Source organism: Sinomonas humi, assembly GCF_000802235.1.
GTDB classification, from domain to species: domain Bacteria; phylum Actinomycetota; class Actinomycetes; order Actinomycetales; family Micrococcaceae; genus Sinomonas; species Sinomonas humi.
In genome coordinates this window covers 1-56,186 of record NZ_JTDL01000087.1, presented here as the reverse complement: position 1 = coordinate 56,186, position 56,186 = coordinate 1, and the positions used below count along the sequence as shown (strand labels likewise).

56 protein-coding genes and 1 riboswitch (1 of these 57 running past the window's edge) are annotated in these 56,186 nt (G+C 67.4%); of the genes, 24 read left to right on the top strand and 32 right to left on the bottom strand.

The features are described 5' to 3' along the window. Window positions 1-456, bottom strand: the start of a protein-coding gene (locus LK10_RS07215; protein ID WP_052207063.1) for an alpha/beta fold hydrolase. It extends 615 nt beyond the left edge of the window; only the first 456 of its 1,071 coding nucleotides appear in the window; the start codon lies at window positions 454-456; the stop codon falls past the left edge of the window. Between the two features lie 171 nt (window positions 457-627). Between LK10_RS07215 and LK10_RS22820 the strand changes: the two genes are divergently transcribed. Next, the gene (locus tag LK10_RS22820; protein WP_052207062.1) at window positions 628-1,290 is read left to right on the top strand and encodes an NUDIX hydrolase; all 663 of its coding nucleotides are present in this window, start codon (window positions 628-630) and stop codon (window positions 1,288-1,290) included. A 15-nt stretch (window positions 1,291-1,305) separates the two neighbouring features. On the opposite strand, the gene LK10_RS20790 is transcribed toward LK10_RS22820, so the two are convergent. Continuing rightward, window positions 1,306-2,040 carry a helix-turn-helix transcriptional regulator gene (locus LK10_RS20790; protein WP_052207061.1) on the bottom strand — a complete coding sequence of 245 codons (735 nt, stop codon included), beginning with the start codon at window positions 2,038-2,040 and terminating at the stop codon, window positions 1,306-1,308. Between the two features lie 366 nt (window positions 2,041-2,406). After that, a complete protein-coding gene (locus tag LK10_RS07200; protein ID WP_081998358.1) occupies window positions 2,407-3,183 on the bottom strand; it encodes a glycoside hydrolase family 16 protein in 777 nt (258 codons plus the stop codon). Window positions 3,184-3,442: 259 nt separating this feature from the next. Here LK10_RS07200 and LK10_RS07195 point away from each other — a divergent pair, with 259 nt between their 5' ends. After that, entirely contained in the window at window positions 3,443-3,826 is a 384-nt protein-coding gene (locus LK10_RS07195) for a nuclear transport factor 2 family protein (RefSeq protein ID WP_052207060.1), read from the top strand. Here LK10_RS07195 and LK10_RS07190 read toward each other — a convergent pair whose 3' ends face one another. The 3 genes from LK10_RS07190 to LK10_RS07180 are packed head-to-tail and all read right to left on the bottom strand — an operon-like array spanning window position 3,827 to window position 7,534. Continuing rightward, on the bottom strand, window positions 3,827-5,305 hold the full coding sequence (locus tag LK10_RS07190; protein ID WP_081998357.1) for a mannitol dehydrogenase family protein: 1,479 nt from the start codon (window positions 5,303-5,305) through the stop codon (window positions 3,827-3,829). A gap of 2 nt (window positions 5,306-5,307) precedes the next feature. Next, window positions 5,308-6,525 carry a D-mannonate dehydratase ManD gene (manD, locus tag LK10_RS07185; protein WP_043121710.1) on the bottom strand — a complete coding sequence of 406 codons (1,218 nt, stop codon included), beginning with the start codon at window positions 6,523-6,525 and terminating at the stop codon, window positions 5,308-5,310. A gap of 19 nt (window positions 6,526-6,544) precedes the next feature. Continuing rightward, on the bottom strand, window positions 6,545-7,534 hold the full coding sequence (locus LK10_RS07180; protein WP_043121707.1) for a LacI family DNA-binding transcriptional regulator: 990 nt from the start codon (window positions 7,532-7,534) through the stop codon (window positions 6,545-6,547). A gap of 432 nt (window positions 7,535-7,966) precedes the next feature. Here LK10_RS07180 and LK10_RS07175 point away from each other — a divergent pair, with 432 nt between their 5' ends. Together LK10_RS07175 and LK10_RS07170 are read left to right on the top strand one after the other, a co-directional pair. Next, window positions 7,967-9,388: an MFS transporter gene (locus LK10_RS07175; RefSeq protein WP_156144083.1), complete on the top strand. Its 1,422-nt coding sequence runs from the start codon at window positions 7,967-7,969 to the stop codon at window positions 9,386-9,388. Between the two features lie 72 nt (window positions 9,389-9,460). Continuing rightward, entirely contained in the window at window positions 9,461-10,060 is a 600-nt protein-coding gene (locus LK10_RS07170) for a helicase associated domain-containing protein (protein WP_043121706.1), read from the top strand. Between the two features lie 1,672 nt (window positions 10,061-11,732). On the opposite strand, the gene LK10_RS07165 is transcribed toward LK10_RS07170, so the two are convergent. Then, window positions 11,733-12,404: a response regulator transcription factor gene (locus LK10_RS07165; RefSeq protein WP_043121704.1), complete on the bottom strand. Its 672-nt coding sequence runs from the start codon at window positions 12,402-12,404 to the stop codon at window positions 11,733-11,735. After that, window positions 12,401-14,020, bottom strand: a complete 1,620-nt coding sequence (locus tag LK10_RS07160) for an ATP-binding protein (protein ID WP_043121701.1) — start codon at window positions 14,018-14,020, stop codon at window positions 12,401-12,403. Before LK10_RS07160 ends, LK10_RS07165 begins: the two co-directional genes overlap by 4 nt. Before the next feature lie 256 nt (window positions 14,021-14,276). On the opposite strand from LK10_RS07160, the gene LK10_RS07155 reads away from it, so the two are divergent. The 5 genes from LK10_RS07155 (at window position 14,277) to LK10_RS07135 (ending at window position 19,659) form a co-directional block, all read left to right on the top strand. Then, window positions 14,277-15,134, top strand: coding sequence for an ABC transporter ATP-binding protein (locus LK10_RS07155; protein WP_081998356.1), 858 nt, complete (start codon window positions 14,277-14,279; stop codon window positions 15,132-15,134). A gap of 29 nt (window positions 15,135-15,163) precedes the next feature. Beyond that, a complete protein-coding gene (locus tag LK10_RS07150; RefSeq protein ID WP_197061881.1) occupies window positions 15,164-16,006 on the top strand; it encodes an ABC transporter permease in 843 nt (280 codons plus the stop codon). A 65-nt stretch (window positions 16,007-16,071) separates the two neighbouring features. After that, on the top strand, window positions 16,072-17,181 hold the full coding sequence (locus LK10_RS07145; protein ID WP_043121696.1) for an ABC transporter substrate-binding protein: 1,110 nt from the start codon (window positions 16,072-16,074) through the stop codon (window positions 17,179-17,181). 247 nt (window positions 17,182-17,428) lie between these two features. Next, complete coding sequence (locus tag LK10_RS07140; protein WP_043121694.1) at window positions 17,429-18,427, top strand: aldo/keto reductase; 999 nt, start codon at window positions 17,429-17,431, stop codon at window positions 18,425-18,427. Window positions 18,428-18,510: 83 nt separating this feature from the next. Continuing rightward, window positions 18,511-19,659 (top strand): glutamate--cysteine ligase, encoded by a 1,149-nt coding sequence (locus tag LK10_RS07135; protein ID WP_043121691.1) that lies wholly within the window; start codon window positions 18,511-18,513, stop codon window positions 19,657-19,659. 58 nt (window positions 19,660-19,717) lie between these two features. On the opposite strand, the gene LK10_RS07130 is transcribed toward LK10_RS07135, so the two are convergent. Genes LK10_RS07130 through LK10_RS07110 form a run of 5 tightly spaced genes read right to left on the bottom strand, consistent with a single transcriptional unit; the run spans window position 19,718 to window position 22,727 of the window. Further along, entirely contained in the window at window positions 19,718-20,200 is a 483-nt protein-coding gene (locus LK10_RS07130; protein ID WP_043121689.1) for a PRC-barrel domain-containing protein, read from the bottom strand. A gap of 57 nt (window positions 20,201-20,257) precedes the next feature. Continuing rightward, window positions 20,258-20,767 carry a hypothetical protein gene (locus tag LK10_RS07125; RefSeq protein ID WP_043121687.1) on the bottom strand — a complete coding sequence of 170 codons (510 nt, stop codon included), beginning with the start codon at window positions 20,765-20,767 and terminating at the stop codon, window positions 20,258-20,260. A gap of 2 nt (window positions 20,768-20,769) precedes the next feature. Continuing rightward, window positions 20,770-21,972 (bottom strand): O-succinylhomoserine sulfhydrylase, encoded by a 1,203-nt coding sequence (locus tag LK10_RS07120; protein ID WP_043121683.1) that lies wholly within the window; start codon window positions 21,970-21,972, stop codon window positions 20,770-20,772. A gap of 3 nt (window positions 21,973-21,975) precedes the next feature. Next, window positions 21,976-22,392 carry a rhodanese-like domain-containing protein gene (locus LK10_RS07115; RefSeq protein ID WP_043121681.1) on the bottom strand — a complete coding sequence of 139 codons (417 nt, stop codon included), beginning with the start codon at window positions 22,390-22,392 and terminating at the stop codon, window positions 21,976-21,978. Beyond that, window positions 22,389-22,727 (bottom strand): DUF1737 domain-containing protein, encoded by a 339-nt coding sequence (locus tag LK10_RS07110; protein ID WP_043121678.1) that lies wholly within the window; start codon window positions 22,725-22,727, stop codon window positions 22,389-22,391. The genes LK10_RS07115 and LK10_RS07110 overlap by 4 nt, the downstream gene beginning before the upstream one ends. 9 nt (window positions 22,728-22,736) lie before the next feature. Further along, window positions 22,737-22,877, bottom strand: a riboswitch (SAM riboswitch). Window positions 22,878-23,078: 201 nt separating this feature from the next. On the opposite strand from LK10_RS07110, the gene LK10_RS07105 reads away from it, so the two are divergent. Both LK10_RS07105 and LK10_RS07100 read left to right on the top strand, forming a co-directional pair. Next, on the top strand, window positions 23,079-23,858 hold the full coding sequence (locus LK10_RS07105) for an ABC transporter ATP-binding protein (protein ID WP_043121675.1): 780 nt from the start codon (window positions 23,079-23,081) through the stop codon (window positions 23,856-23,858). Then, window positions 23,851-24,612, top strand: a complete 762-nt coding sequence (locus tag LK10_RS07100; protein WP_043121672.1) for an ABC transporter permease — start codon at window positions 23,851-23,853, stop codon at window positions 24,610-24,612. Before LK10_RS07105 ends, LK10_RS07100 begins: the two co-directional genes overlap by 8 nt. A gap of 62 nt (window positions 24,613-24,674) precedes the next feature. Here the strand turns inward: LK10_RS07100 and LK10_RS07095 are convergent, their stop codons facing one another. From LK10_RS07095 to LK10_RS07080, 4 genes are all read right to left on the bottom strand, one after another. Next, complete coding sequence (locus LK10_RS07095) at window positions 24,675-25,646, bottom strand: acyl-CoA thioesterase (RefSeq protein ID WP_043121669.1); 972 nt, start codon at window positions 25,644-25,646, stop codon at window positions 24,675-24,677. Window positions 25,647-25,660: 14 nt separating this feature from the next. Beyond that, window positions 25,661-26,872, bottom strand: coding sequence for a cobalamin-independent methionine synthase II family protein (locus LK10_RS07090; protein ID WP_043121667.1), 1,212 nt, complete (start codon window positions 26,870-26,872; stop codon window positions 25,661-25,663). 101 nt (window positions 26,873-26,973) lie between these two features. Further along, window positions 26,974-27,291 carry a hypothetical protein gene (locus tag LK10_RS07085; protein WP_156144081.1) on the bottom strand — a complete coding sequence of 106 codons (318 nt, stop codon included), beginning with the start codon at window positions 27,289-27,291 and terminating at the stop codon, window positions 26,974-26,976. Window positions 27,292-27,369: 78 nt separating this feature from the next. Beyond that, on the bottom strand, window positions 27,370-28,587 hold the full coding sequence (locus LK10_RS07080; RefSeq protein WP_043121662.1) for an acyl-CoA dehydrogenase family protein: 1,218 nt from the start codon (window positions 28,585-28,587) through the stop codon (window positions 27,370-27,372). A 146-nt stretch (window positions 28,588-28,733) separates the two neighbouring features. Between LK10_RS07080 and LK10_RS07075 the strand changes: the two genes are divergently transcribed. Further along, entirely contained in the window at window positions 28,734-30,512 is a 1,779-nt protein-coding gene (locus tag LK10_RS07075; RefSeq protein WP_043121660.1) for an AMP-binding protein, read from the top strand. A 2-nt stretch (window positions 30,513-30,514) separates the two neighbouring features. After that, entirely contained in the window at window positions 30,515-31,027 is a 513-nt protein-coding gene (locus tag LK10_RS07070) for a MarR family winged helix-turn-helix transcriptional regulator (protein ID WP_043121658.1), read from the top strand. A gap of 290 nt (window positions 31,028-31,317) precedes the next feature. On the opposite strand, the gene mmsB is transcribed toward LK10_RS07070, so the two are convergent. The 3 genes from mmsB to LK10_RS07055 form a co-directional block, all read right to left on the bottom strand. Then, window positions 31,318-32,247 (bottom strand): 3-hydroxyisobutyrate dehydrogenase, encoded by a 930-nt coding sequence (mmsB, locus tag LK10_RS07065; protein WP_043121655.1) that lies wholly within the window; start codon window positions 32,245-32,247, stop codon window positions 31,318-31,320. A 1-nt stretch (window position 32,248) separates the two neighbouring features. Continuing rightward, window positions 32,249-33,766, bottom strand: a complete 1,518-nt coding sequence (locus LK10_RS07060) for a CoA-acylating methylmalonate-semialdehyde dehydrogenase (RefSeq protein ID WP_043121652.1) — start codon at window positions 33,764-33,766, stop codon at window positions 32,249-32,251. A 295-nt stretch (window positions 33,767-34,061) separates the two neighbouring features. Further along, window positions 34,062-34,973, bottom strand: coding sequence for an aminodeoxychorismate lyase (locus LK10_RS07055; protein ID WP_043121649.1), 912 nt, complete (start codon window positions 34,971-34,973; stop codon window positions 34,062-34,064). 22 nt (window positions 34,974-34,995) lie between these two features. Between LK10_RS07055 and cls the strand changes: the two genes are divergently transcribed. Then, window positions 34,996-36,465 carry a cardiolipin synthase gene (cls, locus tag LK10_RS07050; RefSeq protein WP_052207058.1) on the top strand — a complete coding sequence of 490 codons (1,470 nt, stop codon included), beginning with the start codon at window positions 34,996-34,998 and terminating at the stop codon, window positions 36,463-36,465. A gap of 30 nt (window positions 36,466-36,495) precedes the next feature. Here cls and pabB read toward each other — a convergent pair whose 3' ends face one another. The 6 genes from pabB to LK10_RS07020 form a co-directional block, all read right to left on the bottom strand. Next, on the bottom strand, window positions 36,496-38,634 hold the full coding sequence (gene pabB / locus LK10_RS07045) for an aminodeoxychorismate synthase component I (protein WP_231567671.1): 2,139 nt from the start codon (window positions 38,632-38,634) through the stop codon (window positions 36,496-36,498). Beyond that, a complete protein-coding gene (locus LK10_RS07040; protein WP_043121646.1) occupies window positions 38,631-39,164 on the bottom strand; it encodes a low molecular weight protein-tyrosine-phosphatase in 534 nt (177 codons plus the stop codon). Before LK10_RS07040 ends, pabB begins: the two co-directional genes overlap by 4 nt. Before the next feature lie 45 nt (window positions 39,165-39,209). Further along, the gene (locus tag LK10_RS07035; protein WP_043121645.1) at window positions 39,210-39,830 is read right to left on the bottom strand and encodes a LysE family transporter; all 621 of its coding nucleotides are present in this window, start codon (window positions 39,828-39,830) and stop codon (window positions 39,210-39,212) included. A 21-nt stretch (window positions 39,831-39,851) separates the two neighbouring features. Further along, the gene (locus LK10_RS07030; RefSeq protein WP_043121643.1) at window positions 39,852-40,250 is read right to left on the bottom strand and encodes a type II toxin-antitoxin system VapC family toxin; all 399 of its coding nucleotides are present in this window, start codon (window positions 40,248-40,250) and stop codon (window positions 39,852-39,854) included. Next, the gene (locus tag LK10_RS07025; RefSeq protein WP_043121640.1) at window positions 40,199-40,462 is read right to left on the bottom strand and encodes a type II toxin-antitoxin system Phd/YefM family antitoxin; all 264 of its coding nucleotides are present in this window, start codon (window positions 40,460-40,462) and stop codon (window positions 40,199-40,201) included. The genes LK10_RS07030 and LK10_RS07025 overlap by 52 nt, the downstream gene beginning before the upstream one ends. Before the next feature lie 144 nt (window positions 40,463-40,606). Next, window positions 40,607-41,428: a methyltransferase domain-containing protein gene (locus LK10_RS07020; RefSeq protein ID WP_043121637.1), complete on the bottom strand. Its 822-nt coding sequence runs from the start codon at window positions 41,426-41,428 to the stop codon at window positions 40,607-40,609. 183 nt (window positions 41,429-41,611) lie between these two features. On the opposite strand from LK10_RS07020, the gene LK10_RS07015 reads away from it, so the two are divergent. The 7 genes from LK10_RS07015 (at window position 41,612) to LK10_RS06985 (ending at window position 48,755) form a co-directional block, all read left to right on the top strand. Further along, the gene (locus LK10_RS07015; RefSeq protein ID WP_043121635.1) at window positions 41,612-42,025 is read left to right on the top strand and encodes a hypothetical protein; all 414 of its coding nucleotides are present in this window, start codon (window positions 41,612-41,614) and stop codon (window positions 42,023-42,025) included. Window positions 42,026-42,124: 99 nt separating this feature from the next. Next, window positions 42,125-43,567, top strand: a complete 1,443-nt coding sequence (locus tag LK10_RS07010; protein WP_043121632.1) for an MFS transporter — start codon at window positions 42,125-42,127, stop codon at window positions 43,565-43,567. 150 nt (window positions 43,568-43,717) lie between these two features. After that, window positions 43,718-45,592 (top strand): molecular chaperone DnaK, encoded by a 1,875-nt coding sequence (dnaK, locus tag LK10_RS07005; protein WP_043121629.1) that lies wholly within the window; start codon window positions 43,718-43,720, stop codon window positions 45,590-45,592. 3 nt (window positions 45,593-45,595) lie between these two features. After that, window positions 45,596-46,294, top strand: a complete 699-nt coding sequence (grpE, locus tag LK10_RS07000) for a nucleotide exchange factor GrpE (protein ID WP_043121627.1) — start codon at window positions 45,596-45,598, stop codon at window positions 46,292-46,294. Window positions 46,295-46,484: 190 nt separating this feature from the next. After that, on the top strand, window positions 46,485-47,468 hold the full coding sequence (locus tag LK10_RS06995; protein ID WP_197061880.1) for a DnaJ C-terminal domain-containing protein: 984 nt from the start codon (window positions 46,485-46,487) through the stop codon (window positions 47,466-47,468). A gap of 3 nt (window positions 47,469-47,471) precedes the next feature. Further along, window positions 47,472-47,927 (top strand): heat shock protein transcriptional repressor HspR, encoded by a 456-nt coding sequence (locus LK10_RS06990; RefSeq protein ID WP_043121623.1) that lies wholly within the window; start codon window positions 47,472-47,474, stop codon window positions 47,925-47,927. 156 nt (window positions 47,928-48,083) lie between these two features. After that, window positions 48,084-48,755 (top strand): DMP19 family protein, encoded by a 672-nt coding sequence (locus tag LK10_RS06985; RefSeq protein ID WP_052207056.1) that lies wholly within the window; start codon window positions 48,084-48,086, stop codon window positions 48,753-48,755. Window positions 48,756-48,768: 13 nt separating this feature from the next. Here the strand turns inward: LK10_RS06985 and LK10_RS22240 are convergent, their stop codons facing one another. Both LK10_RS22240 and LK10_RS06980 read right to left on the bottom strand, forming a co-directional pair. Further along, window positions 48,769-48,939 carry a hypothetical protein gene (locus tag LK10_RS22240; protein WP_197061879.1) on the bottom strand — a complete coding sequence of 57 codons (171 nt, stop codon included), beginning with the start codon at window positions 48,937-48,939 and terminating at the stop codon, window positions 48,769-48,771. A gap of 137 nt (window positions 48,940-49,076) precedes the next feature. Continuing rightward, entirely contained in the window at window positions 49,077-49,637 is a 561-nt protein-coding gene (locus tag LK10_RS06980; RefSeq protein WP_043121619.1) for a COG4315 family predicted lipoprotein, read from the bottom strand. A gap of 192 nt (window positions 49,638-49,829) precedes the next feature. Here LK10_RS06980 and LK10_RS06975 point away from each other — a divergent pair, with 192 nt between their 5' ends. Together LK10_RS06975 and LK10_RS06970 are read left to right on the top strand one after the other, a co-directional pair. Further along, window positions 49,830-50,336 carry a sigma-70 family RNA polymerase sigma factor gene (locus LK10_RS06975; protein WP_043121617.1) on the top strand — a complete coding sequence of 169 codons (507 nt, stop codon included), beginning with the start codon at window positions 49,830-49,832 and terminating at the stop codon, window positions 50,334-50,336. Next, entirely contained in the window at window positions 50,333-51,043 is a 711-nt protein-coding gene (locus LK10_RS06970) for an anti-sigma factor family protein (protein WP_043121615.1), read from the top strand. The genes LK10_RS06975 and LK10_RS06970 overlap by 4 nt, the downstream gene beginning before the upstream one ends. A 45-nt stretch (window positions 51,044-51,088) precedes the next feature. Here the strand turns inward: LK10_RS06970 and LK10_RS06965 are convergent, their stop codons facing one another. The 3 genes from LK10_RS06965 to LK10_RS06955 form a co-directional block, all read right to left on the bottom strand. After that, a complete protein-coding gene (locus LK10_RS06965) occupies window positions 51,089-52,033 on the bottom strand; it encodes a beta/alpha barrel domain-containing protein (protein ID WP_043121613.1) in 945 nt (314 codons plus the stop codon). Continuing rightward, the gene (locus LK10_RS06960) at window positions 52,030-53,280 is read right to left on the bottom strand and encodes a CaiB/BaiF CoA transferase family protein (protein ID WP_043121612.1); all 1,251 of its coding nucleotides are present in this window, start codon (window positions 53,278-53,280) and stop codon (window positions 52,030-52,032) included. The genes LK10_RS06965 and LK10_RS06960 overlap by 4 nt, the downstream gene beginning before the upstream one ends. A 99-nt stretch (window positions 53,281-53,379) precedes the next feature. Continuing rightward, entirely contained in the window at window positions 53,380-54,225 is an 846-nt protein-coding gene (locus LK10_RS06955) for an IclR family transcriptional regulator (RefSeq protein WP_231567669.1), read from the bottom strand. A gap of 181 nt (window positions 54,226-54,406) precedes the next feature. On the opposite strand from LK10_RS06955, the gene LK10_RS06950 reads away from it, so the two are divergent. After that, the gene (locus LK10_RS06950) at window positions 54,407-55,843 is read left to right on the top strand and encodes an MFS transporter (protein ID WP_197061878.1); all 1,437 of its coding nucleotides are present in this window, start codon (window positions 54,407-54,409) and stop codon (window positions 55,841-55,843) included. 31 nt (window positions 55,844-55,874) lie between these two features. Here the strand turns inward: LK10_RS06950 and LK10_RS06945 are convergent. Next, on the bottom strand, window positions 55,875-56,186 hold a 312-nt coding region (locus tag LK10_RS06945; RefSeq protein WP_043121611.1), incomplete at its 5' end, for a bile acid:sodium symporter.

Genomic DNA, 56,186 nt, shown 5'->3' with positions numbered 1-56,186 from the left:
AGAGAGCGCGCAGGCCAGATGAACGCTCGTGACGCGTTCGGGCCGGGCGGCCATGACGTGGGCGGCGTAGGGGCCGCCGCCCGAAATGGCGACAACCGCGATCTGCCGGACCCCGCGCCTGTCCAGGAGTTCCCATACGTCCTTGGCGTGTTCGCTGGGCCCGCAGTCGGGATCGTACGGCGTGAGGCCGAGGCCGTTGCGCTCGACCGACATGAGCCGCACGCCCAGTTCCTGCCGAAAGCTGCGTGCGAATTCCAGAAGCCGGAGGGCGCGCACCGAGGTGCCGGCGCCGCCGAAGACGAGTGCGACTGGCCACGATTCGTGGCCCTCGTCGATGTAGCGCACGTGCCGCCCGGAGGCCAACCGGCAGGTATGGACGGTAGGGCCGAGGGGATCGAACCCCGTCGAGTCGATGGTGATGGCTGAGCTGCCCGGCGGGCTACTGCGCTGAGCCATAGCACCCTCCTCGGTGTTTCGGTGATTCTGACTCTTGAGTCAGCCTCTGATTCTCCTTTGCCGGATCGAGGGTGTCAATCGCTTTGCGTGCGGCCTATCTAGGCTCCGAAGAAGCATTGACGCACGAGTCAGATCATCGGTAGTTTGAGGGCGTTTGAGAGGGAGGCATCAATGGCTACAGCGGAGATCGAATCCAGAGCTGACCAGACCGACCCGGGCGCTCTGTTTTCGCTCGATCAGTTGGCCGTGCAGGCCCGCGAACGGCTAGCCAGCCGGCCGTATCGCGAGGTGCCCCGCGCCACGCACGTGCGGGAGGCGGCGGTGGTAGTCGCGCTGATCGAACGTGCCGGCGTCCCCTGCGTGCTCGTGATCAAACGAGCTCCGCGAGGACGCAATGCCGGCCAGTGGGCGCTTCCAGGGGGAAGAGTGGAGCCGTCCGAGTCGAGCGAAGCGGCCGCACTCCGGGAACTTGCCGAGGAAACCGGCTTGCTGTGCGAGCACGACGACGTCCTCGGTCGCCTTGACGACATCAGCACGGGCACCGGCCACGTCATCACCCCGTGGGTAGTGGCCGCGCCGGGGATCCGGCAGTTCCGGCGGAGCGTTGCGGAAGTGGCCTCGCTCCACCCGATCCCAGTGGCCCGCCTGCTCGCGCCGAGCGTTCCTCGATGGCGCGAGACCCCCGAGGGCACCCTTCTCCAGATGCCTCTGCGCCATGACATGGTCATCCACGCGCCCACTGGCGCGATTCTCTGGCAGTTTGCCGAGGTCGTGCTCCGAGGGCGTGACGTCGACCTGAGCCGCCTCCTCGAGCCCGACTTCGTCGGACGGTGACACGACCTTCGCTCGTCAGTCTCCCCGGAGCACCCTGAGGGCTTCGATCCGGTTGGTGCACCCGAGTTTGGAGTAGGCGTGCTCGAGGTGCTTGGCAACCGTCCTCGGGCTGATTCCGAGCAGATGGCCGATCGCCATCCCAGTGAGGCCTTTGCTGAGGAGACGCAGTATCTCCTGTTCCCTGCTCGTCACGTCATGCTCCTCGGCGACCCCTTCCCACCGGGTGGAAAGCCGCACGCCGGATCGGGCCACCTCGAGAAGCCTGAGAACGGGTTGGATATGCCGAGCAAGGTCCACCTCGTCGTCCGTGAAGTCGGTGCCCAATCTGTTCATCGTCCAACCTTGAATCTGGAGCCGGGAGGTCTTCTGGGCCAAGAAGGAGAGCTGCCTGTTCGTTCCCAAGAGGGCGAGCCCCTCCCGATAGGCGCGGGTGCGGTAGAGCTGCTCATCGGTCACGAGGTCGCTGAGTCGCCGCGCAGCCCAGATTTCTTCGCCCCTGGCCTCCAGGTAGCTGAGCACGAGGGGATGGTCTTCCCAGAGATCGAGCAGGATTCGGGAAACGTCAGCATCGGCCATCGGGCTTTCCGGGTAAACGCGGACTTCGGCGGTCGGAGCGGCCGCATCGAGCACGTTCCATGCGACGTTCTCGCCGGGAAAGAGTTTGAAGAGAAGTTCGCTGGCTGCCCTGACGTATTGGTCGGAGTCAGTGAGCTCCAAGAGATTGGCTGCCAGTTGGGCGTGTGGCTCCATGGCAAGCCTCCCGACTCTCTGCTCGATCGGATGGCAAGAGAGTAGGGAGGGCGCGGTACAGCTACAAGCCCTTATCGACGGAAGAACGCGAAAAGTCCACCTCTTCCGATGAAGGCCGCCGAGCGCTCGAATGAACGCCCCCAAGGGCTCGAGTCCTGAGATTCCGCCGCCAATTGTTTTAGCCGGTGCGGTAACAGAAGCGATCCTCCGGTGTCGGGTGTATGAAGCTTCCGAATTCAGGGCCCGGAGTCTTGAAAAAGCGCGGCCAGCGGCGCAGAACTCTAGTGCGCCGCACGGGGAACGGCGCACTAGAGGGTATCGGAAGCTATCGGCTCAATTGGCGACAGGCATCGGCGTAGAGGCCCGTCATTGCGCTGGGGGAGCGTATTGGCGGATCCAGTCAATTTGCATCCACGAGAGCTGTGGTGGAGAGGTGTAGCCCGCGGGGAACCAGTCCAGCTGGACTGTCTCATGCATGGGCGCGGTCATGGACTGCGCGGCGACGCTCGTGTCGTTGAACCACTGCACTCCGTCGATCCAGCCGCGAATACCGCTGGGCGACCATTCGACCGCGTAATTGTGCCATTGAGTCGTATCGATGGTCACGGTGGCGGAGTTGCGCAGGCCGCACGTGGGGTAGTGGAGCCAGAAATGCATCTGGGACGTGTTCGAGGTGCCTTCGGCGTAGTCGATCTCCGAGCATCCCGTATTGCTATCCGGCCAGAGGATGAGGACGGGGTGGTACTGGGGGTCTCGTTGATTCGTGCGCATGCGGGCTTCGATGCGCTGGTACGGGGCGATATTCCTGTCGAAGATCGCCGACATGCCGCCCGTGTTGCCGCTCGAGTCGCCGGTCACTTGGGCCACGGAGCCATTCACGTACCACGCTTTGGCGGTTCGGATGCCGTTGCCGTTCTGGCCAGGGCTGCTGTACACCTTCCATTTGGTGGGGTCTGGTGCTCCGACATAGTTGAACTCGTCGCCGTTGATCACAGGCCCCCAGCCGAGTACGACGGCGGCCTGCGTCCCGTCTGTGCTGGAGGTGGTGGCGCCGGCTGCGGGAGTGGTTATTGAGAAGGTCGCCGCGAGTGTGGCGAACAGCAAGGCAGAAGAAGTGACGAATGCGAGGATTTCTTTTCTCATGGTCTCCCCGATCAAAGGCCGACGAGTGTGCCGGGGGAGGGAAGTTTGGCTGGCAACGGTGAGACCGGCCGTGCCTGGTGTCCGGAGCCGCAGCGGAAACCTCGGATAGTTGAAACACGAAGGTCGACTCTGAAGCGCTCTCCTCGCGGCGCTTCCGTGGTAAATGCTCCGCTCGCGGCAATTTTCGGGCAATACGTAGTTGTACGTATTCGGTGCGGTTCCCAGACTGGTCAGAGGAACCGGAATCCAGGAGGGCCCCATGACCGCAGAAGGCATAATCGACACCTCGGCCGCGCTCCGCTCCTACTACGCGATCCTCCTAGGCGGCATCGACCGATACGGCGAGGGCGGCGAGCTCATTCCGCTACTCGCCGAGAACTTCACCTTCGACGGGCCACTTGCAGGCCAAGTCTCGGGAGCGGACCGCTTCGCCCGCGGCGTCAAGGGTTTCATCGAGGCCGTCCGCCAGATCACCTTCATCGAGGCGGTCGCAACGGACGACGGCGCCGCGGTGCTCTACGACGCCGTCCTCCCCAGCGCCACGGTCCGGTTTGCAGAATTCTTCGAGTTCAAGGACGGAATCATCAAGACAATCCGCCTTCATTACAACGCCGCGGACTACTTGGCCGCGGGAGGCCACTGATCACCCAGCCTGGGCGGCAGCGGCGAGCGCGCCGTGCCGTCGGATGACGTCGAGGAGCTCGCCCGTCCGGGCAATGAACTCGTCGCGGCCGGCGAGTTCCTCGCCGAGCAAGTGCTGCTCACCGAGCACACGGCGCGCTAGTTCGGCGGACGACGACGACAATTCTGCCTGGCGCGCGAGAACCGTCCGAGCGGGGTCGACCATCGCTGCAGCGTGAGGTCCGGGATCAAAGCCGGGCAGGGGAGCGAGGCACGCGAGGTACGCGGCGGCGGTCAGAGCGAGGAAGTGCGGGGTCCGGCCGGAATCGAGCGCGGCGAGTGCCGGCACAGGAATGCGCTGGCGGAGCTTGAGGGACCCGTCTGAACCCACCTGGCTTGTCCGGTGGCCGAGCGCCGTGTTGCGCCAGCGCGTGAAGAGCTCTTCCTCGTAGGCGTCGAGGTCGACGCCGCGCGGTGCCGTCACGCTCGGGCGGTACTCGTCGCGCAGCACGGCCCGGGCGGCGGCCTCGACCTGCGGCTGGCGCACGGATTCGGGAATCGTCGCGGCTCCCGTCAGGGCGCCGAGGTAGGCAATGAGCGAGTGCGTGCCGTTGAGGAGCCGCACCTTGAGCTCTTCGTACCGAGAGACCTCGTCGGAGAACACGGCCCCGCCAGCTTCCCATTCGGGGCGCCCCGCAGCGAACCGGTCCTCGAGGACCCACATCGTGAACGGCTCGGCCGGGACGGGGACCTCGTCCCGATAGCCGCACCGCTCGGCCACAAGGCGCCGGTAGTGCTCGGTGGTTGCCGGAACGATCCGGTCCACCATCGTCGAGGGGAACGTCACGTGCCGCTCTATGAACGCGAGGGTCTCGGCGGCCTCCGCCGCGGGCAGAAGGCCGGCGAACTCCTTCACCAGCCGCTCCGTATGGCGGCCGTTCTCGGCGAGGTTGTCGCAGCTGAGGACCGTGATCGACTCGCCGTGGGCTCGGGCCCGCGACTGGAGCCCGCGCACTATCTGGCCGATCGGCGTCGTCGGTCGGGCGGCGTCGGTGAGGTCGCGCTGGATGGCGGGATCGTCGACCGCTAGGTGCCCCGTCCGCGGGCTGTAGTAGTAGCCGTTCTCGGTCACGGTGAGCGAGACGATGCGCGTCTCTGCTGCCCCGATTGTCGCGGCGACCCGCTCGGGCTCCGCCGCTGCCGTGAAAGCGTCAGTGTGCGTCCCGGGGATCGAGAAAGACTCGCCCTGGGGCGAGATCTCCACCACCGTGTACAGCATGCTCTGGGCATGCATCGCATCGGGGACGGACGCCGAGCGGCTCCCAACACCCACGATGCCCCAGTCGCCGCCCGCCGCGTCCAACGCAGCGCGCGTGTAGACCGCCTGATGCGCGCGGTGGAAATTGCCCAAGCCGAGGTGAACGATCCCAGGGCGCAAACCGCTCCGCTGGGGTGCGCCGTCGTACGCTCCGGAAAGGCGAGGGAGGGGAGAAGCCGCCACGCTCACCAGTCCTTCATGGTGCCGTCGAGGTCCCGCGCGATCGGAAGGAAGGCGGGGGAGTAGGGGAAGCGTGCGGCGGCCTCTTCGTCGATCTCGACGCCGAGTCCGGGCTCGTCGCCGGGGTGCAGGTAGCCGTCCTCGAAGGTGAAGCTGCTGCGGAAGACCTCGGAGACGAGCGGGTCGTAGCCCATGTACTCCTGGATGCCGAAGTTGGTCGTCGCGAGGCCCACATGAAGTGACGCCGAGAGGTTGACGGGGGAGACGTCCGACGGCCCGTGCGGGGCGCCCTTGACCTGGTAGACCTCGGCGAGGGCGAGGATCTTCCTCACGTGCGAGATGCCGCCCGCGTGCACGACGGCGGTGCGGATGTAGTCGATGAGCCGCTCGCTCAGGAGCTGCTCGCAGTCCCAGATCGTGTTGAACACCTCGCCGATCGCGAGTGGGACCGTGGTCTGGTCGCGCACCGCGCGCAGGAGCTTCTGGTTCTCCGCGGGCATGACGTCCTCGAGCCAGAACAGGTCCACGTCCTCGAGCGAGCGCGCGAGCCGGCCGGCCTCCGTGGGGGTGAGGCGGTGATGCACGTCGTGGAGGAGCTTGAGCTCGGGGCCGACGTGCTCGCGCACGGCGTGGAGCACCTTCGGCGCGTGCCTCAGATAGGCGGAGGTGTCCCAAACCTCCTCGGCCGGGCCGCCGCCCCGGCCCGCCGGCTCGTAGCTCGCTGCGCCCTTCGTGACGCCGTAGACCTTGTCCAGCCCCGGCACGCCCGACTGGGCGCGGACCGCGCGGAAGCCCTGCTCGCGCCGTCGTTCGATGGAGTCCAGGAGCTCCGGGAGGTCCCAGCCCGTCGCGTGAGTGTAGGTGAGGACCTTGTCCCGCGCGGCCCCGCCGAGGAGCTGGTAGACGGGAACGCCGAGGGCCTTGCCCTTGATGTCCCACAGGGCAAGGTCGACGGCGCCGATCGCCGCCATCGTGACGGGTCCGCGGCGCCAGTACGCGCCGCGGTAGAGGAACTGCCACGTGTCCTCGATGCGGTCCGCGTCCCGGCCGATGAGCGCCGGCGCGAGGTGGTCGCGGAGGTAGGCGGCGACCGCGAGCTCGCGGCCGTTGAGCGTCGCGTCACCCCAGCCGACGATCCCGTCCTCGGTCGTGATCTTGAGCGTGACGAAGTTGCGCGACGGGCTCGTGATGAGGACGTCGACGGAGGCAATAAGGCGGGTCATTCTCACTTCTTCTTCGGGCTCACTTCTTCTTGGGGGGGACGGGGGCGCTTGGAGGGACGGATGTGGAGCCGCGGACGATGAGCTGGGATCCGAGGCGCACGGATCCGGCCGGGCGCGGCTTGCCGGCGAGCTGCTCGAGGAGGAGATCGAGTGCGAGGGCGCCGCCGCGCTCGATCGGGATCCGCACCGACGTCAGCCCTGGCTCGGCGGCCGCCGCGACGTCGAGGTCGTCGATCCCGACCACGCTGAGATCCTCCGGGCAATGCCTGCCGAGCTGCCGCGCCCCCGCGAGCAGGCCGATCGCCACGAGGTCGTTGTACGCGATGGCCGCCGTGGCGCCGCTCGCGACGACCGACGCCGCAGCCGCCAACCCGCCGTCGACCGTCGCGTTCTGGTGACCCACCGCGACAAGGCTGATCTCCCACTCCGCACACAGCCGCGTCACCGCCTCGAGGCGCTGGGCGTCGGCCCACGACGTTGGCGGCCCGGGCACGTAGGCGAGCTTGCGGTGACCGAGCGCGAAAAGGTGCTCGACGGCCTGACGGAGGCCGTCGCCCGCGTCGAGGAGGACGCTCGGCGCGCGCTCGGCTTCGCCATTGACGACGACGGCAGGCACCGCCCCGGCGAGGCGGCGGAGTTCGTCGGCAGGCAGGCGAGGCGAGCAGAGGACGACGCCGTCCGCCACCGCGGCAAGCGCGGCCACCTGTTCGCGCTCGCGGTCGGCGGACTCGGCCGTGTCGGCGAGGAGCATGGGGTGCCGCCCGGGCCACGCGCGCTCTTGGATCGCCTTGATGAGGGCAGCGAAGACAGCGTTCGCGACGTCGGGGACGACGACGCCAATCGAGCGAGGGCCGCTCTGGCCCGGGGCTTCGTAGCCGAGTTCCTCGGCCGCGGCGGTGACCCTTTCGCGCGTCGCGGCCGCGAGCCTGGCCGGCTCGCTGAAGGCCCTCGAAGCGGTGGCGAGGGAGACGCCCGCGCGCTTGGCGACATCGGTGAGGGTCGCGGGCATGGGGCCTCCTTCGGTTCCCGACGGTCGGTTTGGCAAGGTTTGTGCAAGATTATCAGATGGCTTTCATCGGAGCTCGGATGTTGGAACGGGTCCGATTCCTCTCGCTATGTGGAAATTGGATTTCCTCTTGTGGAATCGCTCCTGTGCTGTCTACGCTGGAATCGTCCATACAGCGTGAGGCAGTTCACAACGAACTCCTCTTTCCCACGAGAATGGCAACCCCGTGACCCCCACCCCAATCAGCGCGCTGAAAGCGAGTTCGGCGCGCTGCGAGAGCCGGCAGCGTAGCCGGCGCTCTCGTCTCCTGATCGCCCGTGTGGCCCCGATTCCGAAGGCCGCACGCGGCCATCGGGCGGGGTTGTGGCCACAAGCCCTGGGCTCAGGAATCACTCGTTTCTGCAACTGATTCCCGCAAAGCCTTAGGAGCTAGCTGTGTCGTCTCAGCTTTCCAAGAAGTCCCCTCACGAGGGCAGGAAGCACCACTCTCAACCCCAAGTCCAGACTGCCGCCAAGGTCCCGGCTGGGGCTATTGCCCGGCCGCGGGGCAAAGCACGCTGGAGCATTGCCCTGCTCATGGGCTTTGGGATCCTCATCAACTACGTCGATCGGCTCTCCATCTCGGTCACCCAGAAGCCCCTGACCGAGGACTTCGGGCTCACGGCCACCGAATTCGGCATCCTTTCTTCAGCGTTCCTGTGGTCCTACGCGATCATGCAGATCCCGTCCGGAATGCTCCTCGATCGCTTCGGCGTCAAGAAGATCTGGGGCGGGAGCGCGATTCTGTGGACGATCGCCTCGGTGCTCACGGCCCTTGCCTCCGGCGCGTGGATCATCGTCGTCGCACGAATCCTGCTCGGCGTCGCCGAGGCACCGGCATTCCCCGGCGCGATGAAGGCCACCGGCCAATGGTTCCCCCGGCATGAGCGCGGCCTCTGCACCGCAATCTTCGACAGCGGGACTCGCCTCGCCAACGTCATCGGGCTGCCCCTCATCGCGTTCACCGTTGCGACGTGGGGCTGGCGCGAGGCGTTCTGGCTCCAAGCCGCCCTCTCCGTCGTCTTCCTCGTCGCGTTCCTCTGGCGGTATACGGGCCCGAAGGCACGCCTCGCGAAGGGGCGGATGTCGCAGGAGGAGTACGGCTACATCGTCGATGGCGGCGCCTCGAGCGAAGAGATCCGCCCGTCCAGCGATTGGGCCACGGTTGGCTACCTCCTCCGCCAGCGCAAGGTCTGGGGGCTCTCGCTCGGACTCGCGGGCGCCGGCTACGTGCTGTGGATGCTGCTTACCTGGCTTCCCGGCTACATGCAGACGAGCATGAACCAGAGCGTGCTCCAGAGTGGCATCTACGCCGCGGTTCCGGCCTTCGCCATGTTCGTCTCGGAGATGACTATCGGCGGTTGGTGGGTTGACCGCGTCATCGGCCGGGGTGCAAACCCGGACAAGGTGCGCAAGGGGATTCTCGTGGCGGGCATGATCGTGGCCCTGTTCACGGTCGGCGCGGCCTTCAGCAACACCCCGGTCGTTGCCATCATCTGGATCGCGATCGGCAGCGCCGGGATCGCCCTCGTATACGTCACCAGCAATTCCCTCCCTGCGCTCATCGCCCCCGAGGGCAGCGCCGGCTCGCTCGCGGCGATCGTGAACTGCGTGAACCTCCTCGCGGGGGTCGCGGCTCCGATCGTGACCGGCTTCGTCGTTGACGCGACCGGGCACTTCTTCTACGCGTTCATCATTGGCGGCATCGCGCTTATCGGCGGGCTCGCCTCGTACGTCCTCCTCATGGGGAGGATCGAACCGATCCCGGCACGCGGCGTCGTCCGCGAAGCCGTCGAAGGCGGTCCATCGGAAGGGTAGATGGCGAACAATGAAGGGGCCCGGCACCAACTGGGCCCCTTTTTTGTTCGTGAGGGGGCTAATCTCGAAGGGATGACTCTGGAACCCCACGTCTTGCGTGAACTCGCGATGCAATTGCGCGAGCTCGCTGGCGTGCCTGAAGCGGCGGCGGTGGAGCTTTCGGAGCCAGGTTCCTCAGTGACGCCGCCAGCGCGGGTGCGCGGTTCCGCCGTCGTACTTCGCCCCGAGTTCCAGCGGCGCCTCTCCGCCGTCGCCGAGTTCAAATCCGCCAATGGCCGCCTTCCGCAGACCGGCGGGATCATCACTCCTGCCGAGCGGTCCCTCGGTGTGTGGCTCCTCCGCCAGCGACGGCGGGAACAGGCGGGGCGGCTCCCCGAACTCGAGCAGGACGCGCTCGCCACGACGCTCGGCCCTACCTGGGTGCTCCCGCCCGGTGACGCGTGGTGGGCCGAGAACGGTGGGGAGGAACTGGATGAAGCGCGGCCCCGGAGGCGGAACCGTGCAACGGCCGACGACGAACGCCACCGCGCGCCCTGGTCGCCAGAGGAGGAGGACCTCGTGCTCAACGCGGACCTCTCGCTCGCCGAGATCGCGGCCAAGATCGGGCGGACGCACGCGGCTGTGAGGAACCGGAGGCAGATACTTCGCTCGGCGAGCCGCCGCACCTGGTGAGACGGGGCTCGGTGAGGGCCGGGCTTGGGCGTCTGCTGGGCGCGGGGGACCCTGCTTGGCCTTGGGAACCCTCGCTTCTGACCCGCCGGTTGGCTCGCCGCCGCCGTTTCACCTCAACTCCGCCGCGAAGCCTCACGTCCGCCGGTCGGGATCCCCTCCTTTGCGGCTGACCCCCTCTGCCGCCGCAGTTCCGCCGCCAAGCCTGAGTTCCGCCGGTCGGGACCCCCTCTTTTGCGGCTGACCCCCTTCGCCGCCACAGTTCCGCCGCCAAGCCTCAGTTCCGCCGGTCGGGATCCCCTCTTTTGCGGCTGCCCCCCTTCGCCGCCACAGTTCCGCCGGCAAGCCTCAGTTCCGGCGGTACCTGACCGGCTTCTACCTGCACCGTTCGTCGGCCCGCACGGTCACTGTCTGTCGGCATGATCGGTGCTTCGCGGCAAGACCGCCGGTTAGAGGCACGATCGGTGCTGCCCGGCAACGGTAATGCCTCTCAGCGACGGTTGTGGCGGTTGGGGACGGTCGTGCGCCCTGGTTCCGCCGGCAAGCTGCACTTCTGCCGGTCAGGACCCCCTCTTTTGCGGCTGACCCCTCCGCCGCCACAGTTCTGCCGGCAAGATTCAGTTCAGCCGGCAACATCCAGTTCCGCCGGTACGTGACAGGCCTCTTCCTGTACCGTTCGTCCGCCCGCACGGTCACTGTCTGTCGGCATGATCGGTGCTTCTCGGCAAGACCGCCGGTTAGAGGCAGGATCGGTGCTGCCCAGCAACGGTAATGCCTTCTAGCGACGGTTGTGGCGGTCCCGGACGGTCGTGCGCCCTGGTTCCGCCGGCAAGCTGCACTTCTGCCGGTCAGGACCCCCTCTTTTGCGGCTGACCCCCTCCGCCGCCGCAGTTCAGCCGGCAAGCTGCACTTCCGCCGGCAAGATTCAGTTCCGCCGGCAACATCCAGTTCCGGCGGTACGTGGCCGGCTTCTACCTGTCCGTTCGTCCGCCCACATGGTCACTGTCTGTCGGCATGATCGGTGCTTCGCGGCAAGACCGCCGGTTAGAGGCACGATCGGTGCTGGCCAGCAACGGTAATGCCTTCTAGCGACGGTTGTGGCGGTTGGGGACGGCGTGCGACCTGGTTCCGCCGGCAAGCTGCACTTCCGCCGCTCACGACCCCCTCTTTTGCGCCTGACCCCTCTGCCGCCGCCACAGTTCTGGCAGCAACATCCAGTTCCGGCGGTACGTGACCGGCTTCTTCCTATACCGTTCGTCCGCCCGCACGGTCACTGTCTGTCGGCATGATCGGTGCTTCGCGGCAAGACCGCCGGTTAGAGGCAGGATCGGTGCTGCGCAGCAACGGTAATGCCTCTCAGCGACGGTTGTGGCGGTCCGGGACGGTCATGCAGTGCCGCTGTGGCTGTGCCGGACGCCAATCGGGCGCCCGACTGTCGCATGCCCTTGGCTCCGTCGATCTTGGTGTACCCGGAAGGGGGTGGGGCGTGGGTTGGTGTACCCGGAAGGGGGCGGGGCGTGAGTTGGTGTGCCCGGAAGGGGGTGGGGCGTGGGTTGGTGTGCCCGGAAGGGGGTGGGGCGTGGGTTGGTGTACCCGGAAGGGGGTGGGGCGTGAGTTCGCGTACCCGAAACAGTCCAGCAGCCCCGCGCCCCTGGCCCCTGGCCCCCGGCCCCCGTCACGCTCCCGGGCGCACCACGTACGTGTTGACCGGGCGCCCCGTGGTCCCGTACTCGAGCGTGAGCTCGAGCCGTCCCTTGCGCTCGAGCTCGCTGAGGTAGCGCTGCGCGGTCGGGCGCGAGATCCCGATGAGCTCCGAGACGTCTTGCGCGCCGAGTGGCCGCTCAGCCGAGCGAACGGCGTCGAGCACCTTCTGCATGGTCGGCGGGAGGCCCCGCGAGGTGGGTGCCGGCGTCGGTGCGTGCCGCGCCGCGAAGAGCGCATCGACGTCGTTCTGGCCCGAAATGAGCCGCGACTCCGCCTCGGTGCGCCACCGCCGGTAGGCCGCGAGCTGCGCGGTGAGCTGGTCGAAGCCGAACGGTTTGACGAGATAGTAGACGGCACCGCCGCGCATCGCGGCCCGCACGGTCGCGACGTCGCGGGCGGCGGTGATGATGATGGCGTCGACGTCGTGCGTCTCGCGGAGGGAGCGCAGCAGGGCGATCCCGTCCTCGTCGGGCAGGTAGACGTCGAGTAGCAGGAGGTCGGGCTCGAGGCGGGCGACGGCGTCGCGCGCCTCCGCGGCCGTGTGCGCCTCGCCGACGCATTCGTACCCCTGAACCCGCCCGATGTGCGCGGCATGGATTCGCGCCACCCGGTAGTCGTCGTCGACCACGAGGGTCCGGATCATAGAGCCGCAGCTCCTTCCGCCTGATGGGTCGGCGCCGGTGCCGGCACCCATACCTCGAAGCGTCCGCCGGGTCCGGCGAACACGTCAATCGTGCCACCCGCGCGGTGCACGATCCGCGCCACGAGCGCGAGCCCAATGCCGCGACGCATGCCGGGGCGCGGCACTTTCGTGGTGTAGCCGTCGCGTACGACGGCGTCGATCGCCTCGGCGGGGACGCCGGGGCCGTTGTCGGTCACCGAGATGAAGATCCCGGACGAGTCGTCGAGCTGGAGGGTAACCTCGCGGGGTGCGGGCTGGCCCACGACGGCGTCGACCGCGTTGTCGAGCAGGTTGCCGACGATCGTGACGAGGTCCTGCGTGGCGAGGAACGGTTGGCGGAGCTGCGAATCGTCGGTCACTGTCAGCTCGACGTCCTGCTCACCCGCCACCGTGACCTTCGCGAGGATGAGGGCCGCGAGCTCGGGCGGTTCGACGCGGCCACGCAGGCCCTCGCCGAGAGAGCGCGAGGTGTCCGCGATGCCTGAGATGAAGTTGCGCGCCTGATCCACGTCGCCGAGCTCGAGGAGGCCGCTCACCACGTGCAGCCGGTTCGCGTACTCGTGCTCTTGAGCGCGCAGTGCCTCCATGAGCCCCTCCGTCGAGCGCAAGTTGCGCACGAGACCTTCGACCTCGGTGCGGTCGCGTAGCGTGACGACGGCCCCGATGCTCCGGCCGCCCACGCTCACAGGCATCCGGTTCGCCACGAGCAGTGCGTCATCGGTCAGCACCGCCTGGTCGGGGCCAGTCTCACTGCCCGTGAGGATGTCGCGGAGCCGTCCGCCGGGCAGAAGCTCGTCGATCTTCTGCCCCAACGCGTTTCCTTCGAGCTGGAGGAGGCGCCGGGCCTCGTTGTTGATGACGGTGACGCGATCGTTGTCGTCGAGCCCGATCATGGCCTCCTTGATCCCGTGGAGGAGCGCCTCGCGGTCTTGAAGGAGCGAGGCGATCTCCGCCGGTTCGAGCCCGAACGTCGCACGCTTGATCGCCCTGCCGAGCAGGAGCGAACTGACGGCTCCGATGAGCAGCACCAGAGCTGAATACCCGACGATGAGCCCGGCTTCGCGACCGATCGCCGTGTTCACGTTGGCCTCGAGGATGCCCACCGAGACTTCGCCGATGACGTTGCCGTGCGAATCGAAGATCGGTGCCTTCGCATTCGCGGAATTGCCAAGGCTTCCGGGATCCGTTCCGAGGTGAGTCTGGCCGTCCAAGACCGCGACCGGTTCTTCGAGGCGCTTGCCGATGAGCGAGGGGTTCGGATGGGAATAGCGGACGCCGTTCCGGTCAGTGACGACGACGTAGTCCGGCTGCGCGTGGAGCCTCACCTGTTCGGCGAGGGCCTGGATCTGGTGGTTGGGGTCCTTCGCTTCAAGGTCAGAGACGATCTCCGGCATCTGGGCAACGGTGGTCGCAATTCCGAGGGCGCGGAGGCGGTATTGATCGTCGAGGACTTGGCGGGTGATCTGGCTCGTGACGAAGCCGCCGAGGGCGACCGTGAGCAACAGGATGCACAGCGTCCACACGAGAATCTGTGACGCAACGGGCCGGGCGCGCCACCATTTTCGAGGGTTTTTCATCGTGATGGGCCTTGGATGATCAAAAGGCTCAAAACGTGAATGAAAGCTAATAATCCTCGCAATCCGCGCAACTCTGGCCGCACCCTCGTGGTCCTTTCTACGGTTGTACCAGTCGCTGTGATTCAGCTCACCGGGTACATAGAAAGGATCCCGCAATCAAAGGCATCCGCGCAAATTACGCGGTGATGTCGATTCGCAGCCAACCTGCACCGAAAGACGCAGAGCTCTTTCCCGAAAGACAGAGAGGTCTTTGACCATGGGTGGAAATCATCCCCGCCGCGCGCCGGCGGCTCCCGGCCGAGCCGACGAGCCCGCCGGCATCGAAATCACCGGTCTTACCAAGCGCTACCTGACTCCGAAGGGGGAAACGTTCACGGCCATCAAGGACGTGACCCTCTCGGTTGAGCCCGGCCAGTTCTGCTCGATTGTCGGGCCGACCGGCTGCGGCAAGTCCACAACTCTCGCGCAGGTCTCCGGCCTCGAGCGGCCGAGCGCCGGCTCGGTCAAGGTCGGCAGCCACATCGTCGACGGCATCACGAGCGGCGTCAGCTACATGTTCCAGGCGGACGCGCTGTTCCCGTGGAAGAGCGTGCTCAACAACGTCATGATGGGCCCGATCCTGCTCGGCACGCCGAAGCGCGAGGCCACCGAGCTCGCGATGGACTGGCTCCGCCGCGTGGGCCTCGCCGGCTTCGAGGACCGCTACCCACACCAGCTCTCGGGCGGCATGCGCAAGCGCGTGGCCATGGCCGCGGCCCTCATCAACAACCCCCGCATCCTGCTCATGGATGAGCCGTTCGGCGCGCTCGATGTGCAGACGAAGGCGATCATGCAGAACGAGCTGCTCAAGCTCTGGGAGGAGCTGCGGCCCTCGGTCCTGTTCATCACCCACGACCTTGACGAGGCGGTCGCCCTCTCCGACCGCGTCGTCATCATGACCACGAGCCCGGGCTCCGTGAAGGACATTTTCGACATCGACCTGCCGCGGCCCCGTGGCAACGTCCAGGAGATCCGGCACGAAAAGCGGTTCCTCGAGCTCGAAGGCCAGATCTGGGACTCCCTCAAGGACGAAGTGACCCGGGCCTACGCCCGAACGGCAGGTGCAGCAGCATGACAACAGCAATTAGGCAGGCAAGGACTCCCGTGGTTGAGCAACCGACCGACCTGCAGGCGGCGGGACGCCGCAAGGCCCGGCGCCGTACGACGGCGGTGTGGGCGGGCCGCGCGGCCCTTGCCATCATCGTCGTGGGCGGTTGGCAGTGGTTCACCGAGGCGGGCTGGGTCGACAAGTTCTTCTTCGGCCAGCCCTCCATGATCTGGGACAGCCTCGTCAAGCTGTTCACCGAGGGCACCGCCTTCGGCAGCATCTGGGACAACCTCTGGGTCACGGTCCAGGAGGCGTTCTTCGGCTTCCTGCTCGGCACGTTCGTGGGCATCGTGCTCGGCATCCTCCTAGGCTCGAACAAGTACCTCTCCTCGGTCATCGGCCCGTACATCCGGATCGTGAACTCGATTCCCCGAATCGTGCTCGGCTCGATCTTCATCGTCGCGTTCGGCCTCGGGGTCTTCCCGAAGATCCTGCTCGCGGCAGTTCTCGTCTTCTTCGTCGTGTTCTTCAACGCCTTCCAGGGCGTCCGCGAAGTCGATCAGAATCTCGTAGCGAACGTGCGGGTGCTCGGCGCCTCGCCGTTCCAGGTCGCGGTGCACGTGACGATTCCCTCGGCGATGACGTGGATCATCGCGAGCCTGCACACCGCGTTCGGGTTCGCGATCATCGGCGCCCTCGTCGCGGAGGTGCTCGGCGCCCAGAAGGGCGTGGGCCTGATCATCAGCCAGGCGCAGGGGACGTTCGATCCGAATACGGTTTTCGCCTGCATGGTGATCATCGCCATCGTCACGCTTGTCGCAGAATTCCTCATCAGCCTTCTGGAGCATTCGCTCTTGAAGTGGCGACCGCCGAACCGCTCTGAGGCCCAGGCAATCTAATCGCAGATTTGCCAATGAGATTTTCCATCACAACACCCGAATCAGAACAAAGGAAAAGTGCGCCAATGAAGAAGCACGCCATCTACTCTGTTGCCGCAGCCGGAGCGATTGCTCTGACGCTCGCAGCTTGCGGAAGCAACACCGCAGGCAGCAGCTCTTCGGCCAGCGGGGGCTCCAGCAGCAGTGCCAACTCTTCGATGCCCAAGGTCACCATGATGGTCGGCGGCATCGACAAGCAGATCTACCTCCCGTACCAGCTCGCAGAGAGCCTCGGCTACTACAAGAAGTACGGCGTGGACATGCAGCTCTCGACCGAGCAGCAGGGCGGCGTCGGGGCTGAGGACGCCATGGCCTCGGGCCAGGTTGATCTGGCCGGTGCTTGGTACATCCACACCATCGACTTCCAGTCCAAGGGCAAGGACGTCATCAACCTCGTGCAGCTCTCGGGCGCGCCGGGCGAGCGCATCATGTGCAGCCCCAAGGCCAACGTCCACTCCGGTGCCGATCTGAAGGGCAAGACTGTTGGCGTTACCGACCTCGGCTCCGGCACGGATGAGCTGACCCAGTTCATCGCCGCGAAGGCCGGCCTGTCGAAGAACGATTACCACACCATCGCCGTCGGCGCCGGAGCCACCGCTATCGCAGCTATCCAGCGCGGCTCCGCTGACTGCGTCATGACGACGCAGCCCACGGTCGGTGCGCTTGAGAGCAAGAACCTCGCTGTTCCCGCGATTGACCTTGCGACGTCCGACGGCGCGAAGGCTGCACTGGGGGGTACGTTGCCCTCGGCTGGGCTCCTGGCCCGTGCAGACTGGGTCAAGAACAACGAGGACACGGCGCAGAAGGTTGTGGACGCGCTCGTCGACACGATGCACTGGATCAGCACTCACTCCGCTGCCGACATCGCTGACAAGCTCCCGCAGTCCTTCGTCCAGAACAGCACGATCACCAAGGACCAGTACATCTCGGGCCTGAACCAGGACAAGGCCCAGTTCCTGCCCGACGGCATCATGCCTGCTGGCGGTCCGAAGACGATCTTTGACGAGGAGAAGACGATCGGCGTCGACACCTCGAAGATCACCTACGCGGACACCTTCACGAACAAGTACGCCGAGGCCGCGCTCAAGCTTGAGGGCTACACCGCAAGCTCGACCCCTGCCGGTGACAACGGCTGACGCAAGCGCTCCATAACTCCCCGGGGCCGCGCCCCCATCGGGCCCGGGGGAAGCGGCGGGCTCGCACCTCTCCCTGGGTGCGGGCCCGCCGTCGTCGTTTGTTGGTCACCTCCGGCGGGTGCGAACTCGTTCGTTGGTCACCTCCTGCGGGTGCGGGCTCGTTTGTTGGTCACCTCCCGCTGGGAAAACACCGGGAGTCGCTCCGAGGACTTGACGCGGGGCGCACCCCAAGGGGTTGGCTGGAGGCATGACTGAGCAGACGCGAACCCTAGGCACCGTTTCCCCTCTGACCGTTTCCTCCATGGGCCTCGGCTGCATGGGCATGTCGGAGTTCTATGGAGCACCGGACGAGGCCTCGGGCATCGAGACCATCCATCGTGCCCTCGACCTCGGCATCACATTCATCGACACCGCTGACATGTATGGGCCGTTCACGAACGAAAAGCTGGTGGGCCGGGCAATTTCGGGCCGCCGCGACGAGGTGCAGCTCGCGACGAAGTTCGGCAATGTGCGGGGAGAGAACGGCGAACGGCTCGGCATCAATGGAAGCCCCGAGTACGTGCGCTCGGCCTGCGACGCCTCGCTTGCCCGGCTCGGAGTGGATCACATCGACCTCTACTACCAGCACCGCGTCGATCCGAAGGTCCCGATCGAGGACACTGTGGGCGCGATGGCCGAGCTCGTCCAGGCAGGCAAGGTGCGGCACCTGGGCCTCTCAGAGGCGTCGCCGCAGACCATCCGGCGCGCGCACGCCGTACATCCCATCACCGCCCTGCAGACGGAGTACTCGCTCTTCACGCGTGACCTCGAGGACGAGATCCTCCCGACGATCCGTGAGCTCGGCATCGGCCTCGTGCCCTACTCGCCGCTGGGCCGCGGCATCCTCACGGGTCGCATCACAGCCGAATCGCTCTCGAAGGACGGCGACTCCCGCAGCAGCCGCTACTTCCCGCGATTCCAGGGCGAGGCTCTTGAGGAGAACCTCCGTCTCGTTGACCAGATCAAGGCGATCGCCGAGCAGAAGGGCGTCACGCCGGGCCAGATCGCTCTTGCGTGGGTCTTGGCGCAGGGCGACGACGTGGTGCCGATTCCCGGGACCAAGCGGGTCAAGTACCTCGAGGAGAACGCGGCCGCACGCGACATCCGTCTCTCCGACGAGGATCGCGAGGCGCTGGAAGAAGCGGTGCCGCGCGGCGCCGTCGTCGGCTCCCGCTACGGCGACATGAGCAGCATCGACCAAGGCTGACGTTCCGCGGGCACTCCCGCGGGCACTGGCCCGCGGGAGTGCCCACGTCGTGTCAAGATCCCTTTTGCGGGCAGAATGTCGTCATGCGCACCTTTGGGGTAGAGGAAGAGCTGCTCGTCGTGGATCCCACGACCGGCCAGGCCCTTCCGCTCGCCGACCGGATGCTCGCCGTCGCGGGCAGGCCCCAGGACATGTCCCACGAGTTCAAGCTCGAGCAGATCGAGATCCAGACCGTGCCATGCCGGGATCACGACGAGATCCTCAGCGCCCTGTACGCGGGCAGACGGCTCGCGGACAGGGCGGCCCGCGCATGCGGCGGCCGCATTGCGGCCCTTGCAACCTCGCCGCTCCCCGTCGAGAGCTCCCTGACCCCCAACGATCGCTTCGCCCGGATGAACCACGAATTCGGGCTCATCTCGCGCGAGCAGCTCACATGCGGCCTCCACGTGCACGTCGGCGTGGACTCGCCCGAGGAGGGCGTTGCGGTCCTGGACCGGATCCGCGAATGGCTGCCGGTTCTCGTCGCTCTCACGGGCAATTCGCCGTACTGGTTCGGCATCGACACCGGCTACTCGAGCTTCCGGACCCAGGCCTGGAACCGCTGGCCCTCCTCCGGCCCTCAGGAGGTCTACGGGGAGGCGGGTGCCTACCGCGAGCGGGTCGACGCCATGATCGCGACCGGCGCGATCCTCGACGAGGGCATGGCCTACTTCGACGCGCGCCTTTCACGCTTCCATCCGACCGTCGAGATCCGGGTCGCCGACGTGCCGCTCCTCGCCGCCGATTCGGCCCTCGTGGCAGTCCTCGTGCGCGCGCTGGTTGAGACGGCGGCCCGCGAGGCGAACGACGGCGTTGCCCCCTTGGGTACTTCGGTCGCCCTTCTGCGGCTCGCGGCATGGCGCGCGAGCCGTTCAGGACTGGACGGCGATCTGGTGCACCCTGCGACGTTCCTCCCCGTCCCCGCTGCGGATGCGGTCGACGCGCTGCTCGCCCACGTTGCCCCCGTGCTCCGCGAGGCCGACGAGTTCCGCCGGACGGAGCGTGCTATCGCAGAGGTCCTCGCGCGGGGAACAGGCGCCCGGGCGCAGCGGCTCGCTGCCGAGGCAGGGGGCCTCGCCGCCGCCGTGGGGATGGCGCTCGAGCGCACGGCGTCGCCGGAGGGGACGTGGGACGACGGCAGCAGGGTCGCGCTGAGCGTTGTCCGGCGGGCGTCGAATTTCCTGAGCGCCTAGCCCCTAGCGCCTGCCCAGGCTGGGGGAGGCCCTGCCTGGGTACGCGCGAGCCCGGGCCTCAGGGACGGACGTACCTCCGCAGGCGGCCGCCCTCCGTCTCGCGCCGCTGGGCGTCGGCGGCCTCGTAACCGCTGCCGCCCCCTCCCGTTGCCGCGTAGCCGGTGGCCGTGGTCGCGGCATCTGTGAGCGGCGCTTCTCCGGCCTCCGGCCCGCGGCCGGTCCATCCGAGGCCTCGGTAGTAGTCGTAGAGGCGGTCTTCCTCGTCTTGCTCGACACGAGCGTCGGGGTCCACGTGGGGCGCGTCCTTGACCTGCTCCTTCGTGTAGGGGACCACCAGGTCATCGTCCTGGAGCCTTGCCTCATCGAGCGGAACGAAGGATTCGTGGGTCCCGAACAGGCCGGTCTTGACCGTCAGCCAGTTCGCCTCCCCGGTCTCGTCGTCGAGGTAGAAGTGCCCGATCCCCCCGATTTTCTCCCCATCCGGGGTGACGACGCTGCCGTTCTTGTCTACGAGGCTGTCGATTTGATCGTTGGTGAACATTGGGCCTCATTACCCGCGCGGGTCGGCCAGCAAGCAGCTGCTCGGCGGTCAGAGTCTTCACCCGCGGAGCAGGCGCTTGAGCGTGACCCAGTACGCTGGCCCCGCGACGGCGAACGCCGCGAGCCCCACGATCCCCGGGAAGCGCGCCAAGCCGAAGTCCTGGGACCAGCGCACGGTGGATCCCGGCGTCGGCCGATTCTCGTTGCGACCTGCGCCGTCGCCGCGCCCCGGGCTCACCGTGACCTCGATCGAGCCGCGAACGAGCTTCCCGGACTTCACAATCCGTGCGTGCCCGGCGTGGGCCTCCTCGGGCGGCTCAATCTCCTCAAAGGTCATGACGTCATTGAAACCGAGCAGCCGGCCCCGGAAGCCAACGCGGGTGAGCAGGGTGCACGCGACGAACCTGTGGCCCGGCCGCAACTCGTCCGCAGAGGCGAGGCCCTCGATGATGTGCGTGAACGGGATGAGCCTGTCGTGGGCCCGGAGGTCCAGGATCCGGGCCCACGCTATCGGGGCAGGCAGTGGCGTCTCGAGTCGGAGCTCGAAGTGCCGGAGTCGCCCGGGCACGGTCAGGCCTTGAGGGCGTGCTCGAGGTCCCCGATGAGATCGCCGACGTCCTCGAGGCCCACGCTGAGCCGCAGGACGCCGTCGCTCAGGCCGATCGCCGCGCGGCCCTCGGGACCCATGGCCCGGTGCGTCGTCGTCGCCGGATGGGTGACGAGCGACTTCGAATCGCCGAGGTTGTTCGAGATGTCGATGATCCGGAGGCCGTTGAGGAAGCGGAAGGCAGCGTCCTTGCCCCCGCTCTCGGGGGCGTTGAGTTCGAACGTGAGGACGGTGCCGCCAGCGCTCATCTGCTTGCGGGCAAGCTCGTACTGCGGGTGCGACTTGAGGTGCGGGTACTTGACCCAGCCGACCTCTGGCTGCGCCTCGAGCCACTCCGCGATCGCGAGGGCGTTCGCGGACGAATGGCGCACGCGCAGTCCCATCGTCTCGAGACCCTTGGTCAGGATCCAGGCGTTGAAGGGGCTGAGGGCCGGGCCGGTGTGCCGCATGAGCTGCTTGACGGGACCTTCGATGTAGTCCTTCGGCCCCAGGATCGCGCCCCCGAGCACGCGCCCCTGGCCGTCGATGTGCTTCGTCCCCGAGTACACGACGACGTCGGCGCCGAAATCGAGGCTGCGCTGCAGGAGCGGCGTCGCGAAGACATTGTCGACGACGACGGTCGCGCCGGCCGCGTGGGCGAGCTCGGCGACCGCCTGGATGTCCACGAGCTCCTGCATGGGGTTGGACGGCGACTCGAAGAAGACGGCCTTGGTCGGCACGGAGAGCGCCTCGCGCCACTGCTCGGCGTCGGGCCCGTCGACAAAGACGGTCTCGACGCCCCAGCGGGGGAGGATCTCGTTGAGGATCACGAAGCACGAGCCGAAGAGGCTGCGGGCGGCGACGACGCGGTCGCCGGCCCCGAGAAGCGCGCCGAGCGCGGTGAACACCGCCGACATGCCAGAGGCGGTCGCGAAGCACGCCTCGGTGCCCTCGAGCAGCCGCAGCCGCTCTTGGAACGTGGCCACGGTGGGGTTGCCGTAGCGCGAGTAGACGAAGCGTTCTTCCTCGCCGGTGAACGCGCGCTCGGCGGCCTCCGCCGTCTCGTACACGAAGCCGGAGTTGAGGAACAGGGCCTCCGAGGTTTCCTGAAAATTGCTGCGGTCAAGCCCGCCGCGCACTGCCTGGGTGTCTTCGCTCCAGCTGGCGGCGTCGATGTTGAAGGTCACTGACTACTCTTGTCCTACGTTCGTCGGGAGGCCCCGGTTCTTCCATCCGTTCACGTTCCGCTGCCCGTCGGGGCCGGGCACGCCCTCGAAACCCTCGAGCACGTTGAACGCCCTGAAGCCGAGATTCGTCGCGGCCGCTGCCGCTGCGGCCGAGCGATGCCCGGAGCGGCACATGAACAGGAGTTCGGTCTCACGGTCCTCGGGGCCCTGGAGCTCAAGCTCCACCACGAAGTCCGGGTTCGGGATGCCACCCGAGAAGACCCAGGGGATGAACAGGGGGTCGTTGTCCGTCTGGCGCGTGTCGGGGATCCCGATGTGCGCCCATTCCTCCTCCGTGCGCACGTCGACGAGGACGGCGGAGCCCGACTTCAGCTTGTCCCAGGCCTGATCCGGCGTCAGGTCGCCAGCGTAGAGGCTCACGCGTGGCCCTCCCCGTCGTACTCGCCGTCGGCCGTGAGGCCCTCGGCCAGATCGTCGACCGCGGACGCAACAGCCGCGTCCGCCCGGGCCACTGCGTGAGGCAGGATGATGGCTTGGGCGACGATCACGTCCGTGCCGTTGAACGTGGCTGCAGGGCTCCCGTGGAGCACGTAGCCCTCCGCGAGAGCCTGGGAGATCCGGGCGCAGAACTCGCGAGTGTCCGGCCCGGTGAGGAGACGGTAGGCGAGGCGCTCTTCGGAGGCGTTCGCCGGTGCGGCGGGATCGTTGAGGGGTGTGGTGGCCGCCTCTCCCGTCTCTGTGGCGGTATCGGACATGGGCGGGCTCCTTCTGGCTTGCGTATCGATGGTCGAATTGCCGAGTCGTCACCTGAGGCACCCCGCCGGATGGAGGGTTGCCGGCCAGCAAGTCAGGGCAGTGCGACCGCACGGGGGACGTCCCGTCGTCGCGCGCTGGCGCTCGTTACTCTGGCACGAACGTAGCACGCGACGACCGGGCCAGCCACGGCGAGGCGGTAACGATTGGCAACACCGCGCAACACGGCGGCACGGTGGGTTTCTAGCTTTCTCCTGTGAGAAAGACGAGGGCGCGAAAACCGCGCATCTACCTCGGGATCGGCGGCATATGCTCATGGGAGGAGAGGAATAACACGGCGCGGAGGAGCCCCGGTGAATGAGGCAGAGAGGCCTACAGTTCTCGAGGTACAGGATCTCGTTGTCCGCTACGGTCAGCAGACCGCGGTCGACGGGCTGAGCTTTTCCATCAGTCGAGGCGAGATCTTTGGGCTCCTCGGCCCGAACGGAGCGGGAAAGACGACGACGCTCAGCGTCATCGAGGGCCTCCGCAAGCCAGATTCCGGCCGGGTCGTGATCGACGGTGTCGAGACCCTCCACGCGCCGCTCGCCGTCAAGGCGAAGCTCGGCGTTCAGCTCCAGGCATCGAGCTTCCAGTCCGAGCTCACGATCGAGCAGATCGCCCGCCTGTACGCGGGCCTCTACGGGCTCAGTCTCCCGCAGCGGCAGATCAGGGAACGGCTGGCGGACGTCGGACTCCAGCAGGAGATCACGAAGCCCTTCAAGAAGCTCTCGGGCGGCCAGCAGCAGCGCTTCTCGCTCATGGTGGCAACGATCCACAACCCTTCGATCCTGCTCCTCGACGAGCCCACCGCCGGGCTCGATCCGCAGTCCCGCCGTCAGCTGTGGGACCGGATCGAGGGTTCGCGGAAGAGGGGCGGGAGCATCCTGCTCACGACCCACTCGATGGAGGAGGCCCAGGCCGTGTGCGACAGCGTCGCGATCATCGACCACGGCCGGCTCCAGGCGTTCGGAGCGCCGAAGGACCTCGTGGCCATGCACCGCGACGATCCGCGCGTCCAGGCCGTCGCCCACGGCGATGTGACCCTCGAAGATGTCTTCATCGGGCTGACAGGGAGTGCCATCCGTGACTGAGACCATTGCCCGCGCCGTACCGCCGATCGGGCTGACGCTGAGATCGCTCCTTCGCGCGGATGCCACGGTCCTCCTGCGCAGCAGGCAGGCCGCGATCCTCAACCTCGCCGTGCCGATCCTCATCCTCATCGTGACCAACCGTGGAGGGAAACTCGGAAACCCCGGCTTCCTCATTGGCATGGCGCTCACCTATGGGCTGCTCTCCTCGGCGCTCATCGGCTACTCGATCACCGTTGCGCGCGACAGGGAGGCAGGCGTCTTCCAGCGCCTTCGCGTCACGCCCACCCCGACGTGGGCCATCATGGCAAGCCGGCTCGCCGTGCAGCTTGTGGCAAACCTCGTCGTCTCCGTCATCGTCATGATCGTCGGCAGCATCATGCACAACACGACGTTTTCGTTCGGGGTCTACCTCCTCATGTTCGTCGTCTCGCTTCTGGGCGCCGTCGTCTTCCTCAGCATCGGGCAGGCGCTCGTGGGGCTCGTCAAGAACGCGACCGCGGTCAACGCGGTCGGGAGGGTCCTGTTCATCCTGTTGATCCTCACCGGCGTCCTCGGCTCGACCGGCATCCTCGGGGACGACTTCAAGAGCTTCGCCTCGTGGACCCCGGTCGGGGCGCTCATCAACCTGTTCTCGGCGGTCCTGAACACGTCGGCCTGGGGCGCCGACCAGACGAACGGCATCATCGCGTGCATCGGCTACATCGTGATCTTCGCGGGCATCGGCATCCGCTGGTTCCGCTGGGATCCGCAGTAGGAGTAGGAGCTCCCGGCAGGGACCTCCAGTTGGGGGATCCCAGCAGGCTCAGCTCGCCACCCTCAGGAGCTGGCCTCCAGAAGGTGGTTCGGCAGGCGATTCCCAGGGGCGCGCCCACGGATTTCGAGGAGTTCGCGGGCGTGCGCCCACAGCCGGCGGTCCTCGTCGGAGACCGGCTCCCAGGGCTTGACGGAACGGGCGGTGCCATTCTCGTCGCGCGCCACCATGACCGTGAGGCAGTACGTCGTGAGGTGTAGTTCGCCGCCCTTAGGGCTGCCCGAGCGGACGTGGACCGCGATGTGCATCCCCTTGTTGCCGGTGTACACGAGCCGCGCTTCGACCTCGACCACGTCGCCGATGAGCAGCGGCCGGTAGAACCGGACTCCTCCCGAGAACACCGCCACGGTGTCCTGGCCCGAATACCGTGCGGAACACACGTAGGCGGCCTCATCGATCCACTTCATGACCGTGCCGCCATGGACCTTTCCGCCCCAGTTGACGTCCGTCGGAGCGGCGAGGAAGCGCAGGACGACGCGCTCCGCCGTGCCCTCGTCGGTGTACACCTGACGGCCCATCGACTGGACGATTTCGTCGCGTACCTCGATCCGCGCGATCGCGTGCGCCTCGGCCTCCCTCTCCGCGTCCGTGCTCGGCACGAACCTCGGCACCTCGACGGGCTTTCCGTCCGTGCCGACGGCCACGAAGATCACGAGGCACTGGCTGCGCATCGTCGGCGTGCCGCCCCTCGGATCACCAGAGGAGACGACCGTGCTGATGTGCATCGACGTACGCCCGGTGTAGACGATCGTGGCCGTTACCTCGACCATGTCCCCGACGTTCACGGGGTCGGCGAAGTGGATGTTCCCGACGTAGGCCGTCACGGCGTACGTCTTCGACCAGCCGACCGCGGCCGCGTACGCGGCCTTGTCGACCCATTCAAGGACTGTGCCGGCATCGACCGAGCCGGAATGCCCGACGTCGGTCGGAGCGGCCAAGAAGCGCAGGGTGACCCTGTTGCTCGCAGGGGGTGTCACGCCGTCGTCCGCCCTCAGCCCCAGAGCCGCTGGCTGGCGAGCCGCGCGCCCTCGGAGAGCGCCTCGAGCTTCGCCCACGCGATCTGCGGGTGCACGCGCCCGCCGAGGCCGCAGTCCGTCGAGGCGATGACGCGCTCGCGGCCGAGGATCTGGGCGAAGCGCTCGATGCGGTCGGCGACGAGCTCGGGGTGCTCGACGACGTTCGTCGCGTGCGAGACGACGCCGGGCACCACGGCCTTCTCCTCGGGAAGGGTGAGGTCGCGCCACACCTTCCACTCGTGCTCGTGGCGTGCGTTCGCCGCCTCGAACGAGTACGAGCCGGCGTTGATCGAGAGCATTGTCTGGGCGAGGTCCGCGAACGGGAGGTCCGTGGTGTGCGGGCCGTGCCACGAGCCCCAGCACAGGTGGAAGCGGATCTGCTCCTGGGGCAGGTCGCGGATCGCGTAGTTGAGGGCCTCGACCCGGAGCTGCGTGAAGGCGAGGTAGTCCTCGACCGTGGGCTCGGGGTTGATCATGTCCCAGTTCTCGGCGATCGAGGGGTCATCGATCTGGACGGTGAGCCCGGCGTCCACGATCGTCTTGTACTCCTCGCGCATCGCGTCCGCACACGCGTAGACGAGTTCCTCGTCGCTCTTGTAGTACTCGTTCGCGATCCGTGACGCGGAGCCGGGGGAGAGGGCGGGGAGGAAGCCGGTCTCGAAGCCGTTGGCCGCGAGGGCCTCCTTGAGGTGTGCGATGTCCCGCTGCACGGCTTCCTGGCCGGTGTACGTGATGGGGCCGGTGACCGTCGGCTGGGGAACGGCCTTGCGGCCGGTGAGGATGAACGAGTTCGGATCGTTGTAGGCCTCGTCGAAGCGCACCCGGTCGCGCCGGTCCCGCATGCTCGTGAGGCGGATCTTGCCCGGCTCTGAACGGACCTTCTCGGTGCTCTGCCAACGGTCCACGCCGCCCGGCGTCAGGCCCCCCAGACGCGAGAAGGAGTAGTTCCACCAAGCCCCGTAGTCGACGGAGTTCGACATCGTGTGGCCGTACTCGCCGTCGTTCGGGAACGTGATGCCCACCTCGCGCTGCCGCGCCACAACGTCCTTCACCGAGCCCGCGAGCAGCTCTTCGAAAGCAGCCGGGTCCCCAGGGTTCTCCGTCATAGCCGCGTTCGCGGCGAGAAGCTCGGGGGAGCGGGGCAAAGAGCCGGCATGCGTCGTCTGAATGGAGTCGGTGTTGTGCATGGGGCCAGTCTGGCCCATCGGACGGACAGAATTGCCGGGTTACGGCGGGTTAAGCCGTGCCGCACCCGCCGGACCCGGCAATTTCTGCAACGCGCCCGACGTCAGTCGCGGTCCTCGTCGCCGAAGCCGGTCTGCGTGTGGCCGCCGCTGTCTGAAGGTATGCCCGCGGCCCCGGCCGTGCCCAGTCCGATCCCGGTGCCGGGCCGGCGCCGCTCGCGGTGCGGCGGCTCCTTGGCCTCGCCGTCTGGGTGCGGGTGCTGCAGGAGCATGGACTCCTGGTTGTGGCCGTAGCCCTCGTCCTGGTTGTAGCCCTCGCCCAATCCCGGGTCGTCCCCATAGACAGGGGTATCCATGTTGGCCGGTTGGCTCGATCGCGCAGGCTGGCTGTCTTGGGTCTCGGTCACTTCGCTCGGGTCCATGCAGGAACCGTAGGCATACGACGGCGGAGGGCGCCAGATGCGTCCGCCCTCAGCTGAGCGGGCCACCCCGGCGTGCCGTCAGACGAACGCCGACTTGCCAGTGACGGCCCTGCCGACGATGAGCGAGTTGATCTCATAGCTGCCCTCGTACGTGTAGAGGACTTCTGCGTCCCCGAAGAGCTTGGCCATCTCGAAGTCGCTCGAGATCCCGTTCCCGCCCAGAAGCGAGCGGCCCAGAGCCACCGAGGCCCGGGCAAGGCGCGTCGTCGTCGCCTTCGCCATGGCGGCCTGCGCCATCTCGAGGCGCCCCTCCTGCTGCAGCCGCGCGATCTCGAGCATGAGCGCGAGCGAAGCGTGGGCGTTGCCGAGGATCTCAGCGAGCTGCTGCTGCACGAGCTGGAACGAGGCGAGCTCGCGCCCGAACTGCAACCGCTCGAGCGCGTACGCGCGTGCGACGTCGAACGCCGCGAGCTGGATCCCCGCGGCCTGCCAGCCCACCCACGCGCGCGAGTCGCGGAGGAGTTCGTTCGTGTGGGCGAATCGCGTGGCCCCCGGCAGCCGGTTCCCCTCCGGAACGCGCACCTCCTCTAGCGTGATGTCGGCGTTCTGCATGATCCGCAGGCCGATCTTGTGCGGGATCTTGCGCGCGCTGAACCCGACGCGGTCGGCTTCGACGATGAAGCCCTTGACCTCGTGGTCCTCCTCGTCGCGCGCCCAGACGAGGGCGAAGTCGGCGATTGTCCCGCTTCCGATCCAGCGCTTCGCTCCGTTGAGGATCCAGCCGTCGCCGTCCCGCCGCGCCGTCGTCGCAAGACCGCCCGCGATGTCCGAGCCGTGCTCGGGCTCGGTGAGCGCGAACGCGCCGAGCGCGTCGAAGCTCTCGAGTGGCGGGATCCAGCGCCGCTTCTGCTCGGGAGAGCCGAGGGAACCGATCATGCCCAGGATGAGCTCGTTGTGGATGCCGACGAGAGCCGAGAGCGAGACGTCCGCCCTCGCGACCTCCGTGTAGACGAGGCCCTTGAAGAGCGCCGACGTTCCGTCCGTGTGCAGCCGGGCAAGCCCTGCGTCCGCGAGGCCCGGGAGCAGCTCGCGGGGGAACGCCTCGTCGTTCCAGTAGTCGATGCTCGCGGGGCGGATCGCGCTTTGGAGGTAGTCGCGCAGCGCGTGATACCGGCGCTGTTCGTGGGCTGGGAGGAGGTCGACGACGTGGAGCAGGTCGGCGTCGGGGAACGGCGGGGCGGCGTGTGCCCCGGTCGACGCGGTATTTGGCTGGGGCAGTGATGGAGCCTCGAGCATGGGTGGCACTCTCCGTGGTGGGGCTTCCCAGCCCTCGTGAGGCGGGAAGCGGTCTTGGCGGACCATTGGACGTCCTAGTATATTTCAGAGGTGACGTGGATCACTAGCCGGGACCGTGCGGCCCCGGTTGAGGCGAGAGGCGCAGCATGACAGTCACCGACGACTTCCGAGCGGCCCGAGACCGCCTCCTTGCCCTCCGAGAGGATTACGGCCAGGCCCGTGCAGAGTTCGAATGGCCGCAGCTCGCGGAATTCAACTTCGCGACCGACTGGTTCGACCACATTGGCGCCGACCCGCAGCGCGGCTCCCAGCCGGCGCTCGTGATCGTCGAGCAGGACGGCACCTCGACCCGGCGCACCTTCGCCGAGCTCGCCGAGAGCTCGCGCCGCGTGGCCGCCTGGCTCCGCGAACAGGGAGTGCGGCGCGGCGACCACATGATCATCATGCTCGGCAACCAGGTCGAGCTGTGGGAGCTCATCCTCGCCTGCATGCGGCTCGGAGCCGTCATGATCCCGACGACCACCCTCATGGGTCCCCGCGACCTGCAGGACCGCGTAGAGCGCGGAGCCGCGCGCTGGGCCGCCGTCGGCGCATCGCACGTCGGCAAGTTCGACGGCGTCGAGGGGGATTACACCCTCATCTCGGTGGGCGGCGCGACGACGGCCACCGCCGGCGATCCAAGCGATAGCGCGGACGACGACGGCGGGCGGCAGGGCGGCGTCGTCCGCTCCGTCCTCGATTACAGCGAGGCGACGCACGCCAGCCCCGACTTCGAGCCGGACGCGCCGACCCGCGGCGACGAGACGCTCCTGCTCTACTTCACTTCGGGCACGACGTCGAAGCCCAAGCTCGTCGAGCACACGCACACCTCCTACCCGGTGGGCCACCTCTCGACGATGTACTGGATCGGCCTCGAGCCGGGAGACGTGCACCTCAACGTCGCCTCGCCGGGCTGGGCGAAGCACGCGTGGTCGAACGTGTTCGCACCCTGGATCGCCGAGGCCACCGTGTTCATCTACAACTACGCGCGCTTCGACGCGCTCGCTCTCCTCGAGCAGATGGGCCGCGAGGGCGTGACGAGCTTCTGCGCGCCGCCGACTGTGTGGCGAATGCTCATCCAGTCGGACCTCACGCGCCTCGCCACGCCGCCCCGCAAAGCCGTCTCCGCGGGCGAGCCGCTCAACGCGGAGGTCATCGAGCAGGTCGAGCGTGCGTGGGGGCTCACGATCCGCGACGGCTTCGGCCAGACGGAGACCACCGTCCAGGTCGCCAACACGCCCGGCCAACCCGTCGCCGCGGGTGCGATGGGGCGGCCGCTCCCGGGCTACGACGTCGTGCTCGTCGATCCCGCGACGGGCGAGGAGGGCGCCGACGGCGAGCTCTGCCTCCGCCTCGACCCCCGGCCCGTCGGCCTGATGGCGGGCTACCATGGCGACCCCGAGAGGACGGCCGACGCGTTCCGCGGCGGCTACTACCACACGGGCGACATGGCGCGGCGGGACCCGGACGGAGTCATCACGTACGTGGGCCGGGGCGACGACGTCTTCAAGTCCTCGGACTACCGGCTCTCGCCGTTCGAGCTCGAGAGCGTGCTCATCGAACATCCTGCCGTGGCGGAGGCCGCCGTCGTGCCGTCGCCGGACCCGGTGCGGCTCTCGGTGCCCAAGGCCTTCGTGGTGCTCGCCGCCGGGTATGAGGCGGGTCCCGAGCTCGCGGAGGAGATCCTGCGGTACTGCCGCGAGCACCTCGCGCCGTTCAAGCGCATTCGCCGGCTCGAGTTCAGCGAGCTGCCGAAGACGATCTCGGGGAAGATCCGTCGCGTCGAGCTGCGGCACGGCGAGGAAGCGCGGCATGCGGCGGATCGCGCGGCCTCTGATGGGGGCGTCGAGTACTCCGAGGCCGACTTTCCCAGCTTGAAGGACTGACGGTGGGCGGCCCGCTTCCGCGCGATCCGATCGCCGACGCGCAGCGCAACTGGGAGCGGCGCGGTTGGGGCGAGGTCGCCGCGCCCATGGCTGCCATCACAGCAGTCATGCGGACCCAGCAGATCCTGCTCGGGCGCATCGAGGAGGTGCTCAGGCCGTTCGGCCTCACGTTCGCGCGCTACGAGCTGCTCGCGCTCCTTGGCTTCGCGCGGGGCGGGGAGCTGCCGATGAGCCGCGCGAGCGCCCTCCTGCAGGTGCACCCGACCTCGGTGACCAACGCCGTCGACCGTCTTCAGGATGCCGGGCTCGTCGAGCGCTCGCCGCACCCCACGGACGGCCGCACGACGCTCGTCGGGATCACCGCCGAGGGGCGCGCTCTCGTCGAGCGGGCGACGGCGGCGCTCAATTCGGGAGTCTTCGCGCAGTCGGGCTTCACGGACGACGACGTCGAGCAGCTCATCCGCGTCCTGCACGGCTTCCGCAGGAGGGCAGGAGATTTCACCGACGACCCCTAACCCCCGTGCCCTTTTTCGTTTCGGGTACGGATACTCCCCCTCTTTCTTCGTTTCGGGTACAGATAATCCCCTTTTTTTTCGTTTCGGGTACGGATAATCACGCTCTGGCACATCTCGGGTACGGATGTTCTCAGCTTGGGAGAACCCTTGGACGGATTATCTGTACCCGAAAGGGATTCGGGGTGGATTATCTGTACCCGAAACGGATTTGGGGTGGATTATCTGTACCCGAAACGAAAAGTGGGGGAGGGGTCGGGGTCAGGGGTCGAGGTCAGGGGCGGGGACAGGGGTCAGGTGCTTGAGGAACGGTCGCGGATGTCCGTGATGATGCCCGAGAAATCGCGCCGCGCGCCGTCGCCCGCTGCGAACTCGTCGTAGATCTTCGAGGCGAGCGGACCCATCTGTGCGGCAACGCCGGCGTGCTCGATCGCCTGGAGAGCGAGCCGGAGGTCCTTCGCCATCAGGGTGCCAGCGAAGCCCGGCTGATAGTCACGGTTCGCCGGGCTGGTCGGCACCGGCCCGGGCACGGGGCAGTTGGTCGTGAGGGCCCAGCATTGGCCCGAGGCATGAGCGGCGACGTCGAACAGCGCCTCGTGGCTGAGGCCCAGCTTCTCGCCGAGCACGAACGCCTCGGACACTGCGATCATCGAGACGCCGAGGATCATGTTGTTGCACACCTTGGCCACCTGACCGAGGCCGTGGCCCCCGCAGTGCACAATCCGCTTGCCCATGAGCGCCAGAAGCGGCTCGACCTCGGCGAAGTCCGCGTCCTCGGCCCCGACCATGAACGTCAGGGTCGCAGCTTCGGCCCCGACGACGCCGCCCGAGACAGGCGCGTCGACGAACCTGTGTCCCGCGCCTACCGCTGCCTCCGCAGCCTCGCGGGCCTCTACGACGTTGATCGTCGAGCAGTCCAGGAACAGCGTCCCGGGCGCGGCCCCCGCGAGGAGACCGGGCTTCCCGTCGCGGCCGCGGTAGGCGTCGAGGACCTGCTGGCCGGTCTGCAGCATGGTGAGGACGACGGCGGCGCCCTCCGCCGCTTCGGCAGCGGACTCCGCGACCTCCACACCGAGGGTGCGGGCGGCCTCGGCGGCCGCCGGGAACGGGTCGAAGCCGACCACCTTCTTCCCGGCATTGACGAGGTTGGCCGCCATGGGAGCACCCATGTGGCCGAGGCCCAAGAAGGCGATCCGCCCGCTCGCGGCTCCGTTCTCGCTCATCTCAGCTCCCTTCCGGCATTGCGAAGTGGGCACCTTGGCGGATCCCCGAGGGCCAGCGGCTCGTCACGGTCTTGGTCTTCGTATAGAAGCGGAAGGCGTCTGGGCCGTGCTGGTTGAGGTCGCCGAATCCCGAGGCCTTCCAGCCGCCAAAGGTGTAGTACGCGATGGGGACCGGGATCGGCACGTTGACTCCCACCATCCCCACCTCGACCCGGCTTGCGAAGTCCCGGGCGGAGTCGCCGTCGCGCGTGAAGATCGCAACACCGTTGCCGTAGGGATTCTCGCTGCAGAGCCGCAGCGCGTCCTCGTAGTCCTCGGCTCGGACAACGCTCAGCACGGGCCCGAAGATCTCGTCCTTGTAAATGAGCATGTCCGGGGTGACGTGGTCGAAGAGCGTCGGGCCGATCCAGAACCCGTCCTCGTAGCCCTCGACGCTCGCCTTGCGCCCGTCGCGTACGAGCTGTGCGCCCTCGCGGACTCCCAGATCGATGTAGCCTTCGATCCGTTCCTTCGCCGCCGGCGTCACGACTGGCCCGAAGTCGGAGCCCTTGTCGAGGCTCGGCCCGACGGTGAGGCCTTGGATGCGGCTTTCGAGCGCCGCAATGAGTCGATCGCCTGTTTCTTCGCCGACGGGCACGGCGACCGAAATCGCCATACAACGCTCGCCAGCGGATCCATAGGCGGCGCCGATGAGCGCATCCGCGGCCATGTCGAGGTCGGCGTCCGGCATGATCACCATGTGGTTCTTCGCGCCGCCAAAGCATTGCGCACGCTTTCCATGCGCTGCGGCGGTCGCGTAGATGTATTGCGCGATCGGCGTCGAGCCGACGAAGCCGATCGCCTTGACGCGCGGGTCCTCGAGAAGCGTGTCCACGGCTTCCTTGTCGCCGTTGACCACGTTGAAGACGCCGTCCGGCAGGCCCGCCTCAGTGAAGAGCTCCGCAAGGCGCAGCGGCACCGAGGGGTCACGTTCCGAAGGCTTGAGGATGAACGCGTTGCCTGCGGCGAGCGCCGGGCCGGATTGCCAGAGCGGGATCATCGCCGGGAAGTTGAAGGGGGTAATACCGGCGACGACGCCGAGTGGCTGGCGGAGTGAGTGCACATCGAGGCCTTGGGCCACGCTGTCGGAGAACTCTCCCTTGAGGAGGTGCGGCGCGCCGGCCGAGAACTCGACCACCTCGATGCCCCGCTGCACATCGCTGCGGGCATCCGCGAGGGTCTTGCCGTGCTCGCGGGACAGGAGTTCGGCGAGCTCGTCAATGTGGGCGTTGACGAGGTCCACGAACCTGAGGAGGATGCGGCCTCGGCGCTGCGGGTTGAGCGCCGCCCACTCGGCCTGGCCCTTCTCCGCGCTTGCGATGACGCCGCGGACCTCGTCCGCGCTGGCCAGCGGGACGCGGCCCTGCACTCGGCCCGCGCAGGGGTCGAAGATGTCGCCGAACCGCCCCGAGGTGCCTTCGACGCGTTGGCCGCCGACATAGTGGGAAAGCTCGTACGGGTTGGAGGACTGATTGACCATGACGAACGCTCCTTCGCATCCAGTCCGGTGTGTGACCCACGTCTCTTCGGGATCTAGGACCGAAGATACTCGGACTTCCAACTAATGGCCAGAGCGCCATTACAACCGTCCCGCACCATCACGGGCGCCCCACACGGTCATGATCGTCCCTCGGGGGCATAACCGTCCGGCACGATCAACGGTTATGCCTTCGAGGGACGCTCTTGTCGAGGGGCCGGTTGTGCGGTCAGCCGGCCGACGCCGGCGAGGCGCACGCGAGACGCGAACCAGCCGACGCCCCCCGGCAAGCCCAGCCCTAGGCGATCCGGTCGAAGAGCCCGGCGAGCTCCTCCGTCAGCGTCTTGACGAGCGAGCGCTCGCCGATCGGCTTGCCGTCGAGGTGGTTCACTGGCGTGAGGAGCCGGACCGAGGAGATGAGCCAGACGGCGTCGGCATCGAAGAGGTCCTCGGGCTCGAGGGGGCCGTAGCCGAGCTCCCACCCCGCCTCCTTGGCGGCGGCGAAGAGTGCACCCTGAGACGTGCCGGGCAGGATTCCGGAATCGAGCTGGGGGGTGACGAGCCTCTTGAAGGTGACCTTGCCGTCGTCGTCCGTTTCGGCATGCGCGACCAGAACGGTCGAAGTGGGGCCCTCGAGCACCTGGCCATCGGAGGAGGTGAAGATGACGTCGTCGGCGCCCTGCGAATGGGCGTACCGCAAAGCCGCCATGTTGACCGCGTAGCTGAGCGTCTTCGCGCCGAGGAGGAGCCACGGCGCCCGCTCGGCGATGTCGGAGTCGTAGCCGCGGTCGAGGAGGACGACGTCGACCCCTTCCTCGCGCTGCCGTTTCGCCGAGTGCGCGGGAGCGAAGGCCCCAACCCAGCACGTCGGGGCGTGCTCACCCTCCACACCCCGCGTCGCGACGAGCCGCACGACGACTTCATCGAGCACCCCCACCGTCCGCTGGTACTCGGCCAGAGCGGTCACGATTGCGCGCTCCCAGGCCTCGTGCTCGGGAACCTCGAGCTCGAGCATCCGCGCGCTCGAGTGGAGCCGCGACAGGTGCGCGGGCAGCTTGCGGACGTGGCCGTCCAGCACGAGGAGGGTCTCGAAGACGCCGTCGCCCCGGGTCACGCCGAGATCGGTCGCGTAGAGCGTAGGCCTCCCCGCGTCCTCGACACGTCCGTCGGGATGGGCGGGGTCGAGGAAGACAAGCACGGTCTGAGTCATGGGGACAGCTTAGGCTGTGCCCATGCTGTTCCAGCTGCCTCTCATCGGCCTCCTGCCGGACTGGGCAACGTTCCTCGTTGCGGTCATCGACCTCGTGATCCGCGTCGCCGTCGTCGGCATCATCCCCGGGAACCGTCGCCCGACCACCGCGATGGCCTGGCTGCTCGCCATCTTCTTCATCCCGACGGTCGGGCTCCTGCTGTTCCTCATGTTCGGCAACTTCCGCCTTTCCCGGAAGCGGGTAGAGCAGCAGCAGGAGGTCGACAATCGCGTGCGCGCTACCCTCGCGAGCTCCGACGACGTCGACACCCGCTTCCCGGGCGCAGAATGGCTTCACTCGGCGGCGGCGCTCAACCGGCACCTCGGTTCGCTGCCGATGGTCAACGGCAACAACGTCCGGCTGATCCCGGGCTACGAGGACGCAATCGCCGAGATGGCGAAGGCCGTACGGTCGGCGAAGCGGTTCGTGAATGCCGAGTTCTACATCATGAGCTCTGACGAGGTCACGGAGGAGCTGTTCTCTGCTTTCGAGGATGCGGCTGAGCGGGGGGTCGAGGTCCGGCTCCTCTTCGATCACATCGGCACTGCGCGCATCCACGGGTATCGCGGGCTGCTGCGTCGGCTCGGCGCATCGAAGATCCAGTGGCGCCGGATGCTCCCCCTTCTGCCGCTCCTCGGGCACTGGCGCCGTCCCGACCTGCGCAACCACCGCAAGATTCTCGTCGTCGACGGCGAGGTCGCTTTCACAGGTTCGCTCAACCTCATCGAGCGCTCGTATCGGAAGCCGCGGCACCGCAGGGTGGGCCGGAAGTGGGTAGAGCTCATGGCTCGGCTCGAGGGGCCGGCCGTGACGACCCTCAATGTCGTCTTTGCAACCGACTGGCTGAGCGAGACTGGCCAGCTCCTGGCCGAGCAGATGGAGCCGCCGGAGCCGGTGGGGGAGATGCCGGCCCAGGTCGTACCGAGCGGCCCGGCCTTCGCAAACGAGAACAACCTCCGCCTCTTCAACACCCTCATCTATTCCGCGCAGCATCGGCTTTCGATCTGCAGCCCGTACTTCGTGCCGGACGATTCCTTGCTGTACGCCGTGACGACCGCGGCGCAGCGAGGGGTTGACGTCGAACTGTTCGTGTCCGAGCAGGGCGACCAGTTCCTTGTCCACCACGCGCAGCAGTCCTACTACGAGGTGCTGCTCACGGCCGGAGTGAAGATCTACCGCTACCCCAAGCCGTACGTCCTGCACGCAAAGCACTTCACAGTCGACGACGACGTCGCCGTCCTCGGTTCCTCCAACATGGACATGCGCTCGTTCTCGCTCAACATGGAGGTCTCGCTCATGCTGCCCGGGGCGAGCATCGTGGCCCAGATGCGCCGGGTCGAGGACATGTACCGGAAGATCAGTCATCCGGTCGATCTCCACACGTGGCGGCAGCGCTCGCTCCTGAGTCGTTACGTGGACAACGTCGCGAGGCTCACAGCGACAGTGCAGTAGCCGGATCTCCACGAATCGGACCGGCCGCACTCACTCCGGGAACTCGGCCCCCAGCGTGCTCAGCACTGCGTACGACTTCGCCTGGATCTCGTCGTGCTCTTCGTCCGGGTCGGAATCGGCGACGACGGCGCCGCCCACCCCCAGCGAGAGTCTCGCCGTGCCGTCGGGGTGTCCGACGACGACGAGCGTGCGGATGACGACGGAGAGGTCCGCCGCGCCCGTGCGTGAGAAATACCCGATTGCGCCCGAGTAGACGCCCCTCGGTGCCCCCTCCAGGCGATCGAGGATGTCCATGGTGCTGATCTTCGGGGCGCCGGTCATCGAGCCCGGCGGGAAGGCCGCCGCGACAGCCTCCGCCCGCGAGGCTCCGGGGCGCAGATGCGCCTCGACCGTGCTCACGAGCTGGTGGACCGTGGCGTAGGTTTCGACGGCGAAGAGCCGGGCCACGGCGACCGATCCCGGCACAGCGAAGTGACTCAGGTCGTTCCGGAGCAGGTCCACGATCATGAGGTTCTCGGCGCGGTCCTTGGTGTTGGAGGCGAGCTCGGCGCGGACGAGGGCGTCCTCTTCCGGGGCTGCCCCCGGAGTCCGGCGCCGGGTGCCCTTGATGGGTTCGGCGCGGAGGCCGCCGTCGTCCGTGATGCTCAGGAAGCGCTCCGGCGACGTGCTCGCGATCGCCATGGGCCCGAAGCGCGCAAAGGCTGCGAACGGCGCCGGGCTGCGGCGCCGCAACGCCCGGTAGGTAGCCCAAGGGTCGAGCTGGCCGGGCGCAGCGTCCGCCTCGAGCGCGGTCGTGAGGCAGACCTCGTACGTGGTGCCCTCGGTGATCTCCGCCTTAGCAGCCCGGACCTTGTCCCGGTACGAGGCGCCGTCGTCCCTTGCCGAGAACGGGGGCGCGGAGGGGGTCGGAAGCGGCTCTTCGCGTGTCTGGGCCGCGGGCCCGCGGACGACGCGCTCCGCCCCGTCGAGCCAAGCCTCGGAATCCGGCGCGGCCAAGGCCAGGAGCCACACCTCTCGGCGCTCGTGGTCCAGGATGAGGGCGCGGGCCGCGTACGCGAGCTGGGCGTCCGGGGTCGGGCTGGCCCCGGCAGAGGCGGCGCTGACGTCATTCCCGCCACACTCGCGCTTGAGCTCGTAGCCGAGGTACCCGAGCCACCCGAGTGCGAAGCCGCATTCGAGGCCCTCGGGAGCCGATTCGCCGCCGTGGCCCCATGCGCTGTCGAGCCAGCGGAAGAACGGCTGGTCGAAGCGCGCCGTCGCGGGCGTGGCTGTCTGCGGGCCGAACGTCACACTTGTGACACCGTCGCTGTGCGCCATGCGACGCCCGAGCACGCCGCCGTCGTCGGCCATGATGCTGAAGCGGCTCCTGGCTCCGGCGCGCTGGGCCCCGGCCTCGGAGCGGCCGGGCCAGTCGGAGGAATCCAGCCAGTCGGAGGAGTCCAGCCATACGGCATGCTCGGCACCGCTGAACAGCGCGGCAAAAAGCGCCGCCGGTTCTGGCGCCGCGGGAAGACGGCGGGCGACGACGGCCGCTGACTCGCGCTCGGCACGTTCCGGAGCGAGCGCGTCGCGGAGCGCGGGGACCTCGGTGAGAGCATTGAGCACCTGCCGCGCCGCGTGCTCAGGGCGCGAGGAGCCAGCAACCGCAGACCAGGACGGCGAAACAACGGTGACCGTGGCGGCAGCGGCGACATCGTCCGAAGCGAGCCAGGCATCCTCCTGCGCAGCCCAGCGGTCCCAGTGCGGTGCGTACGTCTCGCCGTCGCGGACGAGCGCACGACGCCGGCGCTCGTCGGCCGGCAATTCGAGCCAAACCACGGCGTCGGCGAGGCCCCGCAACTGCCCCGCGCCAGCGCCAACCCCCTCGAGCAATACGATCTCAGCGGGCTCGGTAACCCGCTCCTCGCCTTCGGCTCCGGCCACCCAGTCCCAGGCCCGCCAGCGGGCAGCCTCTCCGCGGCGGAGCGGGGCGAGGACCTCCGCGGCGCAGCGCTCGATCCCGCGCTCGAGACCGTCCCACCCGGGGTAGAGGTCTTCGAGGTGGATGAGTGCGACTGTCCGGTGCTCCCGGAGCGCGGTAGCAAGCTCGACGGCGAGGGATGTCTTTCCCGCGCCCGAGCGGCCGTCGATGGCGATCACGCTCGGGTGCGCGATGCGGTGCTGGCTCACGCCCCTGCGAGCAGCGGGGGCCGGCGGGTGAGCTCGTGGCGCACATGCTCGATGATGCCCGGGACGGCAGCGTTGAGGAGCTGCCACGTCGACTCGAAATCGCTCTGGTCGCCGAACCAAGGGTCCTCGATGCCTTGATCGAGCGCGTCGAGATGGGCGACGGCGGGGTCGAACGAGCGCAGCATCCGCACCTTCTCCGCGGTGCCGTCGGGAGCAAATTCACGGAGGTGGCCGTAATGGTCGATATCCAGCGCGAGGATGAGGTCGCGCTCCACATACCACTCGGGCTGGAACTGGCGGGCGACGTGCTTCCCGGGACGGAGGCCGTGGGCGTCGAGGACGCGCGCGGCGCGGGGATCGATCGGTCGCCCGGCCTCGTAGTTGGTGGTGCCCGCAGAATCCACGACAGCCCGGTCCGCGAGTCCCGCCATGCGCAAAGCGTCGGCGAGCATGAACTCGGCCATGGGCGAGCGGCAGATATTCCCGGTACAGACCGTGATGATCCGGTAGGGGCTCGCCGTCGAGTTCATGGATCAAGCATAGGGTTACGCGACCGTCCGGCCGGAATCCGCGGGCTAAATGGCTGCGAGCAGAACGCCGACGCCCACGAAGAGCGAGCCGAACGCTCGGTTGAGCGCCCGCTGCCCCCGCTCGTTGTGGGTAAAGCGTTGGAAGCTCTTCGCCGCGAGGGCGAAGAAGAACCACATGACCATGATGTCCACGCCGACGATCGTCGCGCCGATGACGAGGTACTGGCTCCAGAGCGGGAGCTCCGGCCGAACGAAGCCCGGGATGAATGCGAGGAAGAAGACGATCGCCTTGGGGTTCAGCAGATTGACCCAAAGCCCGCGTTGGGCCATCGACAGAGGGGACTCGTTGACCAAGGCGGCAGCGGCGGCCTCCGAGGCGTCCGGCTTGCGGAGGAACTGACGCACGCCGAGGTACATGAGGTACGCGGCCCCGAGGTACCGGATCACGTTGAAGGCGACCGGCGAACTTGCGACGAGAACGCCGATGCCCGCAGCCACGATCGCCAGATGGACGACGAGCGCAGCCTGCTGGCCCAAGATGCCCCAGATCGAGCGGCGGAAGCCCGCGTTGAGCGAGTTGCTCATCGTGTTGATCGCGCCGGCTCCGGGGGTGAAGCTGATGAGGAGGCAGGCACCGAGGAGGGCGGCCCAGATCGAGAAAGGCACCAGTCAAGGGTACGACCGTTCTCACCACAGGACGTCGAGCCCGGACAGCGTGGAGAACTTCCTGTCCGCAGTGATCAGCGTGCACTCCTCGACGAATGCTTGGGCGGCGATGAGCCGGTCGAAGGGGTCTCGGTTCTCCCAGGCGAGCTGGCCTGCCTCGAGAGCATGGGAACCGGAGACTTGAATCTCGTCGGAAACGAGCGCAAGGACATGCTTCTGGTATCCAACGAACAGCCCCTCAAGGTCGGGGAGCCTGCCCATCTGGTGCTTGAAGGAGAGCTCGTAGGCCGATACAGCAGATGCTCGCAGCCTTGAATCCCACGACTCCAGAGCCCCCCGGGCTCGCCGTGAGAGCCGCTGCGGCTCCGTCAGAGCCCAGACGAGGACGTGGGTGTCGAGGAGATAAGCGGGCCCAGCCATCCTTCCAGTTCCTCCTCACTCATCGGCTCGAGGAAGTCATCAGGGAGGTGTCCCTTGATGAAGCCGAGCGGTCGCTTCTTGGGCGACTCGATCTTGACGAGCCGGGCTACAGGACGTCCGGACTTCGCGATCACGACGTCTTCACCCGCTTCAACCCGGTTGAGCAGCTCAGAGAGCCGCGTCTTGGCGTCCAAGATGTTGTATTGCCCCATGCTGACCAAGCCTACTTGGCCAAGTACGTTGCCGGAAGTTCTCATGCCCCGACGCTACGGCGCGCGGCATTCCGGGAGTGGTGCTCCGTCGTCGTATGTGGACGACGTGCCGCCCGCGGGGCTGTGGAGGGAAAGCCCCGCGCTCTACGCCCGCCCTATGACCTCGCCGTTGGGTATGAGGAACCACCCATCCGCCGACGAACCCCAGCGGTGCCAGCCCGCCGCGATCCGGTCGAGGTCCGCCTGGTCGGCGAAGCCGTACGCGAGCGCCTGCTCCGCAAAAGCGGAATGCAGCACGCGTTCGCTCCACACGCGTGCCTGCCACGTGCGGAGCTGCGGAGTGGCATAGAGCCAGTTGCTGCTCGAGGGCGCGACGTCCGTGAATCCCGCCTCCTGCATCCAGCTCACCAGCCGCCGCCCGGCGTCGGGCTCGGCACCATTGCGCCGCGCGATCCGCTGATACAGCTCCATCCACTCGGCCAGCTCCGGAATCTCGGGGTACCAGCTCATGCCGTGGAAGTCGGCGTCGCGGACCGCGACGATGCCACCGGGTTTGGTCACCCGCCGCATTTCACGCACTGCGGCGACAGGATCCGTGAGGTGCTGCAGCACCTGGTGCGCGTGCACGACGTCGAACGCCTCGTCCTCGAGGTCCAGGTCGTACACGTTCCCAACCCCGAAGCTCACATTCTCGATCCCGCGGTCCTCCGCAAGGGCTCGCGCCTGGGCGACCACATCCTCGGAGCGGTCGACGCCGAAGACCTCGCCGGGCGCTGTAATCACCGCGAAGTCGCACGTGATGCTCCCCGGTCCGCAGCCGACGTCGAGCACTCGGGCTCCTGCCGAGAGATGGGGGAGGACGAAGGCGGCCGAGTTCTGAGCAGTTCGAGCTGCGTGCGCTCGCACAACGCTCTCGTGGTGACCGTGCGTGTAGACGTCCTCCGGACTGGTCTGCTGGCCTTCCATGGCACAACGTTACGCAGGGCGCCCTTGAGTCGGTGACAGGCGCGACAGTAGCCCGTGATCTTGACTACGAAAAGGCCGTCTCTGCGAAAACTCCACAGATTACCTGCCTACGCTTGAAAGGCCAAAAAAGAAACGCGGCGGGCAACGGTGCCCATTCTGCGCAGCGAAAGGAGCACCACAAACATGTCCCTCTTGGACAGCCATACCCCGCACCGCCGCAAGGGCAGCTTCGGCCGCAAGACCATGCGCCTTGGCGAGGACATTCTGCTCGCTCGCCATGGCTCGCACATCAGCCGCATGAGTCACGATCGGCGCAACCAGCGCATGGTCGCAGTTCTGGACAACGGGACCGTTGACTACGCATCGAATGTCCTTCTCGCCCCGCGGCAGACTCCGATCACGCGCCTTCAGAAGCAGATCCAGGACATCCGCGACGACGCCTCGCCGATCAGGAAGGCGGACCTTCGCGTGCTCGGCTGGTTCACTGCGGGATGGGCCGTGATCTCGGCGCTGTTCATCGTGGGCATCTTCGCCCTCGCTTCGACCTCCGGTGGCGCCGCGTTCGCCCAAGCAGCAACCACTTTCCCCTCCTACTGATCGAGGCGCAGGCAATGGCCTGCGCCTCGTCGGTTGAGCTCCCTGTTCGCTTCGTGGACAGCTGATCCCACATCACGGACGCGAGCGTAGGCTTGATCGGTGACCCAGCCCGCGGGGCAGCCAGCCCAACCCGAGACGCCCTCTGCTTCCGCTGCGGCCTCTTCGTGGAGCCCCCGGCTCGCGCTGCTCGTTGCGGCGACGTACTTCATGGAGTTCCTTGACGGCACGGCGCTCTCGACGGCGCTTCCCGCGATCGGCTCGGACTTCCACGTGGTTCCCGCGGACGTGAACGTGGCGATGACCGCTTACCTCATTGCCGTCGCCATGGGTATCCCCTTCAGCTCCTGGCTCGCGGAGCGGTTCGGACCGCGGCGTGTGTTCTGCTCCGCGATCGCGGTCTTCACCATCGCCTCGCTCCTGTGCGCCTTGAGCCCCAACCTCTTGGCCCTCACTGGATTCCGTGCGCTGCAGGGATTCGGGGGCGCGATGATGGTGCCGGTCGGCTCGCTCGTGGTGCTCCGGGGAACCCCCAAGGATCAGCTCCTCAAGGCCACTGCGTATCTTGTCTGGCCGGGCCTGCTCGCCCCCGTGCTGGCTCCCCTCGTAGGCGGCGCGATCACCCAGTACCTTTCGTGGCATTGGATCTTCTTTGTCAACCTGCCCCTCGGCGTTGCTGCGTTCGTAGCCGCGCTGCGGCTTGTTCCCTCTGGAGGAGCGGACCGTGGGCGCCGCCTCGACTGGCCTGGCCTTGCGCTCACAACGCTCGGTGTCGCCGGCGTCGTCGTCGGCCTCGAGCTTTTCAGCGAGGGGCGCCCCGCCGGGTGGGCTCCCGCCGCCCTCGTGGGTGGCCTCGCGGCGCTGGCCGCCGCCGTCGTCTGGATGCGCCGCGCGCCCCGCCCGCTCTTCAATTTCTCGGTCCTGCACGTTCGCACCTTCCGCGCTACGCAGACGGGCGGCTTCGTCTACCGCCTCACGATCCAGTCGGTCCCCTTCCTCCTTCCGCTGCTCTTCCAAGACGGGTTCGGCTGGGACCCGGTCCATGCGGGCCTGCTCGTCGCGGCCGTCTTCGTGGGCAACATCGGGATCAAGCCCGCGACGACGCCGCTGATCCGCCGCTTCGGATTCAAGCCCGTGCTCGTGGTTGCCGCCGCGGCCTCTGCGGCGACGTTCGCAGGGTGCGCGCTCATCACCCCGGGTGATCCCGATCTGCTCATCGCCCTTCTCCTGCTCGTTTCGGGGGCGTTCCGCTCAATCGGCTTCTCCGCCTATATGAACGTGCAGTACGCCGATGTCTCTGCCGAGCAGCTCCCGAGCGCAAACGCGATCGCGAACACCCTCGTCCAGCTCGCCGCGGCGCTGGGCGTCGCCGTGGCCGCCCTGCTCATCCGCGCCGGCATCGCGTTCCTGCCGCCCGGCACCGACCACGCCGGGCCGTATCGGGTCGCCTTCGCGGCCATTGCCGTGTTCATGCTCGTGAGCGTGGTCGACAGCCTCTTCCTTCCTCGGCATGCGGGAACGCAGGTGAGCGGACGCCGTGCTTGAACTTGAGTCCTCTCGGCTCAAGTCCATTTGACACTGGCTGCATTGCGCGTAGAGTTGAGTGCAGATCGCTCAACTTGACCGTTCGGTGCCGGCGACGGCGCCCCGGACGAGTTGGCCTCTTTCGAGCATCAGCAATCAGCAGGAGGAACTATGTCCCGCGCAGTCGGTATCGACCTGGGAACCACCAACTCCGTCGTGTCCGTCCTCGAGGGCGGCGAGCCGACGGTTATCGCGAACGCTGAAGGCGGCCGCACCACGCCGTCCGTCGTCGCGTTCTCCAAGACCGGCGAGGTCCTCGTCGGCGAGATCGCCAAGCGCCAGGCAGTGAACAACATCGAGCGCACGATCTCCTCGGTCAAGCGCCACATGGGCACTGACTGGACCATCAACATCGACGACAAGAAGTACACGCCGCAGGAGATCTCGGCGCGCATTCTCATGAAGCTCAAGAACGACGCCGAGTCGTACCTGGGCGAGAAGGTCACCGACGCTGTCATCACCGTCCCGGCCTACTTCAACGACGCCGAGCGCCAGGCCACGAAGGAGGCCGGCGAGATTGCGGGCCTCAACGTGCTCCGCATCATCAACGAGCCGACCGCAGCGGCGCTCGCCTACGGCCTCGACAAGGGCAAGGAAGACGAGCTCATCCTCGTGTTCGACCTCGGCGGCGGCACGTTCGACGTCTCCCTCCTCGAGGTGGGCAAGGACGAGGACGGCTTCTCGACCATTCAGGTCCGCGCGACCGCCGGTGACAACCGCCTCGGCGGCGACGACTGGGACCAGCGCGTCGTCGAGTACCTGCTGAGCCAGCTCAAGCTCAAGGGGATCGACCTCTCGAAGGACCGCATCGCGCTCCAGCGCCTCCGCGAGGCCGCCGAGCAGGCCAAGAAGGAGCTCTCGTCCTCGACGAGCACGAACATCTCGCTCCAGTACCTCTCCGTCACGCCTGACGGCCCGGTCCACCTCGACGAGTCGCTCTCCCGCGCGAAGTTCCAGGACCTCACCAAGGACCTCCTCGAGCGCACCAAGAAGCCGTTCCACGACGTCATCTCTGAAGCCGGCATCAAGGTCTCGGACATCAATCACGTCGTGCTCGTCGGCGGTTCGACCCGCATGCCTGCCGTCTCCGAGCTCGTGAAGGAGCTCACGGGCGGCAAGGAGCCGAACAAGGGCGTGAACCCGGATGAGGTCGTCGCGGTCGGCGCTGCCCTCCAGGCCGGCGTCCTCAAGGGTGAGCGCAAGGACGTCCTGCTCATCGACGTCACCCCGCTCTCGCTCGGCATCGAGACCAAGGGCGGCATCATGACGCACCTGATCGAGCGCAACACGGCCATCCCGACCAAGCGCTCCGAGACCTTCACGACGGCCGACGACAACCAGCCGTCCGTGTCGATCCAGGTGTTCCAGGGCGAGCGCGAGTTCACCCGCGACAACAAGCCGCTGGGTACGTTCGAGCTCACCGGCATCGCCCCGGCCCCGCGCGGCATCCCGCAGATCGAGGTCACGTTCGATATCGACGCGAACGGCATCGTCCACGTCTCCGCGAAGGACAAGGGGACCGGCAAGGAGCAGTCGATGACCATCTCGGGCGGCACCGCGCTGTCCAAGGAGGACATCGATCGCATGGTCGCCGACGCCGAGGCCCACGCGGCCGAGGACAAGAAGCGCCGCGAAGCCGCCGACACGCGCAACACGGCAGAGCAGCTCGCCTACTCGGTCGACAAGCTCATTGCCGACAACAAGGACAAGCTGCCGGAGGACGTCCGCAGCCAGGTCCAGGGCGACGTCGACGGCCTCAAGAAGGCTCTCGAAGGAACCGACGACGACGCTGTGAAGGCTGCGTTCGAGAAGCTCCAGCAGTCGCAGTCCAAGCTCGGCGAGGCGATCTACGCTTCGTCGCAGGGCGCGGCTGGGGCTGACGGCTCGCACACTGCCGATGGCGCCGGCTCGGCCAGCACGGGCTCTGCCGGCCAGGACGAGGACATCGTCGACGCGGAGATCGTCGACGAGGACGAGAAGAAGTAAGCCATGGCTCCCCACCACGGCAATGAGGAAGAGCACGAGGTCCGGGGCGAACCGCAGAAGCCGGTGATCCGGGACAACCGCAAGGTTGACCCGGTCACCGGCGGGGTGCGGCAGCCTGATCAGGGCCAGACCGAGGCGGCGCCCGAAGGCGCTCCCCAGGCCAGCGAGGCGGGACCTGCAGACGCGGGGCTGCCCGAGCACGAGGAGATTCGACCTGTGGACGATGCCCACGACTCGGAGGACGTCCTCGCCCAGGCCGAGCGGATCCTGAGCGAAGCGGAGGGTGTCCAGAACGAGGCCGCCGAGCTTCGCGCGGATCTGCAGCGGCTCCAGGCCGAGTACGTCAACTACCGCAGGCGCGTCGATCGCGACCGGGCTGTCGCCGGGGAGGTTGCCGTCATGGGCGTCCTCTCCTCGATCCTGCCCGTCCTCGACGACATCGACGCTGCGCGCGCCCACGGCGACCTGACCGAGGGGCCGTTCGCATCCATTGCGGCCAAGCTCGAGGGGATCCTCACGAGCCACGGCCTTGAGCGGATCGACGCGACCGGAGTCGAGTTCGACCCGAACATCCACGAGGCCCTGATCCAGCAGCAGGGCGAGGGGATCGAGGTCGATACGGTGCAGCAGGTCCTCCGGGCCGGCTATCGGACCCAGTCGCGCGTGATCCGCGCGGCGCAGGTCATCGTCGCCGTCCCGTAAGCCGGCGGTCACGGACGACGGCGGGTGCGCCCCGCCGTCGTCCGCCCTCTCCGTTTCGGGTACAGATAATCCCCTTCGGAGACGTTTCGGGTACAGATAGCGCCGAGTTGGCGTACCCGAAACGGGGAATGAGGGGATTATCTGTACCCGAAACGATAAGAATTGATGCAGAGACGAGAAGGAGGCCTCAGTGGCTAGTCAGGATTGGGTGGAGAAGGATTTCTACTCCATTCTGGGCGTGCCCAAAGACGCCTCCGATGCCGATATCAAGAAGGCCTACCGGAAGCTCGCCCGCAAGTACCATCCTGACCAGAACCCGGGGGATGCCGAGGCCGAGAAGAAGTTCAAGGACATCACCGAGGCCAATTCGGTCCTGAGCGACCCGGAGGAGCGCCAGCAGTACGACGCGATCCGCGCGATGGGCGGCGCGCGCTTCACAGCCGGCGGCCCCGGGGGCGGCGGCCAGGGGGCCGCGGGCTTCGAGGACCTCTTCGGTGGACTCTTCGGCGGAGGCGCGGGCAGGCATTCGCGCGGATTCAACACCGGCAACCTCCCGCCCGAGTTCGCCGACCTGTTCGGCGGCTTCAGCACGGGGGGCGGCGGCTTCCAAGCACCGCCCCAGCGAGGTGCGGACCGGCAGGCGAGCACCACGATCTCATTCGCGGGCTCGATCCGGGGGACCACCGTCGGTCTGCGCGAGCAGAACGGCGAGGTGATCGAGGTGCGGATCCCCGCTGGCATCCGCGACGGCCAGAAGGTCCGGGTCCGAGGCAAGGGCGGCCCAGGCTCCGGCGGACCGGGCGATCTCATGGTCACCGTGCACGTCACGCCCCACGAGTTCTTCACCCGCGACGGCGACAACGTTCGGATCCACGTGCCGGTCAGCTTCGACGAGGCAGCGCTCGGGGCCCAGATCGAGGTCCCGACCCTCGACGGCCACACCGTGCGCATGAAGGTCCCCGCGGGCACGAACTCCGGGCGGACCCTCCGCGTCAAGGGCCAAGGCGTCAAGACCTCGAAAGGCACGGGCGATCTCCTCGTCACGGTCGACGTCGTCGTGCCCCAGAACCTCTCAAAGGAGGCGGAGGAGGCCGTCAAGGCTTTCGCAGCGGCGACAGCCAAGAACTCCCAGTCCAACCCCCGCTCCGGCTTGGCAGCAAAGGCAAGGCTGTAGACCATGGCCATCGATCCGTACGCTCCGATCTTCGTGATCTCCGTGGCGGCGGAGCTGGCAGAGATGCATCCTCAGACCCTCCGCCAGTACGACCGGATGGGGCTCGTCTCGCCCTCGCGCCAATCGGGGCGACAGCGGCGCTACTCGCAGCACGACGTCGAACTCCTCCGCGAGGTCCAGCGCCTCTCCAAGGACGGCGTCTCTCTCGAAGGCATCCGGCGCATCCTCGAGCTCGAGAATCAGGTCGCCGCGCTCCGGGCGCGCGTCTCCGAGCTCGAGCAGGAGGTCGTCGACGCACGACGGTGGGGGCCGGACTCGCGCCGCGTCTTCGCGGCAGGCATCGCGGGCGACGTCGTGACCCTCACGCGAGGTCAACGGCCCGAGCAGCGCTCGCAGGCCGTCGTCGTCTGGCGCCCGCGGCCCACAAGCGGAGCTACCGCGGGGCCAATTCAGTTCTGAGATCTGGCCACTCGTCGCGCGAGATCTGACCACTCGTGCGGGTGCGCACAGTTCGCCCAACGTTCACCTTCGCCTTGAAGGGAGGGGCAGGTCGCCGTCGTACGGTCGAAGCGTTCCGAACGAAGCGTGCCTGAACGCTCGAGCGAGGAGGCCCCCGTGCCCGCAAACCAGCACCCCGTCGTCCTGCCCGCCGATGCCCTCCTGGGCCCGGACGCCGTGCTCGTCGATGCCAACATCGACATCGTCAACGCGATGTACGCCGAACTCCTCGGCGAAGACGAGATCGCCCTCAACGCCCTGCGCAGCTACTACGTGGACTTCTATCTCACGGAGTCGCTCGAGGGCGGGTTCGCCCAGTACGTCGTGAGCGCGGGGGACCGCGAAGGGCTCGACAGCCTGGTGCGGGACGGCCTGCGTGAAATGGGCGCCGCCCGCCACCTCGAGCTCTTCGACGCGGCGGCGAAGGCCTTCGACGCGCTGAGCGACGACGACGCCGAAGCGTACCTCGTCGGCGATGGCGAACCTTCCGCGGCGGTCGCCGCAATCGAGGCACTAGACGACGAATTCGAAGAAATCCTCGAATCCGAAGACATCGTGGTGCTCAACGGGGCGTGGCTGCGCGGGCAGGAAGGCCTGCTCGCCCTCGACGATGAAGGCATCGAGGAGGAGATCGCCCGCCGCGTGGGCCTCGTCCCAGACCTCGAGGAGCGGCGGGCTCAGGCCGAAGCGCTTGCTGCGGACCTGGACGGCGAGTTCGACGACGACGAGTCCGACGACCGAGAGTTCGACGACGAGTCCGGCGAAGCCGCAGAAGTGCAGCAGCGCTAACCCGCTGAATCGGTCAGGCGGCGCTGAATTGCGGGCACGCCTCGTTGGAGCACCCGCGGTCGCGGGGAACCCAGCGATCGCCCTCCTGATTCCAGACGATGTGCCGATGCTGCCCGCACAGTTCGCACGTTGGCGCGACGTAGCTGTGCTTTTCCTCTTCCGTGTAGCTGCGGAAGCCTGACATGACTCCTCCTCGCTTCGGGGAAACCCAATCTACTCCGGACCGCGAAAACCGGGTACAGGTGGGTGATACCCCGAAGCGGGAGGCTCAGCAGATTCTGCCGGTCGTCCGCAGCCGCCTCGATAGCCCGAGGTACCAGATCAGTAGCCCGAGGTACCAGAGTTGTTCGATGAGCTAGAGGGGCTCGACGTGGTGGCCATGAGCGGCGACTGGATCATCGAACCGTCGGCGCCCACGACGTACCACACGCCCGCGACACCCTGCCCATTCACCTGCCCCGGGGCGGTGTCCTTCGCGTAGTAGTAGATAGGCATCCCGTTGATCGTCACCTGCTGCTTGCCGTCGGTGGTCGTGAGGGTGCCGATCTTGCCCGTGACGCCCTGGAGGCTGGGAGCCGTGTCGCTCGTGACGGCGGGCCACAGCGAGACGCAGCCCCCGGTGCAGGCGCTCTTGGTCTCCCCTGGCTTGTCGAGGGTGTAGTAGTAGACCGTCATTCCCTTGCCGTCGACGACGATCGTCTGGCCGCCCACCGTCGAGGTCTGAAGGGTCAGCGCGGCGGAGGATGACGACGAGCTCGACGCCGTGGCGGCCGGGGAGCTCGACGCCGCCGTGCTGCTTCCGCTTCCACCGCCGCAGCCGGCGAGTGCGAGGGCGGAAACGGCTGAGGCAGTCGCGAAGAAGAGAGCTGCTCGCTTGTTCATGATGTGCCCTTTCGTTCCGGGCGGCTTGCGGCCGCGCTGACCATGAGACGACGCGATGCGCGGTTCGGTTCATGCCGAACGCGTGTCGGTGGGGGAGACAATTTGCTGTAGGAGGCTGTGCGAGCAGTGAACCTTTCCGGTGGCCACGTCGTCTTAGCCGGCGAAAGGGCCATTCGGCAGCCGGGAGGCAGCATGCCCATGGACGAGGATGCGGTCGCGGCGATCTACCGCGACCACGGCGCGGCGCTGCGGCGCTTCGCCCGAGGAGCCGTGGGCAGCGACGAGCAGGCCGAGGACATTGTGCAGGAAGCGATCGTGCGGGTCTGGCGGCAAGCGCCGGAGGCCACGGCGGGGCTGCGGGCGTATCTCTACCGCACTGTGCGGAACCTCATCGTCGATCAGCACCGGCAGCGCTCCCGGAGGCCGAGGACGGTGCCCGCGCAAGGAACCGATGGCTTCGACGTTGCAGTTGACGCCGAGCGGATCGATGAGCTCCTGGACAGAGTGGTGATGGAGGAGGCACTCATGCGGCTCACGCGCGAGCACCGGGAGGTGCTTGTTGCTGTCCATTACCGTCGGCTGAGCGTCCAGGAGGCGGCCCGCGAGCTCGGCGTGCCCGCGGGGACGGTGAAGTCGCGCTGCTTCTACGCACTCAAAGCCCTACGGAGCGCGCTCGATGAGCTGGGGGTGGAACGGTGACCCTCGACCATCATGATGCCCGCCTCGCCCTCGGCGCCTACCTCCTCGGTGCCCTCGACCCGGAGGAGGCCCGCGCCGTCGAAGACCATGTGGCGACGTGTCCCGCCTGCCAAGCGCAGATCGAAGAGCTCGAGACGCTGCCAGCGCTTCTCGACGGCGTCCCCTCCGCCCGCGCCGAGGCGCTCGTCGAAGCCCCTGTGCAGCTCAATGACCTCCCTGCTCCGCCGGCCCTTCTCGCAAGGGTGCGGGCGCGCCGTCGTGCGCTCCGCTTGCGGTGGGCCGCAGCGCTCGCCGGGGCAGCGGCCGCCTCGCTCGCGCTCGGGGTTGCGCTCGGCCCTGTAGTCGCGGGGGTGACGACGGCGGAACCCCCGACGGCGAGCCCGAGCCCCTCGCCCGCTGCTTCCTATTTGATCACTTCGTCCGACGGCGCCCAGGTTGACCTCGCGTTGGTCCGCAAGGGCTGGGGCACCGAGCTTGACCTCGTTTGCCGGGGAATGCCTTCCGCAGGGGTGTTCAGTGTGTGGGTCGTGGCGGACGACGGCGCGCAGGAGCGGGCGGCGAGCTGGAGCTCGACGGGCTACGCGGGGCGAGCGGTCCTCACTGGCGCTACGTCGTACCAGCTCGCCTCGATCCGGTCGATCCAGATCCGGGACGATACCCAGCGCACCCTCGCGAGCCTTACACTGCCGGCCGCGCCGTCCGGTTGACGGGGCGCCCCGGTATCGGCATGGTCACCAGAATCCGAGGCCGCATCACTGGACTTCGCTGCCCGAGGGCTCGCGGGTTTCCGAAATGACCCATTCGAAGGCGTTGGCCTTTGACCGAGCGCCCTGGGCTGCCTTGGAACGGTTCGGCTCGTCGACTTCGCGGAGGACCTCCTCGGACAGCCCGACCAGGTCTGCGAAGGCGGTGGGGTCGAGCCAGTCTGGGCGTGTCGCGAAGAGGAGGTCCTCGCTCGAGGTGTTGCCGCTCGCCCCGGGTGCGAAGGGGCAGCCGCCGAGGCCGCCCAAGGCACCGTCGACGACGGCGGCGCCCGCGGCGGCGGCTGCGAGAGAGTTCGCGACACCCTGGCCCCATGTGTCGTGCCCGTGGAAGACGATGCGGCGCTTCGGCGTCTCGGTCGCTACACGGGAGACGAGCTCCGCGACCTGCCCCGGATACGCCTGGCCGAGGGTGTCGCAGATGACGACGTCGTCCGCGCCGGCCGCCCGGCCGTCGTTCGCGATCTCGAGGACCCTCGCCGGGGCGACAGGCCCCTCGAACGGGCACGTGAACGCCGTCGCGATGCACAGCTGGATCCTGCCGCCGGCCTCTTTGGCGAGGGCGATCGCGTCCGGCATGACGGCGAGGCTCTGCTCGGTGGTCCGTCCGATGTTCGCCTGATTGTGGGCATCCGAGGCGGAGAAGCAGTATTGGAAGTTACGGGCGCCAGCGGCAATGGCCTTCTCGACGTGCCGGGGCGTCGCGACCCAGATCCAGCACTTCTCGAGTTCCTCCGGCGTGAGCCCGGCCACGACGTCGAGGGTGTTGGCCATGGGCGGGACGAGGTCCGGGCGAGCCATCGAGCCGATCTCGAGTTCGGGGACGCCGAGGCGGAGAAGTCTTCGCGCGAGGCGGATCTTGAATTCCGTGGGGAGGAGTTTGCCAGTGAGCTGGAGGCCGTCGCGGAGGGTGACGTCTCGAAGGACAGGTTTCACAGCAGGGCTCCTTCTGACTGCACGACGGCGTCGATCTGCTCCTCGCTCATGCCCAGGACACCGGCAAGGACGTCCCGGGTATGTTCCCCTAGGTCTGGCCCCAGGGTGCGAATCGGGAGCGACTTGCCCCCGATCACGGGGACGATGCCCGGGAAGCCGACGTTCTCGAGCACCTCCTCGCCCGTCGAGACGGGCAGTCGCTGGATCATCTCGCGCGCTGCGTACTGCTCGTCCCGGCAGATGTCCGCGGCAGTGTAGATGGGTCCGCTCGGTACGCCTGCCTCGTCGAGGATACGGAGCGCTTCGGCTTGCGTGTGCCGTGCAGTCCAGACGCCGATTGCGGCGTCGAGCTCCTCGCGGCGCGCCCACCGCGCGTCGTTGTTCGCCAGCTCGGGATCGTCGGCGAGGTCCGGGCGCTCGATCACCTGCATGTAGCGCTGGAAGATGGAGTCGCCATTGCCGGCGACGACGATGCTCGACCCGTCCTTGCAGACATACGCGTTCGACGGCGCGATCCCCTCCATTCGCCCGCCCGTGCGCTCGCGCTTGAGGCCGTAGGCCTCGTAGTCCGGCACGAGGGATTCCATCATCGAGAGCATTGCTTCGTTGAGGGCGACGTCGATGATGCGCTCGTCGAGCGGGACGGTGGGTGCGGCGTTGCGCTTTCGAGCCTCGCGTTGGAAGAGCGCCATGACGGATCCGAAGGCGGCGTAGAGGCCTGCGATCGAATCGCCGATCGAGACGCCGACGCGAACGGGAGGACGGTCCGGGTCGCCGACGAGTTCGCGGAAGCCCCCGAGGGCTTCGGCGACGGCAGCGAACCCCGGGCGCGGGGACATAGGGCCGGTCTGGCCGAAGGCTGAGACCCGCGTGATGATCAGGTCCGGGTTTGCCTCGTTGAGCACATCCGGGCCGATGCCCCACTTCTCAAGGGTGCCGGGCCGGAAGTTCTCGAGCAGGATGTCGCAATGGCGCGCGAGGTCGAGCACGAGCTTCCTGCCCGTCTCGGTCTTCAAGTCGAGCACGATCGACTTCTTGTTGCGATTGATGGTGCGGTAGAGCATCGACGTGGTTCCCGCATGAAGGCGCCAGCTCCGCAGCTCGTCTCCGGTCCGCGGGCGCTCGACCTTGATGACCTCGGCGCCGAAGTCGCCGAGGAGGCGCCCCGCCGTCGGCGCCGCAATGTAGTTGCCGAGTTCGAGAACTCGGACTCCCGCGAGCGGGGCGATGGTGTGGTCTCCGTTCATGGTGCTCCCTTGGTGCAGGCCTTCGTCCTCGAAACAGCCGAAAAGATCATCGGAGTAACTACATTATGAGCAGCAAACCACTTAGTGGGCAAGGGGGTTTCAGCGGGGAAGGCGTCCGCCGATGAGGCGAGTCGCCTGTTCTGCCGCTTCGACGAGGGGTTCGATCCAGGCCTGGCACTTCTCCGCCGTCACGCGCAGGGACGGACCGCTCACGCTCAGTGCGCCGGTGAGGTCGCCCATGGAGTTGAAGATGGGCGCAGAGAGTCCCGTGGCCCCTTCGTCGCGTTCATCCGAAGTGATCGCGTAGCCATCGCGCCGCGTCTGGTCCACATCCGCGTGCAGCCGCTTCGGATCGGTAATGGTGTGTTCCGTGAGCCGCTCGAGAGTCGAGGACAGCGCCGCCTTCTCAGCTTCAGGGTTCCAAGCCATGAGGACGCGGCCAGCCGAGCCTGCGTGAAGGGGCAGGAGCTTTCCTACGTGCATCTCCCGGCGGAGGGCATGCCGTGTCTCGGCCATCGCCACACATACGCGGAAGTTCTCCTCGAGGCGGAACAGGGAGACTGTCTCGCCGGTCAGGTCGCGAAGTCCCTCGAGGACGGGCTTGATGACCTCGAGCTCGTCGAGCCCTCTCGTTGCAGGTGCCGCCCAGTAGGCGAATTTGACTCCAATTCGGACTCGATCGCCCTCCCGGTCGAGGAATTCTTCGGCTACGAGGTTGGCCACGAGCCGCTGGACCGTCGAGGTGGGATAGCCCGTGGCGGCGCGGATCTCCGAGAGTGTGAGCGCTGGCCGGGAGAGGGTGAAGGCGTCGAGGATTCCCCGGATCTTCCCGAGGACGAGCAGCGGCTTGACTCCGCTCGAGAGTTCACGGGCGGCGCTCTCGCGTCGCAACGGGACTGGACTCAGCTCCTCCTCGTCCCAGTTCTCGTGATCGGATGCAGTCACTTCCGGCCCCTCTTCGTCGATTGCGGCTCCTGAAGCGCGAGTCTAAGCGCCTTGGCTGAAGCGGACGTCCACGCCTCGAACGCAGATCTACCCAAGGGCTGTGGCGTGGACTATATTCATGCATGATTTGAATCACATGGTGAGTTGTGAACCACTAAGTAGGTCTCAAGAGGAGAGAACTATGGCTTCGTTGCCATTTACAGGCTCGATGACGAGCAGCAGGATCAGCTACCACCTGGACCGCCTGCCCATCGGCAGGGTCCACTGGAAAGTGGTCGTCGCCGTCGGCCTCGGGCTCTTCTTCGATATGTACGAGGTCTTCCTCTCCGGGTCGATGAGCGTTGCCCTCGGCAAGGACTTCCGGCTCTCGGGTCTCGAGCTGAAGCTCCTGCTTGCCTCGGCCTTCCTCGGAATGTTCCTCGGGGCGGCACTCCTCGGGCGCCTCGCCGACAGGCTGGGGCGGCGCAAGGCCTTCCTGTTCAATCTCGTCTGGTACTCCATCTGGTCGTTGGTCGGAGCGTTCTCGCCTAACGCCGGATTCCTCGTCTTCGCGCGCTTCATGGCGGGCATCGGTGTCGGCGCCGAGTACCCGGTAGCCGACGCCTACCTCTCCGACGTCCTGCCCAAGGACAAGCGTGGAAGGCTCGCCACGTGGGCCTACACGAGTTCCTTCGTCGCGGTCCCCGTGGTGGGCTTCCTCGCCCTGTGGCTCAACACGACGCCCATGCTCGGCATCTCGGGATGGCGGTGGCTGCTCGCCCTCGGAGGCGTTGGCGCCGTCGTCGTCCTCTTCCTCCGCCGTTCCCTCCCCGAGTCGCCACGCTGGCTCAACAGTGTGGGGCGCACCGAGGAAGCGCGCCAGGCCCTCGAAGTCTTCGCGCACGGCGCGGGAACGAGCGTCAGCGAACTCGAGAAGGCGGCTGTCCGGGAGGCCACTCCTGGCGAAGCAGTTCCCAGCCAGGCTGCGCCTCAGAGCCAAGCAGCGCCGAGCATCGATCAGGATGAGCGCAGAAGCCTTTCCCACCTCGGGAAGGCCCCCTACCGCGGGCGTCTCGTCATGCTCGTGATCTTCCACGTGTTCCAGACGTTCGGGTACTACGGCTTCGGGACTCTCGCAGCCCTCGTCCTCGTGGCGAGCGGTCACAGCGTGACGAACTCGCTGCTCTTCACAGCGCTCTCGTTCCTCGGCTACCCGATCGGCTCGCTGGTCTCCACGCCGCTCGTTGCCCGGTTCGAGCGGAAGCACCTGCTGATTGCGTCGATTATCGCCCTCGCCGCAAGCGGCGTCGCATTCTCAGTGTCGGGAAACGACGCGCTCATCGTGGTGTTCGGTTTCCTGACAACCCTCATCAGCAACGTGTTCTCGAACGTCTACCACATCTACCAGGCCGAGATCTTCCCGACAGCGCTGCGCGCGACCGCCGTCGGCTGGACCTACTCGCTCTCCCGGCTCTCCAGCGGGGCGCTGCCGTTCATCCTGCTCCCGGTCCTCGACGGCTTCGGTGCTCTGGCCATGTTCGGTGTCGTCGCCGTTGCCCTCGCGATTATCGCCGTGACCGTCGGGATCCTCGGGCCGCGGACCACCCGCAGGAGCCTCGCGGAGATCAATCCCGTCTAGTTCAATCCTCTCTGGTGACCGTCGGTGCGCGTCATGCGCGCACCGACGGCGGTTCTGTCTCCCTCTCGGCCCGCGCTCCCCACCGCCGGGCGAGCGCCGCGCAGACCATGAGCTGGATCTGGTGGAAGAGCATGAGCGGAAGCACCATCACGCCCACCGCGGGACCGGCGAACAGCACCGAAGCCATTGGCACTCCCGTCGCCAAGCTCTTCTTCGAACCGCAGAAGACGATCGTGATGCGCTCTTCGCGGCTAAAGCCGAGCCGACGGCTCGCGTAGCTCGTAGCGGCGAGCACTGCGGCCAGCAGCAACATGTTCACCAACAGCAGCCCGGCCAGCCGGGA

Coding starts and splice junctions, on each gene's coding strand:
- LK10_RS06990 (WP_043121623.1), top strand. CDS start 47,472: ATGGCCATCGATCCGTACGCTCCGATCTTCGTGATCTCCGTGGCGGCG.
- LK10_RS07135 (WP_043121691.1), top strand. CDS start 18,511: ATGCGCACCTTTGGGGTAGAGGAAGAGCTGCTCGTCGTGGATCCCACG.
- LK10_RS07155 (WP_081998356.1), top strand. CDS start 14,277: ATGGGTGGAAATCATCCCCGCCGCGCGCCGGCGGCTCCCGGCCGAGCC.
- LK10_RS20790 (WP_052207061.1), bottom strand. CDS start 2,040: ATGGAGCCACACGCCCAACTGGCAGCCAATCTCTTGGAGCTCACTGAC.
- LK10_RS07195 (WP_052207060.1), top strand. CDS start 3,443: ATGACCGCAGAAGGCATAATCGACACCTCGGCCGCGCTCCGCTCCTAC.
- LK10_RS07015 (WP_043121635.1), top strand. CDS start 41,612: ATGTCCCTCTTGGACAGCCATACCCCGCACCGCCGCAAGGGCAGCTTC.
- LK10_RS06960 (WP_043121612.1), bottom strand. CDS start 53,280: ATGAACGGAGACCACACCATCGCCCCGCTCGCGGGAGTCCGAGTTCTC.
- grpE (WP_043121627.1), top strand. CDS start 45,596: ATGGCTCCCCACCACGGCAATGAGGAAGAGCACGAGGTCCGGGGCGAA.
- LK10_RS07180 (WP_043121707.1), bottom strand. CDS start 7,534: ATGCCCGCGACCCTCACCGATGTCGCCAAGCGCGCGGGCGTCTCCCTC.
- LK10_RS07055 (WP_043121649.1), bottom strand. CDS start 34,973: ATGACTCAGACCGTGCTTGTCTTCCTCGACCCCGCCCATCCCGACGGA.
- LK10_RS07110 (WP_043121678.1), bottom strand. CDS start 22,727: ATGTCCGATACCGCCACAGAGACGGGAGAGGCGGCCACCACACCCCTC.
- LK10_RS22820 (WP_052207062.1), top strand. CDS start 628: ATGGCTACAGCGGAGATCGAATCCAGAGCTGACCAGACCGACCCGGGC.
- cls (WP_052207058.1), top strand. CDS start 34,996: ATGCTGTTCCAGCTGCCTCTCATCGGCCTCCTGCCGGACTGGGCAACG.
- LK10_RS07130 (WP_043121689.1), bottom strand. CDS start 20,200: ATGTTCACCAACGATCAAATCGACAGCCTCGTAGACAAGAACGGCAGC.
- LK10_RS07165 (WP_043121704.1), bottom strand. CDS start 12,404: ATGATCCGGACCCTCGTGGTCGACGACGACTACCGGGTGGCGCGAATC.
- LK10_RS07140 (WP_043121694.1), top strand. CDS start 17,429: ATGACTGAGCAGACGCGAACCCTAGGCACCGTTTCCCCTCTGACCGTT.
- LK10_RS07025 (WP_043121640.1), bottom strand. CDS start 40,462: ATGGGGCAATACAACATCTTGGACGCCAAGACGCGGCTCTCTGAGCTG.
- LK10_RS07145 (WP_043121696.1), top strand. CDS start 16,072: ATGAAGAAGCACGCCATCTACTCTGTTGCCGCAGCCGGAGCGATTGCT.
- LK10_RS07170 (WP_043121706.1), top strand. CDS start 9,461: ATGACTCTGGAACCCCACGTCTTGCGTGAACTCGCGATGCAATTGCGC.
- LK10_RS07030 (WP_043121643.1), bottom strand. CDS start 40,250: ATGGCTGGGCCCGCTTATCTCCTCGACACCCACGTCCTCGTCTGGGCT.
- LK10_RS07060 (WP_043121652.1), bottom strand. CDS start 33,766: ATGGTCAATCAGTCCTCCAACCCGTACGAGCTTTCCCACTATGTCGGC.
- LK10_RS07080 (WP_043121662.1), bottom strand. CDS start 28,587: ATGCTCGAGGCTCCATCACTGCCCCAGCCAAATACCGCGTCGACCGGG.
- LK10_RS22240 (WP_197061879.1), bottom strand. CDS start 48,939: ATGTCAGGCTTCCGCAGCTACACGGAAGAGGAAAAGCACAGCTACGTC.
- LK10_RS07090 (WP_043121667.1), bottom strand. CDS start 26,872: ATGCACAACACCGACTCCATTCAGACGACGCATGCCGGCTCTTTGCCC.
- LK10_RS06975 (WP_043121617.1), top strand. CDS start 49,830: ATGCCCATGGACGAGGATGCGGTCGCGGCGATCTACCGCGACCACGGC.
- manD (WP_043121710.1), bottom strand. CDS start 6,525: ATGACCCGCCTTATTGCCTCCGTCGACGTCCTCATCACGAGCCCGTCG.
- LK10_RS06980 (WP_043121619.1), bottom strand. CDS start 49,637: ATGAACAAGCGAGCAGCTCTCTTCTTCGCGACTGCCTCAGCCGTTTCC.
- LK10_RS07200 (WP_081998358.1), bottom strand. CDS start 3,183: ATGAGAAAAGAAATCCTCGCATTCGTCACTTCTTCTGCCTTGCTGTTC.
- LK10_RS07020 (WP_043121637.1), bottom strand. CDS start 41,428: ATGGAAGGCCAGCAGACCAGTCCGGAGGACGTCTACACGCACGGTCAC.
- LK10_RS07075 (WP_043121660.1), top strand. CDS start 28,734: ATGACAGTCACCGACGACTTCCGAGCGGCCCGAGACCGCCTCCTTGCC.
- LK10_RS06950 (WP_197061878.1), top strand. CDS start 54,407: ATGGCTTCGTTGCCATTTACAGGCTCGATGACGAGCAGCAGGATCAGC.
- LK10_RS07040 (WP_043121646.1), bottom strand. CDS start 39,164: ATGAACTCGACGGCGAGCCCCTACCGGATCATCACGGTCTGTACCGGG.
- LK10_RS07085 (WP_156144081.1), bottom strand. CDS start 27,291: ATGGACCCGAGCGAAGTGACCGAGACCCAAGACAGCCAGCCTGCGCGA.
- mmsB (WP_043121655.1), bottom strand. CDS start 32,247: ATGAGCGAGAACGGAGCCGCGAGCGGGCGGATCGCCTTCTTGGGCCTC.
- dnaK (WP_043121629.1), top strand. CDS start 43,718: ATGTCCCGCGCAGTCGGTATCGACCTGGGAACCACCAACTCCGTCGTG.
- LK10_RS07160 (WP_043121701.1), bottom strand. CDS start 14,020: ATGAAAAACCCTCGAAAATGGTGGCGCGCCCGGCCCGTTGCGTCACAG.